Source organism: Paraburkholderia sp. GAS32 (assembly GCF_050434225.1).
Taxonomy (GTDB): Bacteria; Pseudomonadota; Gammaproteobacteria; order Burkholderiales; family Burkholderiaceae; genus Paraburkholderia; species Paraburkholderia madseniana.
Genome location: NZ_JBNPVS010000044.1, coordinates 1 through 56,856, shown reverse-complemented (window position 1 = coordinate 56,856; position 56,856 = coordinate 1). Strand labels below are relative to the sequence as shown.

Below are 56,856 nucleotides of genomic sequence, written 5' to 3'. Positions count from 1 at the left end.
GAGCTCCCATAGTCTCGTCGTGTCGTCGGCCTCGATACCGCTAGCGCTTTGCAGGGTCTGCAGATTCCGTTGGCTCAGATTGCTGCCGTGAATCTGCAATGCCGAGACATTAAACGTGCCACCCGGCAGTCCCACCGCTTTTTCCGTGTCGACGACGATACCGAACTGGGTCAGTCCATCGTAAGCGCCGCCTCGTTTGACGCCGCCCGACAGGTTGTTCAGATACTCGCTGGTTTCCTGCAGGTTGAAGGTCACGCCGTAGTTGCCGAGCCAGGGGCGCAGCCCGCCCATGTCGTCGAGCAGATTCGAACGTTCCCAGAGTCCGGTGGGCGCGGCAGGGGTCTGCTCAGCGGCAGACGTCTGCCCTGCGGCCGGAGACTGAACTGCGGCAGGCGCCTGATCCGAGGCGGGCACCGGATCCACTACCGGCGTCTGTGCCAGCACGGACGGCGCCACGCCGACCGACAACAGAAACGTCAGCCCGACGTGGCCGCCCGACATCCACCACCCCGCTCTTTCAGGGACTTTCTGCGTGAGACAAGTCTGAGCGCCGCGCGCGCGGCGCGCCAAAGAACGATACGACAACGATTTGACGAACATAAGCTCACTCCCATCGGGTCCGGCAAAACCGGGCGATGTACGAAGACGTGACCGGGTCTCGCAAACAATGCGATACCGATCAAACAGAGGGAGCGTGCGACTGGCAGACCGGCTGGAACCGGTCACTGAAGACGCGCGCTAACCCGAACGGAGCGAGTTAGCGGCGAAGGAGTAATCCTGCTGCTAACTCGCGGGTACTGCGCCGGCGTAGACCGGCATCGGACTTCCACTACTGGAGCATGTGTCCACGGGGGACTCCTTTTGCTGAGACGGGCGGATTGTATTCGGCACACTTATAAAATCGCAAGTAAAAATCACACAAAAGAGATCGCACTCCGAATTTGCTGGCGAGCCCGTCACCTGCCCCAGCCGTTGCCCTGCCGTTGCCCTATCCACCGCTGCATCCGCGCCCTTCATTCCCCTGTCCTTCCTGTCACTTCTGAAAGACTCAGCCTTGCCAGCAATAGCGAAGTGCGTTGCCGCACGCATAAAAAAAGAATATTTGCTTCGCTTAACGAAGCATGTTGACTTCTGCTTGCGGGAGTGCATAAAATTCGCCAGTCATCACAAACGGGGCCATTGCCTTGGACATCAGCAGTAGTCGATTTTCGAACAGTTTCACTGCCTGACCGGCCCGACGCCCGCGCTCTCTTTTCTCAGCCGCCGTCTCGCCAGCAGGCAGACGGTGCGCGCCGTAGTAACTCACCCCGTGCACCTTAACTAGCGCCATTCGGCCGCGCCGTGCTTACGCACGTCCCGCAACCATATGGCATCGCGTCGCGAGCATCCACTCGCGGCAGCGTTCGCTCACGCCGGTTCGATCCATTCGAATTCCGGTGCGGTCGAGCGCGTGGACGAGCACGTACTTAACGAACGCAGATTAGCAACGTCGATAAGCAACGCAGATAAACAAAACCGATAAGGAGCCGCCATGCCGGACAGTGACAGTTATCCCTTATGCCGCTCAATTGCCACGCAATTTTTCATTTGCCTGAGGAAAGCAAGTAGACGTTCGCCGCCGCGCGCGTAGTGCCGGCCGCGCTCCGTGTCTGTTGGCTTTCCGCAACCCGCGTCAAGCCATACGCACCGGAGAAATACCATGTACATCGCCGTCCTCGTACCGACCCTGCAGCAAGCGCATATTCACAGCGACGCTGCACTCGCGCTTCACAGCATCAAGCCGCACTGGCTCGCCGTGTCCTGGCAGCGCGTCAAAGCGCTCATCTCGAACCCGGCTTCGTAATTAGGCACTGTCAGCACCCGCACGCCTTCGCGATCCGCATGCGCCGCCGTCGCTCGACCCCATTCGACGACACTCGCGCTGCGGATCCCGAAGACGCGCCACTGCATACAAACCACATCTACTCAGGCGGCCAAAAATGTCCACTCCAATCAATGTCTCACCGCCACGCAGCGCCGTTCTCGACGAAGCCCATCTCGGCGACATCAAAGGCGCGCTCGGCACCATCGCGCACCACGATACCGCGCCTCGCAACAACTGGTGGGCCCGCATCCGAACGCTGCTTGCGATCCTTGGGCCCGGCCTCATCGTGATGGTCGGCGACAACGACGCCGGCGCCTTCGGCACCTACACGCAAGCGGGACAGAATTACGGCACCACCTTGCTGTGGACCATGCTGCTGCTAGTGCCCGTTCTCTTCGTCAATCAGGAAATGGTGCTGCGTCTCGGCGCCGTGACCGGCGTCGGCCATGCCCGGCTGATCTTCGAGCGCTTCGGCAAGTTCTGGGGGGCATTCAGCGTCGTCGACCTGTTCATCCTGAACGCGCTCACTATCGTGACCGAGTTCATCGGCATCACGTTCGTGCTGGATTTCTTCGGCATTTCGAAAGTGGCCGGGGTCTGCATCGCCGCCGCAGTGACAATGGCCGCAGTCAGTACGGGCAACTTCCGGCGCTTCGAGCGCTTTGCGGTCGCGCTCTGTCTGTTGAGCCTGTTGCTGGTGCCCGTACTGGTGTCGATTCATCCGCCGGTCGGCCAGATGGCGCACGACTTCCTGATTCCGAACTGGCCCGCCAATTCGAAACTGAGCGATGTGATGCTGCTCGTGATCGGCATTGTCGGCACCACTGTCGCGCCGTGGCAGTTGTTTTTCCAGCAGAGCTATATCGTGGATAAACGCATCACGCCGCGCTTCATGAAGTATGAGAAAGCCGACTTGTGGATCGGCATCGTATTCGTGATGATCGGCGCGGTGGCCATGATCTCGTTCTGCTCTGCACTGTTCGCAGGCAAACCCGAGTTCGGCAATTTCACGGATGCCGGCGGCGTGATCGCCAGCCTCGAAAAATATGCCGGCCGCACACCCGCGGTTCTCTTCGCGGTTGCTCTGCTCGACGCCTGCATCATTGGCGCGGCCGCCGTCTCGCTCTCCACCGCTTACGCAATCGGCGACGTGTTCAAGATTCGCCACTCGCTGCACCGCGGCGTGACGGACGCGAAGGGCTTTTACGTCGTCTACTTCGGCATCATCGCGGCCGCAGCGACGCTGGTCCTGATTCCCGGCAGCCCGCTCGGTCTTCTGACTGAAGCCGTGCAGACGCTCGCAGGCGTGCTGCTCCCGAGCGCGACCGTATTTCTGCTGCTGTTGTGCAACGACCGTGCGGTTCTTGGTCCGTGGGTGAACTCGAAGAAGCTCAACTTCTTTACAGGCGCAGTTGTCTGGGTGCTCGTCATGCTCTCAATCATCCTGACTGCATCGGTGATGTATCCGGACATTACCGGCGAAGCAATCATTGAAGTACTGGCCGGCGGCACGCTACTGGCCGTGGTCGGCTACGCTGCAACCGTGACGGTTCGCAGGCTGCGGCTCGCATCGACGGATACAGCGGCTTCCGCGGTCGCCCAGGCTTCCGCTGGCGAGCAGCAGTTTTCGAAAGAAGCACGCAATATGTGGCGCATGCCACCCCTGGAAGAACTGCCGGCACCGCAACTGACGCTATCCAAACGCATCTGGATGGGCGTGCTGCGCGGCTATCTGATCGTGGCGGTCGCACTCGTTGTCGTGAAGGTCGTGCAGATGACGTTGCTGCATTAAACCAATGCTGCCCGCCTGCTCACGGTTACTCCGGTGAGCGGCGGGCAAACGGCAGACCTTCGCATTACACGCCCCAGCGTAGTCCCGGCGTATGCACTGCGCTGTCCCAATGGCGCTTCATCTCATCGTCGAGCACGCACAGTGTGATCGATGCACCGGCCATCTCCAGCGAAGTCGTCAGCGCGCCTACCTGCACCCGGCCGATATTCAGCCCGCGCTGCTCGAGCCACGTACGCGTGGAATTGAAGAGCAGATACAGTTCTCCAAGCGGCGTACCACCGAGCCCATTGACGAGCACAAGTAATTCAGCATGTGCCGCCGGCTTCAGATCTTCAGCAATCGCCGTCAGCAACTCGCCCGCAATCGCGTCAGCGGGTGCGAACTTCGCGCGCCGACGCCCAGGCTCACCATGAATGCCGACACCCACTTCGATCTCGTCGTCGCCGATTTTGAACGTTAGCGTACCGGCCGCCGGCACCGTGCAACTGGTGAACGCCACACCCATCGACGCGGTGCGCTTGTTGATGCGGTCGCCAAAGGCCTTGCATTGCTCGAGATCCGCGCCGCTCTCCGCCATACTGCCAACCAGTTTCTCGACGATCACCGCGCCGGCCACGCCGCGCCGCCCTGTCGTGTAACTCGAATTCTCCACGGCCACGTCGTCGTTGATCAGCACCATTGCATTCGGCACCTCGGACATCTCCGACGCCATTTCAAAGTTCATCAGGTCACCGGAGTAGTTCTTCACGATGAAAAGCACGCCGGCACCGGTATCGACAGCCCTTGCTGCGGCCATCATCTGATCGGGTGTCGGCGACGTGAAAATCTGCCCCGGACAGGCCGCATCGAGCATCCCATAGCCGACGAAGCCTGAGTGCAGAGGCTCATGGCCAGAGCCGCCACCCGAAATCAGCGCAACCTTGCCGGGCTTCAACGCCTTGCGACGCACAAACACCGGCTCATTGTTCAGCACGACCAGGTCGCTGTGCGCAGCGGCGAACCCCGCCAGACTCTCGGCGAGAAAATCGTCCACATCATTGATGAATTTTTTCACGGTCTCTCGCTCCTTCACTCGTTATGAAGCGCCAGGCGCGCGCATACCGACGCAATCATGATCTGACTCGAACGCGCTCCCGGATCGATGTGTCCACGCGAACGTTCGCCGAGAAACGACGCCCGCCCTTTGGTCGCCAGCATATCGCGGGTAGCGAGCATGTTTTCCTCCGCGACCCGCGGCAACGCATCGCGCACCTCTTGTGATGTCGCGCCCTGTGCGGCCAGTTCGTCGAAGCGCTTCGCGACCGGGATCAGGACGTCCATCATCGTTTTGCTGCCGACGCCGGTCTTGCCGCGTTGACCGACCGCTTCGACCCCCGCGGCAAAAACGTGCGCAAAGCCCGCTGTATCCGGTGCATGCCGTTCGGAAGCTTTAGACATGCCGCTCAGCAGCGAATAGAACAATGGCCCCGACGATCCGCCCACCGTCGAAAGGACCTTGGATGCCGCGATTTCCAGCGCGGGGCCGAATGCTGCGGCTTCGATGTCCGACCTCACCGCGAGCAGGGCCTCCATGCCTCGCAGCAGATTGAAGATGTGATCGCCATCGCCGATCTGCTGGTCGAGCAAAGCGATCTCGTCGGTATGTTCCTTCAGCGACGCATATGCGGCGTCGATGCACGCCATGACCGTTTTGCCGTTCATGTCGCTATCCTCCTGCCGTCGGCTCGGAAATATAAAAGGCTGCGCGCCGGCAGCGAAACGCCGACCGATTGCCCGGGCGTGAAATTGCGCTCCGCCACTGTCGTTGCCACGACGGCGGTTCCCGCGCGATCGAGGATCAGCAGGTGCCGCAGCGGCGAATATTCGAGCACCTTCAGATTCAATGCGTCCTGTGCACCTGAAACATCGCGTTGATCCCGCGTGTCGCCGTCATGCAGCACCACGTCTTCGGGACGGATTGCCACTGTGGCCGTACCCGCCGGCATATGCGCCGAATCGAACAGCGCCGGCGGCAGCAGGTTGATCGGCGGAGAGCCCAGCCGCTGCGCTGCACTGAGCGAAACCGGATTGCCGTATACCTCGCGGGGCGTGCCGAGCTGTACCAGACGCCCATGTTCGAGAATGCCGATACGATCCGCGAGCGTCGTCGCTTCAACCTGATCGTGCGTAACGTAAACAATCGTTGCGCCGATCGTGCGATGCAGGCGTTTGAGTTCGATACGTAACTCTTCGCGCAGCTTTGCATCGAGCGACGACAGCGGTTCGTCCATCAAAAATGCCTTGGGTTGCCGCACGAGCGCACGCCCTATCGCCACGCGCTGCATTTCGCCGCCTGAGAGGTGTGTCGCCATATTGTCGAGCTTCGATTCCATATGCAGCATCTCGGCCACCGCGTGGACTCGCGCGCGCACCTCGGTCTCGCTGCTGCGCCTTCTTGGCGAGCGCAGCGGAAAAGCCAGATTGCCGAACACAGTCAGATGCGGATAGAGCGAGTATTGCTGGAAGATAAACGCGACGTCGCGATCCGATGGATGCACGCCCGTAGCAATGGCGCCATCGATCAGTACATCGCCGGTATCCGGTCGTTCCAGCCCGGCAATCAGACGCAGCGTAGTCGTCTTGCCTGCACCGCTCGGCCCAAGCAACACGATGAACTCGCCATCATCGACGTCGATCGAAAGATCGTCGACAGCGCGGATGTCGCCAAACCGTTTCGATACATTGCGCAACTGGATTTCAGCCATGAGCCTCTCCGTATGCGGGAATCGTTTGAGCGGCGCGTGGCAGCAGGCGGCCCGTTTGCGCGTCGTACAGCAGTGTGCGCTCCTTGCGAAACGACAAACCGACCGGCGATCCGGCAGGCAAACCGTCGTCCTTGCCCGCCCGCACGCGCACGACGCCCAACGCGGTCTCAATCACCAGCACCTGATGCGAGCCGAGATATTCATCGGCGATGACCTTGCCGCGCAGTGGGCCGCGCTCGTCGATCACCACATGCTCCGGGCGAATGCCAAGCAGAACACGCTCGGCCGCCGCCTCGCAACGTGGTACAGGCACTGCGGCGCCGTGAAGTTGTACCGCTTCGCTACCCGCATCGACACCGCGATCGACCGGCAGGAAGTTCATCGGCGGACTGCCGATAAAGTTGCCGACGAACACGGTGGCCGGAAAATGATAAATCTCATGTGGCGGCCCGGCTTGCAGCACTTCGCCCTTGTTCATCACGACAATGTCGTCGGCCATCGCCATTGCTTCGCTCTGGTCGTGCGTCACATAAACCGTCGTTGCCGCGAGCGCGTTATGCAGCTTGCGCAGTTCAAGACACATCAGCTCGCGGAAGTCCGCATCGAGCGTCCCAAGAGGCTCGTCCATCAGAAAAGCCTTCGGCTGCCGCACGATCGCGCGGCCGAGGGCGACGCGCTGCCGGTCACCGCCCGACAGGCCGCCTGTTTTGCGATCGAGAATGTCCTCGATGCGCAGCATGCGTGCGACCGCATCGACCCGCGTCGCGATTTCCTTGCGCGACACATGCTCGTTCTTCAGCGGAAACGCAATGTTGTTGCGCACCGTCATATGCGGATACAGCGCGAACATCTGAAACACGAACGCGATATCGCGCTGACGTGCACGCAGCGCTGTCACGTCTTCGCCGTCGATCAGAATCTGCCCTGAGGTCGGCAACTCGAGCCCGGCGATCATCCGCAGCGTGGTGGTCTTGCCGCAGCCCGACGGACCGAGCAGTACGACAAAGCGTCCCGCATCGATCGTCAGACTGGTGCCGCGCACCGCGACGAAATCGTCGAAACGTTTATGGAGGTTGGCAAGCACGATGGTCGACATGGCGCTATTCCGGGAAATGGCTCGTCACGAGGAACGCAAGTGCGCCCACCAGAATGACCGGAAACGACCACGTGAACAGCGCCAGCGAAAACGGCTGAACCAGCATCGCCATGCCGGCGCCGATCAGCACGGTGGAGGCCGTTTCGCTATAGCTGCGGCGCAGCCAGCGCCCCTGCGTGAGAACGAAATCACGTTTCATTTGCGCACCGCTCCAAATGTGATACCGCGCAATAGATGTTTGCGCAGCACGACAGTAAAGAAGAGAATCGGCAGTACGAATAGCGTGGTCGCCGCCGCAACAGCGGGCCAGTCCTGCCCGCCTTCGCCGATGATGAACGGAATGAACGGCGGCATGGTCTGCGCATCGCCGCTCGTCAGCAAAGACGCGAACGCATACTCGTTCCACGCGAAGATCAGACAGAAAATCGCGGTTGCCGCAATGCCGGTGATTGCCTGCGGCAGCACGACTTTGACGAAGGCCTGCAGACGTGTGTAGCCGTCTACCAGCGCCGCCTCTTCGTATTCGCGCGGAATCTCGTCCATGAAGCCCTTCAGCAGCCACACCGCCAACGAGACATTCACTGCCGTATAAAGCACGATCATGCCGACATAGCTGTCGCTCAGGCCCAACGCGCGATACATCAGGTAGATCGGAATCGCGACCGCTATCGGCGGCATCATACGAGTCGACAGAATAAAAAACAGCAGGTCGTCGGCGAGCGGTACTTTGAAACGCGAAAAGGCATACGCCGCGAGCGTGCCGAGAAACACCGCGAGGAAAGTCGAACCGAATCCGATCACGAGCGAATTGACGAAGCGCGGCAACACCTTCGACGGACCCGCGATCACCATGCTGCGCTTGCGCACGTCGCGCTCATACCAGGTTTGCGCAGGCGGCAGACTGGCGATGAATTCCGGCGTCTGCCGCGAACGGATCGTAAACAGGTTCACGTAGCCTTCCATGGACGGCTGGAACAGCACGACTGGCGGATAGGCGATCGCGTCTTCCTGGGTCTTGAAGCTCGTCAGGAAGATCCAGACCATCGGCAAGGTGGCGAGCAATGCATACGTGATGACGGCCGCGGCGGCGAAGCGCTTGGCGCGCGGCGACGACGCCACCACCGAGTATTGACTGGCAGTCGGTCTCATCGTTGTTTCACCCGGTTGAGTGCCTTCACATAGATGTTCGCCGCACCGAACACCGTCACGAAGAGAATGATGGCCAGCGCCGACGAATAGCCGGTCTGCCACTTCTCGAATGCGGCGCGCTTTAGCGTGATCGACACGGTTTCGGTTACCGAACCCGGTCCGCCGGAAGTCAGCAGGTTCACCATGTCGAACATCTTGAAGTTCTCGATGCCGCGAAACAGCACCGCCAGCATCAGGAACGGCAAGGTCATCGGCAGCGTGATCGACCAGAACTGCCGCCACGGCGTGGCGCGATCCACTTCCGCCGCTTCGTAGATGTAGTCGGGAATCGAACGCAGACCCGCGAGGCAGATGAGCATCACATAAGGTGTCCACATCCACGTATCGACCATCACGATGGTCCACGGTGCAAGCGAGACGTCGCCGATCATCTGGAACGACCCGGGAGCAATGCCCGTGAAGAAGCTGACGATATCGTTGAAAAGACCCGTTTGCGGTTGCAGCAGAAAGGTCCAGAAATTGCCCACGACGGCGGGCGAAAGCATCATTGGCAGCAGGATCAACGTGGTCCAGAAACTATGCCCGCGGAACTGCCGGTTGATCAGCAACGCGAGGCCGAAGCCGAGCAGCACCTCCAGTCCGACCGACCAGAACACGAAACGCGCCGTGACTTGCATGGCGTACCAGATGTCTTCGTCGGTGAGAATATCGACGTAGTTGTCGATGCCGACAAAGTGCGCCGGCACGCTCGGCATATTCGACTTGAAATTCGTGAACGAGAGACGCAATGCCCAGATCAACGGGAAGATGTTGATGGCGAGCAGCAGCAGGATCGTCGGAAGAATGAACAGCCACGCAATGGTTCGGTCCGATAGCCCGGCCAGGCGCGTGCTCACGCGCGCCCGTGCGCCTGACTCGAGCCCAGCCGACGGAAAAGGCTTGTTTGCCAACATGCCTGACTCCTTTAAGCGGACCGGCGGCAATCCGTGCAGGCGGCGCCGGTCCAGTCGGGAAACGCGCTAGTTCTTGCCTTCGGCCTTGAAGACCTTGTTCCAGTCTTTGACCAGGAGATCGAGCGCTTCCTTGGCCGTGCCCTTATCGGCCACCACGTAATCATGCACGCGCTTTTGCATGTCGAGCAGCAGTTCGGCGTAAGCGGGCTCCGCCCAGAAGTCCTTCACGATCGCCATCGACTTCAGGAAGGCCGGTGCAAACGGGGCGCTCTTTGGGAAGTCCGGGGCATCGACCACCGACTTCGCCGCCGAATAACCGCCCAATTGCCACCATTTCTTCTGGACATCCGGCTGCGCGAACCATTTGATGTACTCGAGCGCGTCGTCTTTATGATCCGAGTACGAAACGACCGAGATGCCCTGCCCGCCCAACTGTGTGAACTGCTTCAATTCACGCGGATTGACGAAGAACCCGATCTTGTCGCCGCCGACGTTCGGGTCTTTATAGAGTCCCGGGAAAAACGCAAACCAGTTCATCTGCATCGCCACCTGGCCTGACTTGAACGCGTCGAGTCCTTCCTGCATGTACGCGTTGGTCATTCCCGGTGCCGTGCAACACTTGTAGAGCGCCTTATAGAACTCCAACCCCTTGATCGCGCCCGGTGAATTGACGAAGCCGTCCAGGTGATAAGGCTTCTTCGGGTCTTCGTATTCGAAGCCGAAGTTATAGAGCGCGTTGGTCACGCCCATCGTGATGCCTTCGGAACCGCGCTCGGTGAAGATATACGCGCCGTACACGGTCTTGCCGTCGATCTTGCGGCCCTGGAAGAACTCGGCGGTTTGCTTGAGCTCATCCAGCGTGGTGGGCGGTTCGAGTTCGCGTTTATATTTTTGCTTGAACTCCGCGCGCAACTCCGGGCGCGCGAACCAGTCCTTGCGATATGTCCAGCCGACCGCGTCGGCCATTGCCGGCAATGCCCAGTAGTTCGGCGTATTCTTCGGCCACTCCGAGTAACCGACCACGGTCGCCGGCACGAAGTCGTCCATCGATATCTTGTTCTTCACGAAGAAATCGTTGAGCTTGACGTAGTGCCCATTAACCGCCGCGCCGCCAATCCACTGGCTATCGCCGATGATCAGATCGCATAGTTTGCCATGCGAATTAAGTTCATTGATGAAGCGGTCGGCGTAACTGGTCCACGGCACGAACTCGAACTTCATCTTGATGCCGGTCTTGCTCGTGAAATCTTTCGACAGTTCGACGAGTGCGTTGGCTGGATCCCATGCCGCCCAACATAATGTCAACTGCTTGCCCTGCGCCTGCGCGCCCGTCGCCATGCCGAATCCCAGCGATACGATGGCTGCCGCCACTACCCTTGCTGACGTAAGACGTAACATGTGTCTTCTCCTTGTCTTTCTCGGGTCTCCAACCTGATATGGAACAGCGCCCATGCGCCGGGCACCGCGTTTCGGCTCCAGCGGATTCAGACGGCAATCCGCGTGTCGCGAGCTTCAGGCATGCGCATTCTCACGAAGATAAATTCGGGTTTCCGGCGTTGGGATGGCGAGCGCGCCACGCACGTCGTTAAGAAAATTAATCGCGGCAAGGCCGGCCCAGTGCACGATGCCTCGCACGTCCTGATCGAGAATCACATCGATCGCGCGTTCGGTGAGCTGGCTGCGGGTCTCCGCGGTGCATTCATGGCCGATCACAATCAGACGGGCCTTGTCGCCGGATTCCTGCAATGCCGCGGCAATCCCGGAGATGCCGCCGCCCGTCGCATAGACGCCGACCAGATCCGGATGGCGTGCCAGCAAACCCTGAGCGGCGAGACCCGCACCGTCGTCGTCTTCGGCGAAATCGGGCTCGGCGATCCAGCGCAGATTGCGAAAGTCCTCTTCCAGAACCTGCGAAAAACCAGTGCGCCGCTCCAGTTGATCATGCAGGCGTGACGAGGCGGAAAGCACCGCCACCGTGCCAATGCGGGAGCCGAGAAATCTGCCCATCAACAAGCCGGCCGTGCGACCGGCAACCCGGTTATCGACGCCGACGTACGCGGCGCGGCGGCTCGACGGCAGATCGGAGAACACCGTGACGACAGGCACGTTCGCCGCGCTCATGTCTTCGATCAGACGTTCTACCCATGGATAGTCGAGCGGCACGAGCACGAGCGCGTCGTAGCTGGCCACCTGTTCGGCGAATGTGGCCGTGTCGCGCTGACTGGAAAAATCGCAGCGATAGAACGAAGGGATGATGCGGTGTTCGCGAAAGAAGCTGGCGGAGAGCGCGATACCGCGCTCGACATGATCGAGAAAGCGCGAGTTGATCTGGGGAAGCACAAAGGCGACGCGAAACGAACCGGCCTTCGCCGGGCGGCCGCGACTCGCGCGTTCGTCGCGCAGCGTGGCCAGCGCAAGGTGAACGCGCTCGGCAGTTTCCGGACGCACGGCCTGATCGTCGCGCAACACACGATCGACCGTGGCCACGCTAACGCCCGCACGACGCGCAATCATCATACGTGTAGCCGGCATGTGTCTCCTCCGGTGCCGAGCCAGAAGTCGTTTTGTTTTATGAAGGTAGCTTTTTCTGCGCGAAATGCAAGTTTTTTTACTTCGATAAATCCATCATTTTTGATGGCATGGTGCGGCGCACATGAAGGTGTGAAGCAATTGGCAATGCGATGCCGAACGCTCGCCATGCTGAATCACTTGCACCGCACAAGCGTCAGTTCCCATCCGTCTCGATAGCCGGTTCGCACAGAATCGGAAAGTTGACCGAGTTCGCGATATAGCACTTCTCATGGGCCGTATGATGCAAACGCCCAGCCAGCTCCAGGTCGCCGCCTGCCTGAATGACGACGTGCGGCCGCAGAACGATCTGTGAAAAGCGGCCCTGCTCCGGACTATCGAGCATCGTGCCTTCCGCGTTGTCGCGATAGCTCAAAACAACGATGCCCGCATCCGAACAAAGATGCAGATACCAGAGCTTGTGACAGGCGGACGCTGAGGCGACCAGCAGATCTTCCGGGTTCCACCGGTTCGCGTCGCCGAGAAATGCGGCGTCCGATGACCCGGGAATGTCAGGCTTGTTTCCCGCGGCGATGATGTGGTCTCGACCGTATTCACGGTATCCCGAGGTGCCGCTGCCGCGGTTGCCTGTCCATTGCACCGATACCGCGTATTTGTGCTCGCCGTACGCCATGCCAATCTCCTTCGCTGTTGACCCGGATTTGATTTCGCAACAGGCGCATTCTAAATGCGCGCACCCGTTTTGGTATACCATTATTCCAAACGACAGGAACTCGACGCACATGGACCACAAACTGGATTCGACGGCCGATGCCATCGCCGCCTCACTACGCGAACTGATCGCGACCGGCGAACTGGAGGATGGCGCACGGCTGGTCGAGCGCGAACTCGCCGATCGCTTCGGCGTGAGCCGGGTGCCGATGAGAGAGGCGATACAAAAGCTCGAGGGCGAAGGACTGGTTGAACTCATGCGCAATCGCGGGGCGGTCGTGCGCACCTTGACCGAGTCGGACCTGGACGAGATTTACGGCCTGCGCATCTTGCTCGAAGGCGACGCCATTTTCCACGCGGTCAAACGCATGGACAGTGAGACGTTATCCCGCGCCGAACTCGTTCATCGGCTTCTGGGAGATGCCGATACCGCGCAAAGACAGGGTGAACTGAATCGCGAATTTCATGAACTGCTATACCGGCCGTGTGCAAACAGCCGGCAATTGAAAGCGATCCGCGAGCTGCGCGCTCAGGTCGAGCGCTACGAGCGATTGCAAAGCACGCTGCTCGCCGATACACCGGCGTTCCAGGACGAGCATCTCAAGATTCTCGAAGCATGCGAGACCGGCAACGCACGCCTCGCGCGATCGATGACGGCGGAACATCTCAAGTCGGCGAAGCGCATCGTTCTGCAACTGGTTCGGGCTGAGTGACGACTACTGTCCGAACGCTTTTCCCGTCACGTTCGGTGCGCGAGGATCCGGGCTCATATTCAGGCTGGTGCCGTTCGCCCGCATGTTGTTGAGCGCCGGGCCGGATCCAGTGCCGCCGGCTCCTCCGATCGCTGGGGCGTGGCCCAGGGTGCCCAAGCCTGGCGTTGGGCTCAGCCCGGCCGCGCCCGCCCCCAAACCCGTTCCCTGCCCTGCACCATTCATCCCACCTGCCTGCAAACCGACCATACCATTGGCGTTAAGGTTTGCCGATTGAGCGCAAGCCGCGCCCGTCAGACCCATCATCAGCGCTGCGGCCAACAGGGTCTTTGTCACGATTTTCATAGCCCACTCCATCATGCCGTCGAATTGCCCGACCCATGCTCCCCGCACATCGTAGCGAGGTCGAGCCAACGACGCTCGCAAAGGAACCCGGTCAAACGGTAAGACCGCCCGCCAGCCACTTTTGTTCATCGCTGAAAGCATCCGGTTTCCAGACAGCAACCGGCGCGCGTCTGGCGAAGATTCGCCACAATCGTCTGCAGCGCTTCCTCGACGAATTTACCGACGAAATCTGACCGGCCCATCTTCGTCGGCAATTTGTACAAATGCTTACAAAGCAGCGTGCGTCTGGCGTCCACCGGCCGCGCTGCTGCCGCGTTATTGCAGGCATCTACCCGCGGAGCCCGCAATGAACACGAACCTCACCTCCAGTAATTCGCAGCGCAGCCGTATCCACCCCCTGGTCGCCGGCGCAGCAGTAGCCGTCATCCTCGCGAGCGCCACCGGCATCGCAGCGATGACTGGCCTTCTGCCTACCTCGCACGCCGTTACCGAGCCCGCGCAGCCGGCCACCACGGTCGCCGCGCAGGTTGCCAGCGCTCCGGTCGCCGCGCCCCAGGCGGCCCCGGTTCAGCAACCGGTTCAGCAACCGGTTCAGCAGACGGCCCAGCAAACGGTCCAGCAAGCCGCACCGGCACGGCCGCGCGTGCATCACACGCACAGCACGCCCGCCGCGGAGACACCGAGGTACGCAAACAATCAGGGCTACCAGGCACCCTATGAACCCGCGCCGGCAAGGCCGGTCGCCGACCCTTATGCGGGCGAAGTCGTCGCCATCAACACGGTGCAGGCGCCTGAGCCGACCACCGGGCTCGGCGCGCTGGGTGGCGCGGTCGCCGGCGGCCTCGTCGGCAATCAGATCGGCGGCGGACGGGGCAAGATTCTCACCACCATCGCAGGCGCTGTCGGCGGGGGTCTTGCCGGCAACGGGATCGAGCACGCCGTGCGCAAGCAGACCACCTATCAGGTCCAGGTGCGTATGCAGGACGGCAGCTACCGCAACTTCAGCTACCCGACGCAACCGGACGTTCAGATCGGCGAGCGGGTCCACGTATCCGGCGATTCGTTGACGGCTTCTTAACGGGCGAACGCGGGGCAAACGCGGGGCGAACGCATCTGGCGATGTGCTGACGGCTTCGTGAGATTGTGCGCCGGCATGTCGCCCGATGCCGGTTGGCAAAAATGTGGCGCAGCGCCGTGCGCGTTATGATCAACCGTTACGCCAGAACGGCTGATCGCGCACGATGGAGCACGCCTACATCCACCTTTTGCATCTGCTTGCCGGCCATCCGGCGTGGATGCTCACGGTCGTCTTTCTTGCGGCCTTCCTGGAGGCCGTCGCCGTCATCGGCACCTTCATCCCGGGCAGCACTGCGATGTTCCTCGCCGGCGCACTGGCCGGCACCGGCTCACTGAGCCTCGGCTGGGTGTTCCTGTGGGCGATCGCCGGCGCCATCGCCGGGGACGGCATGAGCTTCTGGATCGGTAGCCGCTACAAAGACAGGATCGTCCAGTTCTGGCCGTTTCGCACCCACCCGCAGATACTCGACGCCGGCCACCGTTTCTTTCAGAAACATGGTGCCAAAGGTGTCGTGTTCGCCCGCTTCGTCGGACCACTACGAGCGATCGTGCCGGTGGTGGCAGGCATGCTGGGCATGACGCCGCTGCGCTTCTACGGCATGAATGTACTGTCGGCGCTGCTGTGGGCTCCCGCGCATATCCTGCCGGGCGTGGTCTTCGGCGCCTCGGTGCTGCTGGCCGGCGCGGTGTCGTTCCGCCTCGTTGTCATCATCGCGTTGCTGGTGGGCATCGTCTGGCTGAGCTATCGCGCGATGGAGTTCCTGGTCTCGCATGCCGGTGCGTGGTCGAGCGCGGCGGGACGCTACCTGGGAAGCTGGGCGTGCCGCCACCCAGGCCCGTTCGGCCGATTCGCGCGGCGGCTGCTCGACCCCGAACAGCCGGATGCCAGCAGCATCGTGTTGACGTCGCTGGTCGTGCTCGCGGCGGGTGCGCTCTTCTTCGGCGTGCTCGATGACGTCGTCAGCGGTGATCCGCTGGTGAGCGTGGATCTGTCCGTCTATCACTTCCTGCAATCGGTGCGCACGCCATGGAGCGACACGGTCCTTGCAGGCGTGGCGACACTCGGCAGCGTCTTCACGCTGACGGCGGTGGTCGTGACCGTGGTGGTGTGGATGCTGCTCGAGCGGCGTTGGCGCGCCATCGGCTACTGGCTCGCCGCGGTCGTGTTTTCCCAATTGCTGATTTTCGCCCTGCAGTTCGCCATGCACCGCGCGCCGCCCAATGAACTCCTGTCCGACGCGTACGTGTTTCCGAGCAATCACGTCGCCGCGACGGTGATCGTCTACGGCTTCCTCGCGTTCCTGCTCGTGCGACGGGTCGGCATGCTGGAAGGTTTGCTCGTGGCGACCGCGAGTATGGTGGTCGTGATCATGGTCGCGCTCGCAGGACTTTACTTCGGCAGGTACTGGGTCTCCGACGCGATCGGCGGCGCCGCGCTCGCGTACATTTGGGTAGCCATCGTCTCGCTGACGGCGATATTACGGTATCCGGAAGTGCCGCCCTCACGCGGCTTCATGCCGGTCGTGGTTCTGGTGGTCATGCTCGCGAGCGTGGGCCTGCAACTGAGCGTCAATCCCCTGGCAGCGGCGCCGGACCACATGCCTCACCCGCAGCCCGTGCTGGTCACGCAAGCGCAGTGGACAGTGTCGCTGTGGAAAAGACTGCCATGCTATCGCTCGGACATGGGCGGCGACCACAAGGAACCGCTCACGCTGCAATGGGTGTCGAACCTCGATTCGATCAGGGGGCAACTGCGCGCCCAGGGATGGATCGAGGGCACGGACCTGTCGGCGCGCAGCCTGCTCTCGCTTGCCTCGCCGAACGTCGCGGCGACATCGCTGCCGGTATTGCCGAAGCTGAACAACGGCGTGCCTTCGTCGCTGGTCCTCATGCGCCCCGGCGACACGCGCGACGAACGCGACGTCCTGCGTTTCTGGCCGAGCGGCTATGCCGTGGAGAACGGCGCGTCCGCCACGCCGCTGTGGGTCGGGTCCTTTGCGCACGAACGGCTCGCCCGGGCATCGTGGCCGATTAACATTCTGCGAGTCGACAAGGAAGAGTCATCGCTCGATGCGCACACAAGAGCAAGCGCCGATCTCGGCGCGGCGCTCGTGGCCAGGGTGAGTTGTCAAGGCGTGCCAGTGTCGCTGCTGGCCTCGCCGGTGGAATGAGCGGCGCGTTGCCGATGGTCTGCCTGGGCCTGCCTGGGTCTGCCTGGATGTGCGGGTTCGCCGTACCGATCAGGAAATCGCTCTGCGCTCAATCACTTGGCGGCTTTGGCCAGGACTTGTCCACAAGGATATGAACATTTTCTGTGGATAACCTGCGCTATTCGACTCGCACATGCCGGTCGACGTCCATTCGGGAGGCAGCTCGCACGAGCGTCGTACAGCCTGCATCGCAGATGCCGTCCTACGCGCGACGTCATGCTCGAGCGCCCTTCAAGGCGACGCCGGGCGGATCGCGCTGGCAATATCGCGGCTCACCGTTCCGAGCGCCCTGCTGTATGCCGCGACCACGCCATCGAAGCCGGCGCCGGTGCAAGGCTCGTGGACCGTGCTTCGGCCGCTTAGCACCGGCTTTTTCCCCGGCGGCGCGACCGACCACAACACGTCAACCGTCACCGCGTCGCCAAGCGCCGCATCGAAGCGCTGGATGTCGAGTTGAACCCGGTAAGCCGACGCCGAATCGCCGCCGATCGCATAGGTGGAGACAAGCGGGCTGTTCAGCAACTGCCCGAGGTCGGCGCGTACCACGCGCGGGATCTGGCTTTTCAAAGGATCGGCCCAGCGGGCGAATTCGTCGATATCCACCTTGTTGTCACCGGAACGCACCACGATCTGCGGCCGGTCAACGAGATCGGGCACGGTCACCACCGTGATCAGGACAGCAATCGGCGCTGCAGGCGGCATGTCCGTCTGCGCGGCCGCCGGGCTCAACGTGTAGAAGTCCGACTTGGGCGACGAAGCGCAACCGTACAACGCGGCGAGCGCCAACGCCACTGCTACGATTAAGGATGGGCACATCATTTCTTGTCCTCCAGCTTGCCGCGGATCAGTGCCTCTGGATGGCGCTCGAGATAGTCCGCCAGCGTGCGAATTCGCGGTACGGGCCTATGCAATTGCTCGTCAGACAGGCGGTACACCGTCGAGCGCGGCGCGCACCGTCTTCACGAACAGTTCATCGTTGAAAGGCTTGCGCAGCCAGGCAACCGTACCGGCCGCGAGCGCATGCTCGCGTACGCTGATCTCGTCGTGTGCAGTAATGAAGATCACGGGCATGCCTTTGCCGGACAAGCGCCGCTGGACTTCGAGTCCATTGAGCCCGGGCATCTGCACGTCGAGAATGACGCAGTCGGGTCGATACGACGGCATCGAGGCGAGAACGTCGAGGAACGCGTCGCCGCTGGCGAACGTTTCGGCAGCGATCCCGATGGAGCGAAGCAAGCGCTTGATCGCCCGGCTCATCGATTCATCGTCATCGACGACGACAACGAATGGTTTGAGTTTTCCCATGGAGAGTAGTCCGGTGTCCGGGAATACGCGGGTCAGCGCACTCCCCCAGACGAAAGCCTACGAGGCGGGAAGGTTCGCGGATATTGGACCTTGGTCCCGTGTCGATCGAGTAGGGATCAGGTGCGGGCCGGGTGTGGACCGTGCGGACCTTTTGCGAACCGCACACGGATCGGCCGTGCGGCCCTTCGGCGACACGCGCACCTGAGCAGGCCCCGAACCGGGCCACACTACGGCTAACGGACTGCAATGACTTCAGCGCGAAACGTGGGTTTCGCCCGCACCGCCGAGACCGACTTTGTCCGCGACGCGCACGAGTTGGGCCAGCGAAGTGACTTCCATCTTCGCCATCACGCGCGCGCGATGAGCCTTGATGGTCTTTTCGACCGTGCCAAGCTCGCTTGCCACCTGCTTGTTCAGGCGGCCCGTGACCACGAGCGCCATGACTTCCTTTTCACGCGGCGTGAGCTTGTCCAACCGGCCACGGATCGCATCCAGCTCGCAACGCGCCGCGCGGGTCTCTGCAACGCGTTCGAAAGCGGCTTCGATTGCGCGGAGCAGATCGCAATCGTTCACAGGTTTTGCCAAAAAATCGGTGGCCCCTGCTTTCATCGCGCCCACTGTCATGGCGATATCGCCATGACCCGTGACGAAGATGATCGGTAGCATCGCTTTGAGTTCGCGCTGCAATGTCAGCCCGTCCAGGTCAGGCAATTGCACGTCAAGAATCAGGCAGGCCGGAGAATCGACCTCGCGCAACCGTTCGAGAAACGCGCGGGCATTGCCGTACGCTTCGACACGGTAACCAGCGGAGTGGATCAGACGCGCCAACGCACGGCGCACGGAATCGTCGTCGTCGACGACAAAGACAAGTGAATCGGATTCAGTCATGGCCTTTATCGCGACTTATCCTCCGGCGTGGCATCGCCAACCGGCAATGCCACGTAGAATGTCGCGCCTCGATCGTTGTTATTTTCGGCCCATAGTCGCCCGCGGTGCATGTCGATAATGGAACGGCTGATCGACAATCCCAAACCGAGCCCTTGGGGTTTTGATGTAAAAAACGGCTTAAATATCTTGTCCAGCTTATCGGCGGTCAGTCCATGGCCCCGATCGCGAACAGCGATCAACACCATGCCGTTGTCGGCCGGTTTGAGCGTGACGCACACCATACGGTCGACGGGTGGGACCTCATTCATCGCGTCGAACGCATTCAGCAACAAATTCAGCATGACCTGCTGCAATTGAACCCGATCGCCGCGCACTGGCGGCAATGTCGAGTCGATATCGAGCGTCACGCGCGTACCGCGCACGATCGCATCGCTATGCACCAGCGCCACCACATCGCGCATCACGCCGGCGAGGTCGAGAGGAATCACCTCGAGACCACCCTTCTTGACGACCGCGCGAATCCGCCGGATCACCTCGCTGGCCCGGTAATCGTCCTGGACAATATCGTTAAGAATATCGCGCAACTCGGCCAGATCGATCGGATCGGCCATCATGAAACGCTGCGCAGCCTGCACGTTGCTGAGTATCGCGGTAAGCGGCTGATTCAACTCATGTGCGAGCGAGGAAGCGAGTTGTCCCATCGTCGATACGCGTGTCAGATGCGCAAGATCCTCGCGCTGACGGCGTAACTCATACCGGTCCGTCTTGTCGATGATGAATGCGAGCGTGACGTTTTCACCTTCGAAACGAAATGCACACAGGTCGATGTCGGCACGAAACTCGGTGCCGTCCTTACGGCGCGCGCATAGATCGTCCAGCGGCAAGAACCTGCACAATTGCTGCGTGGCTGGGGGAGCATCCCAGCGTGACGCGTGGCTGTCGAAACGCAGCGCGTGAATCAGCATTTCCACCGGCTTGCCTGGCAGCTCGTTACAGTCATAACCGAAGAGCCGATCCGCTTTCGGATTGACCATTGCCATCACGCCGCGCCCGTCGAGCATCTGCGTCGCTAGCGGCAATAACGCCAGTACCTCACGAAAATAATGCTCGCCGCTTACCTGTTCGTCATTGTCATCGTCAGCGTGTGAATCGTGCACGAGCACCGCTCGCGCGACGTCATCATGAGTTCTCCTGCGCGCGGTTCTCGCGGAGGTCATCATGCGAAGCCGATCCGTAAAACGCCGTCTCGCGCGCGATGCCGGTAGACCGCTATCTGGCGCACCGAAAACCGCGGGAGGGGTGAGAAATTGTTCGGGACGCTGACGTTCCGATTGACGGGGTTGATTTAAGGAATCATGTAGAGCCGCTTTATCCGCCAGTTCGAGATGCGCTGAATGCGCCGCATGCTCACCGGGCATCCCGCGGTCGCGAGAATTCGCTCCGGCAATTGGCGGATTAACACTGCTGAACGCCGCAGATGCGCGATGCCGCAATCCGAGCACCAGCAACCCGAGAATGATCGCGGTTTGCAAAATGACGATAGCAGGCATGACGAAGCTCATGTCCGAACGGCCTCTCAAGATTCGGCACCGCGAGATTGGTTGCCAAAAGTCTTGCTGAACATCGGCGCGAGACTGCGCCTCTTGAACAGCAGGCTCATCGTCTCTTTAGACAGTTAACAAGTCGACGAAGATACACGCTGTCTGTGGACGCATGCGGAACGAGTGCACCGGTAGGAGTTACATCTGCGGAACGCTTTCAACCGGCAAAATTAATCCTAGTACGGACGGTTAAACATGTAAACGTGATTGAGGTATTTCTTTTGCACATATTTCGGTCCGCCGACGAATGTGATCAAATTCAACCTGTCCAAGTGCTTCATCGATTGGTAACACAGTTTCACATCCCATCAATTGCACCCGTGACCATTGGCCGTGCGATAGCAGGTCTGTCCGCTCGGACTCTTATATACGCCCTTACCGTTTTTGGTCTTGGCTTCCCCGCCTTTGCTCGTCGTTGTTGTCGTGACACCGTTCTGATTCTTTTGCGCCTTCCATGCGTTGCCGGTGTTCGGGTTATAGCCGCCGGCCGCCTGCCCGTTATTGCATTCGGTCATACCTCGCGCATTAGTGGTGCATTCCGCGAATACATTGGATGAAAGCGCAAAGGCTATCAACACGAACAACACTTTCATGGTCGTCTCCTGAGGCAGCAGGCACAAGCACATGCACGGCTACGCCTGCCACGACTTCCAGATTAGCCTCATCCGCTCGCATGCATATTGGACCTTAGTCCTATTGCAGGCAGCAGCATAAGTGGATTTGACCACTATGCCGCATGCAACGAACGATTCGAATCGCACAGTCCCGAAATCACGGCGCTTTCGGTTCGCGTGGCTCTGCTGTGCTCGATGTCCGCACTGTCGATTCACGCACAGGAGATGGAGCCGCGAGCCTATTCTGCTGTGCCGGTGGCTACCAATTTCGCGGTATTCGACTATGCACGTTCGAGCGGCGACGTATCGTTCGATCCATCGTTGCCAATCACCAATGTGCAGGCACATATCAACATCTTTTCGCTCGGCTATTCGCACAGTTTCGGGGTCGCGGGACGTACCGTGAGTACCGCGGTGTCGGTGCCCTATGCGAACGCGAATGCGAACGGCGACGTGAAGGGTGTTTTTCAGCAGCAATACCGCTCGGGTCTCGGCGACGTGCACTTCAAGATCGCGGCGAACCTGCTCGGCGACCCGGCGCTCTCTCCGGAAGAATTTGTGCGACGCGCACCCTGCACGATACGGTGTCACGCTGTCCGTGCCGCTGGCAGCGAAATGGTCCGCCAAACTCGCGTGGTCGCGTGGCCTGGTAACGCGTGTGGGCGGCAATTTCCAGACAATCTCGATCGCGCTTCAATACCACTGGTTCAATTGAGCCCTGTCTGGCAATGCAACTGTGTAGCGGATTCGCAAAAAACGCAGCGCCTGACTCCCACTACCTAATGCCTTTTACCTAGTGTTTTATGCCTAGTGTTTAATGCTTAATGCCCGAGAATATCGAGCGCCGCGCGCATCGGTGCGAAAGATATTTTTACTATTCCGCCGAGCGGCGTATTCATTTCCATGATCAGGAAGATTGCACCGGAAGTCGACAGTGCACACATCACGAGCGCCGTCATCGTCGTGCCGTTGCGAGGTGCAAACAGGCCAAACGTGCCAAAGAGGATCGCCAGCCACGACACCAGAACCACGAGCAACGGTATCGGAATCGAACCCGTTTGCTGAAGAAGCGCGAGCCATCGCGTAGCTAATACATCGTCGACGATTTGCAGCGCCCGCGCCTGCAATTGACGCTGCGTATCGGTGTGCGGCGAGAGTTCCTCCACTTGACGCTGAAATGCTTCTCCGCGGGCCACGGCTTCGGGGCTGCTCAATCTGGCCAGTTGAGCGGGATCGCCGGAAGACATCGCCGCAACCGAAGCCTCGGTTGTGCGTTTAAGCGCGCTGCGAATCTCCTGAGTCTCCGGACCATAGTGGGCCAGCACGCGATCAAGACGAACGATAGCGGCAGCGCTATGCAAAAGCTCCGTATTCATGGTGTCGAAAGAGCCTTTTGCCGACGAAATCAGCAGGCCCAGCACCAATGCGGCCATGGTTGCAACAAGACCGGTCGCCAGTTTGACCACACCGGTGGATTCATCGCTGAGGTGGTGCTGTGGCAGCACGCGGCGCAGATACGAACCAAGCAGCGCACTGCCGAAAACGCACGCGAATACGACTGCCGCATCGACGAGGTGGTTCACCCTGCGGTCCTCCGTCTCTGGTTGCGCACGTGGCGATTCGATATCTTGCGCTCCGCGCTGCAACGTGCAATTGGACCAAGGTCCAATTGTCTTTACGTGCGCGCAACACCACTATTTATTCCACTCGAAGCGTCCCGCAACCGGTATGGGCCGCACCATCACCGCCCTTCGAGGCCGCGAACAATCCGACGCGCCACGGACACAACAACTTCAGCAACAGGCCAAAGCGGTTCTGGTATTCCCCGATATTCTGAAGGTGGGGTTCATTGCCGGCGCGCAAGGCGGCAAGGGGGGTGATGTTCGCCCCCGACGGAACGGTAATGGGCTACTACACCGCGAGAGCAGTCTCCTGGGGATTGCAAGCTGGCGGACAAACCTTCTCTGAAGCCATGTTCCTGATGAGCGATTCAGCCATCAACTACCTCAACGCGAGCGACGGATGGTCGGTCGGCGTCGGCCCGAGCGTCGTGGTCGTGGACGCGGGAATGGGCAAATCGATGACCACCACGACCCTGAAATCCGACGTCTATGCGTTCATCTACGGTCAGCAATGATTGATGGCAGGTCTCGGCGTGCAAGGGCAAAAAATCACCAAATACACGCCGTGATCCGGCGCGCGGCTCCCCTCGCGCAAGCTGAACGTTGCGCGTGAGGAGCCTTGTCTGGTATCGCGGTCCGATGAAAATCGCCCCATATGACTGGGCGATGCCGCCTTATTGTTTGATACCTTCAGCCTGGATGTGCAGCACCGTTTGCATCCTGAAGCCGTAAGTCTTGCCCATGTCAACGCCAAAGTCCGACCGGTCGAAACTCGCGGTCGAATCTGTGCCGCACACTTCGCGCTTGAGCAGCGGGTTCTGGAAGCACTTGAACGACTCGATCTTCAGATTCAGCGGCTTCGTCACACCGTGCAGGGTCAACTCGCCGATCACTTCGACCGGCACATCGCCCTTGAACGTCATCGACTTGCCCTTATAGACAGCGGTCGGGAATTGAGTGGCATCGAAGAATTTCGGGCTCTTCAACGCCGTATCCAGCGTATCGTTGCCGATATCCACTGACGTCATGTCAATAGTCGCTTCCAGCGTGCCGGTCCTGGCTTCGCGATCGATCTTCACTGTGCCGCTGCTCTTGTTGAACTTGCCGCGCCAGATCGAGACGCCACCGAAGTGATCGGCTTCAAAGCTGGGGTACGTGTGCGTGGGATCCAGTTGATACGTGGTCTCCGCTGCCTTTGCGCCGAACGATGTGCCTGCTGCCAGAGCGGCGATCGCTACGGCCAAAAGTTGCTTCTTCATTGTGATCCTCCTGGGGAGTCTGAGCGGCTTTGCTGCTTACTTTTTGGCTTCAACAATGTGAAACCTGATCGACACTTCGTCGGCGACGACCGACGTGTCTTTCCATTCGCCTGAGCCGATGTCGAACTGGCTACGCTTGATCGGCAAAGTGCCGTCGAAGGTTTGCGTCGCACCCTGCTGCGTGACGGTGACCGGCACCGTCACGTTTTCAGACTTGCCCTTGATGGTCAGCTTGCCACTGACCTTGAACTGGTTGCCGCCAGCCGGTGCAATGGTGCTCGAGACGAATGTGGCGTTGGGAAACTGCGCCGTGTCGAACCAGTCTTTGCCACGCACCTGCTGGTTGTAGCTTTGGTCGCCGAGATCATAGCTGGCGGTGTCGATGGTCAGTTGCGCGCTGCCCGCCGTCGGCTTGGCCGGATCGAAGACGAGCTGCGCAGTGAACTTTCTGAACGTCCCGTCGACAGGTACGTTCATCTGCTTCGAGGTGGCGGTCACCATGCTTTTCGATGTATCGACCTGCGCATGTGCAACACCCAGAAAGGGCGACATGGCAACCGTAGCGGCCAATATCAGTTGACGGAATCGGGGTTTCATATCTGTCTTGAGCCTCTTGCTACTTTGGAAAATGGATCATGCGGGCGAGCAAGCCGTCACGATCAACTGTGTGGATAAACGATGGCGAATAGCGTATTCAAAGAGAACATATTGTTATCCTCACGATGCAATCGAGCGGCCGCAGGACATTTAGAACAGGTGTCGAATACCCACCATCGCACCGGTTTGACTCACGCCTGGCAATGGCGTCGAAGCGGGCGGCACCACGCCACCGTCAATCGAGAACGCTGCGTTACGCTGGTTAAACACATGCCCTGCCGTGACGTACACCGCAGTGCCCTTGGACAGGAAGTACATCGCGCGCGCTGCGATCACGGAGCCTCCCAAGTCGTGGCCGCTCACGGTGATATGACCGAACTGTGCGTCAAGCGCAATATATGGAACGGGCAAATAGGATCCACCGACCCACCAATAGTTGCTGGTCGCGTCGAAGACTTTCGGCGTCTGTGCTCCGTGATTGATCCGGTGTTGGAATCCCGCTCCAAAAGTCGAATTGCCAAACTTCACGTAGCCGTCGATGACGGCGCGTGTATCGTTTTGCGAGCTAAGTGGCAAGGGCGAGCCAGTGCCGCCCCCACCGTAGTTGCGATCGATGGCCGCTGCCGCACCCCATTTCCCGGCGTCATATTTCACCATCGCGGACATTGATTTGCAGGCCCGCCAGTCAGTCGGCGATTGGCCGGCGCACCCTCCGGCCGGCACACTATCGGCCACGTCACGTCCCAGTGAATACATCGCGCTCACAGTCAGTCCCGACGACGTGAAGGTATAGGCGATCGAATTGTCAACGCGCGGCTGGGTCAAGTAGGGGTCAAGATCGGCGGCGGCAAAGATATTCGGCGCCAGCGTGTCGCCCGTTAATACCGCCCAGAAGATTTGCGAATATTGCCGCCCGAGGGTCAAGGTCCCCCACCGCCCCGCAAGCCCGACATAGGCCTGCCTGCCAAACAGACGTCCCCCTTGATTCAGCGTGCCCTGTCCGGGAGCAAACCCCGACTCCAATACAAAAACCGCACTCAGACCACCACCCAGATCCTCTTTGCCACGAAGGCCCCACAGCGATGGTAGCGAGGCTGTGAGAGACGGCATGTGCACTGAGCTGGATTTTTGAGCGCCGACGTTCGTCACATATTCAACGCCGGTATCGATGATCCCATATAGGGTGACCGAGCTCTGCGCATGCGATACGCCCGACGCACATGCCGCAAGCGACGGGAGCGTCCACCAAAGCAGCCGGTGCCATGAATGCCCACCTCTGGCCCGATTCAACCGTGCGCTCATTTTCTCGTCTCCAATGTTGTTGAAATCTCAAGACGACGGCACCCCTGCGCCGTCGCGCGTCGAGCCTGCAGCGTGGGGCTGACCGAATATTGATTTGATTCGATTCAGCCGGCTCGGTCAGCGGCTGCTGATCGAACCCATTGCGCGGTTTATGTCGCTATGTCCTGTCACTTTCGCGGCGAGATCATCGACGGCCTGCGGGAGCCGGTCGCCGCGCCACGCGACATGCATGTCGGGCCGGACAAGGACGAGGTCGCGCTCATAGACGGTGCGAAGCGCCGAATCCGCGAGCACGAGCACGTCGAGCGGCGCGCCGAGCGCTTCGAACGCGGCGAGAAGCGGGCCCGCATCATGCCCACCCGTGACGTCGATCAACGTGTAGCGCTCCGGCCGTAATCGGTCCTGGATGGCGCTTCCGTCGGTGAGCCACATATGGGGAAGCCGCGCGCCCGGCCACGTCGTGGGAAGATAGGCACGCAGATCGTGCTGCGGCCCTCCCGGTACATTGTCGATAATGGGCGAGTCCACATAGCGATAGCCCAGTTCCGCTCCGATCATCTCGTTCGACTTGCGCTGCTCCACGTTCGCCACAACGGCCAGGTGAGCACGAGCAGTCGACCCTGCGGGCGTATCGTCCCCGATCTCCGGGCGCACCTCGGCCAACCATGCGCGATATCCAAGCGACGCGTAGCGCGATGCGCCGACGACCCGCTCGCCAATCTGGCGCCGTTCAGCTTCATAGGAGGCCAGCAACCCCGGGCCGCCCCACCCTTGCAGCGTAGCGGCCAACTTCCAGGCAAGATCGGTAGCGTCGCCAACGCCGGTGTTCATGCCAAGACCGCCAGTAGGAATCACGAGGTGCACCGCATCGCCTGCGAGAAACACCCGTCCCTTTCCATAGCGTTCGGCCAGCAGCAGATTCTGCCGCCATTCCGCGCAATACAGCATCTCGTAGGGCAACGCATCGCCGATGATCCGCTCGAACATCCGCCGCATCTCGTCATCGCTCTCGACGGCGGAATGGACCGTCCAATGTCGTGTGGAATCCTGCATGATCATGAAAGTGGGAGGCCCGCCCGCCACCAGATAGTGCCGCCCCCGGCTCGGCCCGTTGCCCATCGGAAGCCGCTCGTAGAGTTGCTCGCAGTAGAACAGGCCCTGCCTCAATCGCGCAATGTCGCCCTCGCCCTCCAGACGGATGCCCAGTTGCTTGCGTACATGGCTCGCGCCACCGTCGCAGCCCATGAGGTAGGCGGCCTTCAAGGTTCTTCTCACACCGTCGGCGGCATTGACCGCGACCAGAACACCATCGTCCTGCTCGGTGAATTCCAGAAACGTCGTACTCCGCATCACCGTGACCGCCGGCAATTGCTCGGCCACCTCAAGAAGAAGCGGCTCCAGTGTGTACTGCGAGATGAGCTGATAGGGCTCGAGCGGAAGGCTGCCGTCGTGGCTCTCGTGCGTGAGCGCGCGAGCCTCCGCCACCGACGGATAGGGCAAGCGCAGAATCGGAGGCTCGGTCATGGAGCGGATGATCTGGATGTCCATGGGGACGTCTTCGGGCATGCCGGCAGCCCGGATGCAGTCCGCGAGATCAAGCCGCCGGAAGATCTCCATGGTGCGCGCGTTGCAACGCTCCATTTTCGGCAGAAACTGAGGCTCTGCCTTTTGCTCGACAAGCACACACGCTATGCCGCGCTTGCCAAGGTCGATCGCAAGTGTCAGTCCTACCGGGCCAGCGCCGACAATGATGACTTGAGTGTCCAAATCCGATCTCCGTTCGCGTAAATCGTCGCTACAATTGTTATTTTTATTAGTAATGCCAATGAAGTTATTGAAGGACGAACTCTGAACCTTTCATATCCAACCAGGCTCGATTGATCCGACTCCTCCCTCACGTCTGCCCTGGTTCAGCGTATGACGCGTTGCTCACTCAGAAAGGAAGCTGACTATCCGAATTCGCCCGGGTAACATTTATTTGATTTTTCAACTACATTTGAAGTGGAGTATAGTTGATTTTTCAAATATACGTACCCATGTAAACCCGCAACCCACCGATGACCATGAAGACACCCAAGCGACCACAAGAACTCGAGCAGGCGATTCCGTTCCTGTTGACACGTGCCGGAGGCCGGATGGGCAACGCATTCGCGAAGGCACTGAAACCGTTCGGCCTGAACCTCAGCGAGTGGCGGGTCTGTGCCTCGCTGCTGTACGTTCCGCACCAGACCTTGTCTGAATTGTCGGTGCACGCGACATCGGATATTTCCGCGCTGTCGAGGATCATTGACCGTCTTGAGAGCCAGGAGCTGGTCAAGCGCGAGAAGAGCACGACGGATGGACGATCAATCAGGATTGCCCTGACAAGCAAGGGAGACGAACTGGCGCTGCGCATCGTCCCGGTCGCGAAGCAACATGAGTCGGTGATACTGAGCGGTTTCACGGCAAACGACGTCCAGGTTCTTCGCACCATGCTGCTCAAGGTGTACGAAAACGCTGGCGCACTTGATGACCTTGTTTGACTTGACTCGACTCGTTCGCGGCTGGAGTGTCATTCTTCGTCCCGTCTTCTTGTCGGCACTCATCCCAAAAAGTAGTTATAATTGAGCGCGTAATCACTCTATATTTATGCAGGCATACGATGGCACGCCCTTTGAGTCCGGAAAAACGCGGCGCCCTGCTGCTGTCCGCAACGCAGACCGTTGCTGAACAGGGCGTGCTGGCCACCACGGCGGGCATCGCCCGGCGCGCCGGTGTGGCCGAAGGCACCTTGTTCACCTACTTCGAGAGCAAGGACGCCTTGTTCCAGGAACTGTACCTGCACCTGAAGCAGGATCTGGCGCGATCCGTGATGCCGGACTATCCGCACGAGGCGGGCTATCGCCAGCGCATGCAGCACGTCTTCGAGCGCTATGTGAATTGGGGGCTGGCCAATGCGGCTGGGCGGTTCGCCCTCTCGCGGCTTTCGGCTTCCGGCCACATACTCGACGACACACGAGCACAGGGAATGGGGCCGTTTCTGGCGGTGTCCCAGATGATGGAAGACGCCGTGCGCGATGGCGTACTGGTGGACGCCTCGATCGCATTTCTTTCGTCCATAATTGAGCACATCGCCGACACGACGATCGAGTACGTCGACAAGCACCCCGAGAGCGCCGAACGTCACCTGCAACTCGGCTTCCATGTCGCCTGGCGGGCAATCACGGTTTAAAAATTTTCGATCATTATTGAGCGCGTACGCGCTCATTATTTGTAAGGAGAACGGTATCATGGCAAATCAGAAGTGGTTCATTACCGGCGCGTCCGGCGGTCTCGGGCTCGCCCTCACGGAAAAAGTACTGGCCCAGGGGCATCCTGTGGTTGCAGCCGTGCGCCGTGTCGAAGCGATGCAGGCGTTGAAGCAGGCCTATCCGGATCTGCTCCAGGTGGAGTCGGTCGACCTCGCCGATCACGAACAGGTTCGGGCCGCCGCAGCGCGCCATTCCGATGTCGACGTGGTCGTCAACAACGCGGGCGGCGCCGTGATCGGCGCGATGGAGGAAATGAGCGAGGCCGATATCGAGCAGCAGATTGCGCTGAATCTGCTGGCACCTATCCACGTCACGCGCGCCTTCCTCGGCGCGTTGCGCGCCAGGAAACGCGGCACGTTCATCCATGTCACCAGCGTCGGCGGACGTGCGGCCTTCCCGGGAGGCGCGCTGTACCACGCCGCGAAGTTCGGTCTGGAAGGTTTTGCCGAAGCGGTGAGCCAGGAAATCGCCGAGTTCGGTATCAAGACCATCATCATCGAACCGGGCTCCATCAAGACCGGCTTCGTGGCCAATATCCGCTGGACCACAGAACTCGATGAATACAAGGACAGCGCGGTTGGGAAGCTGCGCCGCTGGATCGCGGAGAACGGCGACGCATACGCTTCGGGCGACCCCGTGAAAATGGCCGACGCCATCTATACGGTCAGCCAGATGCCGGAGCCGCCGCTGCGCACCGTCCTCGGCGGAGATGCCTATTCGGTGCTGGAAGCCGGCTACACCAGGAGTCTGGCCGCGCTGCAGGCGCAAAAGGACGTTGCAGAGTCCGTGATGTTCGAGGGCAAGACCGGCTTCGTGCCCGAGTGAGCGGTGCCGCTACCCCTCTGACGAGGGGTGCGGCGTCTCGTCGAAGCTATGGCATTGCTGCCGTCTTTCATCAATGGATAGGCGTCAGCAGTGCGTAACTTGCGTCAAGCGCGGCGGTAGAGCTGCGACCTGGACCCCAGCCGAGTGCTTCGCGATAGCTGCCGAGGTGTACACCGTGCGGAAGACGTGCTTCGTCCACCTCGACGGCGGCATCGGCCTGCGGCGCGACGAACAGGGCATCCGCCGGACAGTACAGCTCGCACATGAAGCAGGTCTGACAGTCGTTCTGCCTCGCGATCCGCGGAATGCCGCCTTCCACCGCCTCGAACACGTTGGTGGGACATGCGCGCACGCAGATATTGCATCCCGTGCAGCGCGATTCGCTCAAAATTTCGATCATGCATGGGCTCCTTGATGTTCAGCCGGCACCAACCCCGTGTCCACCTCCTTGCTGCGGACCCATACGTCGTCGAGACCTCCGCTGATCAACCTGTGGCGCTGCCCGGCATCGATCGACTTATATTCCACGCGTCGATGCATGCCGCGCGTCTCGGTACGTACCTGCGCGCTGCGATACATCCAGCGCGCGGTCGCCACCATCGCCGCCGCCTCTCGCGCACGCACGACCTCGTGCGCATCGCGTGCCGGCGAGCTTGCGCGCAAGCTCGCCCACAGTGCATCGAGGCGGCTGAGCGAATCATCCAGCAGGTCGCCGCTGCGCGTCCAGTTACGCTCATAGGGGAACACCTCGTCTTGCACGGCCTTCACGACACTCGCGCTGTCAAAGGACGTGTTGTGCGACGTGTCGCGCAAGCCGACATCGCCCGCGCAATAGAGTCTGCCGATGCCGATGCCGATGCCGGCCCCGGCGCGACGCTTCGCGAGCGCGTGGTCGGCAGCACCGGCACCCGCCCAGAAACCCGACGACATCGCCCATGCTGCGTTGTGGCTACCGCCTCCGGTGAACCCGCCGCAAATCATCTCGCGTGTCGCGGCGTCGCCTGAAGCATAGAGACCCTCCACCGACGTCGAACAATCGCGGCCCGTGACATGCAGGCCACCGGTTCCGCGAACCGTCCCTTCCAACCTGAGCGTTACCGGGAAGTGCTGGGTGAAGGGATCGATTCCCAGCCGGTCGAAAGGCACGAAGAAGTTCGGTTGCGCCGTGCGCATCCACACGCGAACCTGTTCGTCGGCTCGATCGAGACAGGCGAAAACACGGCGCGTCTGCAGCTCGCGCGCGATGACGCTGCGCCCGAATGCCGAGCCCGCTCCCTCGAGCTTCACGCCCTGCTCGTCGTAGAACGTCGCCCACTTATAGAAGAGAGATTTGGTGACCGAAGCGAATGCCGGACCAAGACCATAGGCATTCGAGAACTCCATGCCGGACATCTCCGCGCCCACCTCGGCGGCCATCAAGTGGCCGTCGCCAGTCAGCACGTTGCAGCCGAGCGCGCGGCTCTGAAACGCGCAGCCGCCCGTTGCAATCACCACGGCCTTCGCGCGCACGACCCACGTTCCCCCGCTCTGGCGCTGCACGCCGCGCGCGCCGGCAACCGCGCCGCCCCCATCCACGAGTAGTTCGAGGGCCGGGCTGTGATCGAGGATGCATGCACCGCTCTCCTTCACGCGCTTGCGCATCAGCCGCATATAATCCGGCCCCTGCAGCGATGTGCGCTGCGCCTCGCCGTTTTCGTCGACGGGAAACGGATAGCCCCATTCCGCAAGTTGGTGGACGTTCACCCAGGTTTGCTCAAGGACGCGATCCATCCAGTCGTGTTCCGCAAGCTGGCCTCCCAGATCAAAACGGCTCTGTTTCGCCCGCTCGCGCGTATCGCTCAGCGGCGAGACATACCAGATCGCGGTGCCTGACGGCGCCGTCGCGCCCGACGTCCCGCAGAAGCCCTTGTCCGCGAGCACGACCGTCGCCCCTCTCGCTGCAGCGCTAATCGCGGCCCAGGTGCCGGCCGGACCGCCACCGATGACGAGCACATCGACATCATGACGCGTGGCTGCGGTTGCATCGTCCAGCGCGCCGCCGCTCACAATCGGTTGACTCATGTAAATCTTCTCCCATTAGGGCGAGATCCAAACGGCTCGCGTTCCAACGTCCCGCCGGCTGACGTCCGGCGGCTCACAAGAAAAAACGTCCTTAAAGCGGCCCTTCATCCATGCCGCGAAACGCGTTTATCGTTTATCGTTTATCGCCCGAGACATTTCATTCGCACAGCTCGCGTTTATCGATACTCGCCTCAAACACTCCGAACCGGACTGCCGCATGCAAGCTTCACCCCGAAACCTTTCCCCGGTCGACCGCGCTGAAGACATCTCCGCCAAAGCAGCGGCAAATCTGCCATTGCAGTCGAGCGGCCGCGACCTGTCACACAGGCAGCGGGAGATCATATGGACTGCGTTCCGTAACCATGAAGCCCTGCGCGCGTGGCCGGAAGCCGTCCTCGACGCCCTCGTCGAAGCTGGCTATCTGCGCACGTATGCAGATGGCGAGCTGATTTATCTCGCCAACGATCCCTGCACGGATGTCCACATCATTCTTTCCGGCATGCTCGAATGGGGATGGCCAAGCGCTCAGGGCATTCGAGCCGTCGAGACGTTCATCCCGCCGGGCGAGCTGGCCAATCTCACCGCCGTGATGACCGATCAGCGCTCCATTCATAACCAGCGGGCGCGCGGACTCACCCGGCTTTTTCACATTCCCGCAGATGCGTTGAACGCCGCACTCGAACGCGATCCAACGCTCAACGCAAGCCTGCTCCGGCTACTTGCCACGCGTGCACGCCACCTTCACGACTGCCTCGGCAATCTTGGTTTGATGTCGTTTCGCGCGCGCCTCGCCGGCCATTTACTCGCACTCGGCAAACGCTACGGCCACACTGATAACGATGGCGTGACGCTCGGCATCCGTCTGTCGCAGGAAGATCTGGCTGCGCTGCTCATGGCCTCACGCCAGCACGTCAACAAGGAGCTGCGCTGGTTCATAGACCGGCAACTCGTGCGCGTCCGGTACGGCCGAATCACCTTGGTAGATACCGCCGAACTCGAGTCCATTGTCAGGCAACCACCTGCCCATTCGATTGAACCGTTCGAGCCGCACCGCCCCGCTTGAGCAGCCGTACCAGATCGCTAACGGTACGACCTTTCGCGGTCGTATTCGAACGACGACGGGGTCATTATCCAGGTTGGCTGATTGGGCAATCTGTCGTTGACACGACAGTGCTTTGCTGTTTTTCTTTTATCTAAATCTGTCGCAACCCACTAACACTCAACGCAATCGATCCGATTTCTCGTCGAAGCGCGGCTAAGGAAAACAAGCATCAGACACGATGCCAATGCGGGCACCGCAGCCGCGACAAACAACGCGGTATTCGACCATTGCAGCCTGATCAGTTGTCCGGCCACGACAGGACCGATAATTGAGCCTGCCCGGCCGATTCCCAGACTCCAGCCGACCCCGGTGGCCCGCAGCGAGGTTGGATAGAGCGTCGCGGTCAACGCGTTGACCGCCGGCTGCCCACCGACGATGCAGATTCCGCTTATCAGCACGACGGCATAGCGCAACCCCGTTGATAGATCGGGAAGACCAACCGATGCCACCGAAAATGTCGCCACCAGAAAACTGAGCGCCAGGACACGATAGAAGCCGAAACGGTCCATCAACGGGCCCAGCAGCAGCGCACCCGCAGTACCGCCGATCTGCAACGAGGTGCCGATGAGTACAGCCGTCGACACCCCGTGGCCAACTCGCAAGGAAAGCATCGGAAGCCAGTTCGACAGGAAAAAGAGATCAAGCAGGTTCGCGAAGTTGATCCCCCATAGCAACAGCGTAGTCGTGCCGCGACCGTGGCGAAAGAGCTCGCCAACGGAGGCCTTCGCTTGCGGCTGCCCGCGAACGGCAAAGCGGGTCCCCGGTGCAAGCTGGACGTTCGGCGCGATTCGCCCAAGCCACTGAGCCACCCTTTCCAGGCTGCGCTGTTTGACCACCAGCAGTTGGAGCGATTCCGGCAGATACCTGGCCATCGGGACGGCAATGAGCAGCGGCAATACGCCCCCAACGAAGAACACCGATCTCCAGCCCATCGACGGCAGCAAGGCTGCGCAGAGAAGTCCTCCAGCAATTGCCCCACCCGTGAAGCCACACGAGACCCATGTCATCAGCGACGCCCGATATTTCTGCGGACTGTATTCGCTGACCAACGCGATAGCGTTACCCATCACGCCGCCGATACCGAAACCGGTCAGGAAACGAAGGACAAGAAATTCCGGCACACTCTGAACCAGGGTGGTACCGAGCATGCATAGCCCATAGAAAACAGTCGCGCCGATGAGCACCGGCCGACGCCCCGCGCGATCGGCCATGGCGCCGAGAACGATGGAGCCCGCGAGCATCCCCAGCAAACCGGCACCGAAGATGGGGCCGAGTTCGGCCGGGCTGATGCCCCACGCACGGACAATCGCAGGCGCGACAAAACCCATGGTCTGCACGTCGAACCCATCCATCACCACCGAGCAACCGATCATCACCATGATCCATTTCTGGAAGGTGCTCAGTGGCTGGCTATCGATCAACGCGCCAATGTCGACGATCGAAGCAGGCGCCTGTTCGACTCGCTGCGCAGTATCGGGGGTCACTATTCACCTCACTCCGTTTGCGCATCAAATCGTGCGCCAATGGGTCATTTCTGTCTTCTCGACGTTGCCGGGCGACGCGGATCCGTGCCCGTATGCGGCGAGCCCGGCACAACAGCTTTCTAGAACGGATAAGCCGGAAGTTCGTCGCGGCTCGTCACCCACTGCCATTCCGTGAACTGGTCGATGTTGGTCAGGGTGCTGTAGTTGTGCCCGTTGCCGGACAAACCCAGACCGCCCATCGGACCAAACACCTCGTGCATGACCGTCTGATCATTGATGTGGACGATGCCGGCGTGCAGTCGGTCCGCAATCCGCTGGGCGCGACGCAAATCCGAAGAAGCCACTGCCGCCACCAGGCCATACCGGTTCTGATTGGCGAGCATTACCGCTTCGTCATCGTTCTTGAACACGGTCACCGCGGCGACGGGACCAAAAATCTCTTCCTCGAACGCAGGCATCCCCGGCGCGACGTCCACCAAGACGGTCGGGTTAAAAAACAGCCCGGCGCGAGTCCCACCGGCGAGAAGCTTCGCGCCCTTGCTGACAGACTCCGCGACGATGCGATCGACGTTCGCGGCCTGCCGTTCATTGATGATGGGGCCGAGATGGACATTGCCCTTGAAAGGGTCGCCAACCGATAGAGCCTTAGTTCGCCTGACGAGGCTTTCAATGTAGGCGTCAGCAATGCGTTCATGAACGAGATGCCGGCCCGCGGACATGCAGACTTGCCCCTGATGCAAAAACGATCCCCACGCTCCTGCGCTCGCCGCAGCTTCGACATCGACGTCGTCAAGCACGATGTAGGGATTCTTGCCGCCGAGTTCGAGGCTCGCTCGCTTGAGCAAACCGCCTGCTACGGCGCCGATCGCCTGCCCAACCCGCGTGGATCCCGTGAAGCTGATCATGTTGACAAGCGGATCCCGGACCAGCGCGTCACCGGTTTCCGCCGCACCGGGGAGGACATGGAACAGCCCCTCGGGCAGCCCCGCCGCCTCGAAGAGCCGCGCATACAGGACACCGCCGCTGACCGGCGATTGCGGGTCGGGCTTGAGCAGCACTGCATTGCCGGTGGCCAACGCAGGAGCGATGGCGCGCGCCGCCAGAATGAACGGGGAATTCCATGGAGTAATGACGCCGACCACGCCCATTGGAATTCTGCGCGCTACGCTACGCCGCTCCTTCACGTCGCTTGTCGTGATCATCCCGGTTGGCTGGCTGCCCAATGCTGCAGCCTCGAGAATCTCGCGTATCGCCAACTTCACCTCCAGTTGCCCCTTGGGCCGTATCGACCCGGTCTCGCGGACAATCTGAACGGCGATCTCCTCTTTGTGCACCTCCAGCAAACGGGCGACCTCGCGCAACACATCCCCTCGCTGAGGCCCCGGCGTCGCGGCCCAGGCGCGTTGCGCATCGGTCGCGATCGCGGCGGCCGCGGACACATCGGCAGCCGATGCGCAGCCAATCGATCCCATTTCCGCGCCGGTCGCCTTCTCGGTCACCGGGATTGTCCCCGCGCCTCCGGTCTTCCATCCGCCGCTATAGATTTTGTTACGCCACACATCTGCTGGTGCCAATTCAGTCACGGACATTCGATTTCTCCTGTTCCTTGCATCATTCAAGACCGAACAAACGCAGTGCGTTTTCCCGTCCAATCTTCACGCGATCGGTTTCGCTGATCGAGCATGTGTCGAACCACTGGGACGCCTCGTCATGCGTTTCGAACGGATAGTCGACCGAATACATGATCCGGTCGCTGCCCATTTCCAGCATCGTGGACAGCAGCGTCTGGGTTCTGAAATTTCCGCTCGTCGTGACGTAGACGTTCTCCCTGAGGTATTCGCCCACGCTGCGCTTGCAGGGCAATCCTCGCGGCGCCTTTTGAAGAATGTGGTCGACACGCCAGACGTTGAACGGAATCCCTTCGCCGAGATGGCCAAGAATCATCTGCAACCCAGGATTGCGGTCGAAGAGACCGGACGTCATCAGCCTCAGTGCGTGAATGCTCGTTTCAACCGCGAACGCCCAGGTCGCCGCGGTCAGCCACGGAAAACCATCGTAGATCGGTTCGCGGGAAGGCAACGGATCGCGAGGATGCATATAGAAAGGCTTGCCGAGCGCCGCCGCACTCGCCCAGAAATCGGCGTACTGCGGGGCGTCGTAGTACACGACATTTTCCGCATCGCCCACCTGGGAAAAGCCGTTCACCATGAAGCCGTGGAATCCGAGATCCTTCACGCTCCGCTCGAGTTCACGTGCCGCCGCTTCGGGGTCCTGCATAGGCAACGCGGCAAATCCACCCAAACGGGATGGATGGCGGCCAACATGTTCTGCGAGGACATCATTGGCCCGTCGCGCAACATCGATCGCCTGCTTGATGTCCGGGATACCCTGGATGCCGGGCGAGTTGAGCGACAAGATTGAATACTCAGTTCCGCCCTGCTCCATCCGCTCGAGTCTCTGCTGCTCGATGTCCATCAGATTGGACTTCAGCATTTCCCAAACGGCGGCAGGCGCATAAATTTTCGACTGCTCGATAGTGAGGTCTATCGCAAAGTGTTCTTCAAGTGCAATCTTGTTTCTCATTGATCGGCTCCAATTCAAGGCATCGCAACCTCATCTGCAAAGGGAAGATGAGGCGCATCACACGGGTTTGTCCCAGAAGCTAATTTATTTGATTTTTCAAATATGTTGAGACCGAGTGTACTTGATTTTTCAAGTATGTGTGCACCGCGTAAACCCTGAATCGACTGACTGGCACCCGCACGCAACCCAACGGTCGAGCCGCTGACCAAAGTGGGCCGCTACGAAGCCTAAGGAAGGGGGAGGACGATCATGCAGGCTGATGTAATGACGCGAATGTTCGAGTCACTCAGGCTGCACGGTATGGCACGAGCGCCGAAAAAAAAGCGGTGCGACTCCGATATAACCGGAGTCGCACCGCGACATGCAGAGTTACCTTCGCAAGGTGGAGCAAAGTCCCGTCAGGGTTGCAACCCTGACGGCCCCCCACACCCGTTCAGGCGAGATCGAAGCGGTCGAGGTTCATCACCTTGACCCACGCCGCGACAAAGTCGCGAACGAATTTCGCCTGCCCGTCCTCGCTTGCATAGACTTCGGACAGCGCCCGCAACTGGGCGTGTGAACCGAACACCAGATCGACGCGGCTACCGGTCCACTTCAACTCGCCGGTTTTGCGGTCGCGCCCTTCAAACACGTCCCGGGAGACCGGTTTCCATTCCGTACCCATGTCGAGCAGGTTGACGAAAAAGTCGTTGGTCAGCGTTTCCGGCCGCTTGGTGAAGACACCATGCGAATCCTGCCCGCTCTGGACCTTCAGGGCGCGCAAGCCGCCGATGAGCGCCGTCATCTCGGGTGCGGTCAGGGTCAGCAATTGCGCCTTGTCGATCAGCAACGCCTCAGCCGGGACACTGTACTTGCCCTTCAGAAAGTTGCGGAAACCATCGGCGACGGGTTCAAGCGCTCCGACGGATTCCACGTCGGTCTGATCCTGCGAAGCGTCCGCGCGTCCCGGCGCAAACGGCACGGTCACCGGATGGCCTGCGCTTTTTGCGGCCTGCTCGATGCCGGCGCTACCGGCCAGCACGATCAGGTCGGCCAGCGATACCTTCTTGCCGCCGGACGGTGCGCCGTTGAACTCGCTCTGGATCCCTTCGAGGACCTTCAGTACCTTCGCCAGTTGCTCGGGCTGGTTGACCGCCCAGTCTTTCTGCGGAGCGAGGCGAATGCGTGCACCGTTGGCGCCGCCGCGCTTGTCCGAGCCGCGGAACGTAGATGCCGACGCCCATGCCGTCGACACGAGCTGCGAAACGGACAGCCCTGACGCCAGAATCTTCTGCTTGAGCGAGGCGACGTCCTGATCGTTGACCAGTGCGTGGTCGACCGCCGGGATGGGGTCCTGCCAGATCAGTTCTTCAGCGGGCACTTCCGGTCCAAGATAGCGCACGCGCGGTCCCATGTCGCGGTGAGTGAGCTTGAACCATGCACGGGCGAAGGCATCGGCGAGCTGGTCGGGATTGGCCAGGAAGCGCCGCGAAATCTTCTCGTAGACGGGGTCGAAGCGCAGCGAGAGGTCGGTGGTGAGCATCGTCGGCCGCTGCTTCTTCGAGGCATCGTAAGCGTGCGGAATCGTTTCGCCGGCATCCTTGGCGACCCACTGGTTGGCGCCGGCGGGGCTCTTGGTCAGTTCCCATTCGTACTTGAACAGGTTCTCGAAGAAGCCGTTGCCCCACTTCGTCGGTGTGGTGGTCCAGGTGACTTCCAGTCCGCTGGAGATCGCGTCGGCGCCCTTGCCGGTGCCGAAGCTGCTCTTCCAGCCCAGCCCCTGGTTCTCGAGGCCGGCGGCCTCGGGCACCGGACCCACATTGTCGGCAGGACCGGCGCCGTGCGTCTTGCCAAAGCTGTGGCCACCGGCGATCAGCGCGACCGTTTCCTCGTCGTTCATGGCCATGCGCGCGAAGGTTTCACGAATGTCATGTGCCGCGGCGAGCGGGTCAGGATTGCCGTCGGGACCTTCCGGGTTGACATAGATGAGGCCCATCTGCACGGCGCCCAGCGGGTTTTCCAGGTTGCGTCCGTTGTCGTCGCGGCTGACTTCGCTGCCGTGCAGTGCTGGATCGGCCACGACTACGCCTTCGTCGTCACTGCCGGCAGCACCCTTGCCGTAACGGACATCGCCGCCCAGCCAGGTCTTTTCGTTGCCCCAGTAGACGTCCAGGTCCGGCTCCCAGGTGTCGGCGCGACCGCCACCGAAGCCGAAGGTCTTGAAGCCCATGGTCTCGAGCGCGACGTTGCCGGTAAGAATCAGCAGATCGGCCCAGGAAATTTTCTGGCCGTACTTCTGCTTGATCGGCCACAGCAGGCGGCGAGCCTTATCGAGGCTGACGTTGTCCGGCCAACTGTTGAGCGGCGCGAACCGCTGCTGGCCACGCCCGGCGCCACCGCGGCCGTCGCCGATGCGGTACGTGCCGGCACTGTGCCAGGCCATGCGGATGAAGAACGCACCATAGTGGCCGAAGTCTGCCGGCCACCAATCCTGCGAGTCGGTCATCAGTGCCGCAAGATCCTTCTTCACCGCAGCCAGATCGAGGCTCCGGAACGCCTCGGCGTAGTTGAAGCCGTTGTCCAGCGGGTCCGACTTGCTGGAGTGTTGGCTAAGCAGATCCAGCCGTAGCTGCTTTGGCCACCAGTCACGGTTGGTCGTGCCACCTCCGGCGGCATGATTGAACGGGCACTTTGCATCGTTTGACATGCACTATCTCCTTGGGGAATGTACCCACTACCAGTTCTTCCACGGCGCCTGGCTTCTACGGTGCATCGCCGAACCAGCGCCGGCGGGCGGTCGGGAAATCACATGATGGGCTCTTTTTGATGTATTGGCACTTTCACCCGGCACGCATAGCCTTCGTCCGATGAGGACGTCGTTGCGTGTATTGGACCGGGATGGCCCGCGTCGGCAGGCCTACTGCACATAAAAATATATGTGAGGGAGGCCATTAACAGAATGCGATTTTTGCAATGCTATTGATAGAACATAACTATAACGTGACAGATGCCTTTCATATTTACAGTGACGTGCGCCTTCCCGCGCCGTGGAAAGTGCGGACCTTTTTGTATGTCGATAACTATTGTGGGCACACAAATAAGCATGAACTTCAATTTCTTATCGGAAGGCGCTTCTAGGCCGTTGGCACCAGAGCCAAAAGGACGGAAAGTCTGCACTTTTGGCCGCATTGCAACGAGGAGCCACCAACCGGCGCACGAAACGCTGCACTTTCTTTACGGTGCGGGCGTTTTCGCGTTGCCGTTTATTGGGGCGCCAACAAAGGGGCGTTTCTTTGCCGAGAGTAACGTTGCATAACGGCGCCGGGGTTCGATTTCGAATGCAAAGTGTTTGTGACCAAGACAAGGACATGCATGCGTCGCGCAGGCCAGACAGTGCAGCAATTGGTGCACTGCGACCACTAATGTCAAGAAGATCGAGGATTCCGGCAGTTTTTCACTTGAGATCCCCGGCGGGCGAGCAATCGCGTCCGAATCGCCCTCCTTTCCTTGCGTGCCAGGCATCCGTCGCATGCGCGGTTTTCCTAGTAGGCCTCTGCGTCAGCGTGAGTCCAGCGATAGCAGAACATCTCGGCGTATTCTCCGAGACGATCAGTCGTTTCGAACGAGGCGCGAACTGGCCTACCATTCCACGGCTGCTCGAGCTTGCGGAGCTTTACAACGTACCGGTCGCAAAGCTGCTGGGACGAGGCTCAAACAGGGCCACTGATATCGGTTGCACGATCGCTGACCAGCTTGAGCGGTTGAGTGCTGAAGATCGAACCTGGGTCGGAAATCTCCTTAAGGATCTGTGCGACCGCCTGCCCCAGGCACCCGCTCGCAAATCAACTACACGTGCCAGGGACCGTCGTTAGGCGATCTCCGTCTCGCTGCCTGGACGGCATTGTCGAAAACTCGCAAAGGCGGTACGCATCGGGGACGCAGGCACATGGGTCGACGCGGCTCCGAGCCCAACCTGACGAGGTCCAGACGAGGCATTGCGCTATTGCCCATCACGAAGTTCGGGACCCGCGCTTGATCCGAAACGGCAGGCCAGACGGGCGCCGTCCTCCCGCCATCTGCTCCTGCGCACAACCCCTCCCTTTCAGGATTTGGTAAATTCCTCCCGTTTTTTGCTCCGACATCACCTGACGAATCCGCAATGATCCTTTCCCGGCAACTCCTTGACCTGTCCCAGAACCACCCCGTATCCAGCGATAACGTGCATTACATCCGGATTGACGAGATTCCTGAACCCACCCGTACAGAGTTTCGCGCCTGGCTCCGGCTGGCGCAGTGTCCTGTGATCAGCGGCGAAGGTCCGTGCGCGTACGCGCACGATTTTGAGCATTTTCGGCAGCGGCGTGAAAAACTACAGGGTCGGTGATCGTCGGAGCCTGGTCGAGCGCCGGCTCGCTACACCGGCTTCATTCGACGCGTCCGGGTCGAACGCTGACGCACACGATCGGCGCGGAAATCGGCGGCGTGGATCTGTCCACCGAACTCTCGGATCAACAGTTCGACGAGATCCGTCATGCGTGGCTGGAGAATCTGGTCGTCATCTTCCGCGACCAGCAAATGACGTCCGAGCAGCACAAGCGCCTCGGCCGGCGCTTCGGCGCGTTGCACGTGCATCCGCTCAACGCCGTAAAGCCCGGCAAAGACCCGGAGATCTTCGAGGTCAAGGCTGGCAAGCATTCCAGGAGTGTGGCTGGCGAGGGCTGGCACACGGATGTGTCGTGCGACGCCGAACCGCCGATGGGCTCAATGCTCTACGTCACGCAGATGCCAGAGGGAGGCATCGGCGGCGACACCATGTTCGCCAACATGTACCTCGCCTACGACATGCTGTCGGATCGACTCAAGAGTTTGCTCGAGGGCATGACCGCTATTCACGACGGCGCGATTCCGTACGTCGGCAACTACAAGCACAAGGCACCGGAAGGCGGGTTTCCGACCGCGGAGCATCCGATCGTGGTGCGCCATCCTGAGACGGGCCGCAAACTGCTGTTTGTCAATCGGGGCTTCACGTCCCGCATCGTCCAGCTCACCAGCTACGAAAGCAGGTGCGTGCTCGAGATGCTCTATCGAATGATTGAACTGACGCCACCGCTCGTCTGCCAGGATTCCCTGGACACTGAACTCAATGGTGTTCTGGGACAACCGATGCACACAACACCATGCGGTCTGGGACTACTACCCGCTCAACCGCTACGGGCAGCGCGTCACCATCGCCGGTCAGGCGCCGAGCGCCTGAGAAAGCTATGTAGAACGGAACAATCATGAAACCCATTGCCATCGTTCCTCTTGCCTCGCTGCGCGCCGAGGCCGCAGCAGCAACCGCCGCCACTGCCGCCGCGCAAGCACGCGAGTCAGGTACCGCTGCGCGGTGGAGCGTGGAGGCCATCCTGGCGCTCTACGGCCTGCCCTTCCTGGACCTGATTTTTCGTGCCCAGGAGGTGCATCGGCAGCATTTCGACTCCAATGAGGTGCAGCTTTCGACGCTACTTTCGATCAAGACGGGGGGTGTGCGGACGACTGCGGCTATTGCCCGAGATGGGAGAGCGCGATCTGCGCCGGCGCGCGCGAGATCTGCATCAGCCCTTCGAGCGGGTGGGCGATGTCCTCGATCAGGAAAATAGCGCCGGACACCGATAGCGCACAGACGAAAAGCGTCGCAATAGCAGTTCGGATGTTGGCGCTGACCAGTCCGAAACCGGCGAAGAGGATACCAAGCCAGAGTACCAGCACCGCCATGAATGGCGCTGGAATCGCGCCCTGCCCCGGCTGGATCAGCATCCAGTGCGTTTTCGCCAGGTCGTGACTGCGGGCGAGAGCCTCCGATTGAAGCATGCGCTGCATGTCGTTTCGTGGTGCCAGTTCCCGAAGCTTTTGCTGAAATTGCACTACGTGCGCCAAGCTCTCCGGCGCGTCCACGTTGGCCTTCCCGGTACCTCTCCCGGAATAAAACAGATCCACTGCTGAGGCGTAGGTGCGGTGCAGGGCCTCGCGGGCGTCTTTCGCCTCCGGGCCATAATCGGCCAGCGTGCCATCGAGCATGATGACCGTAGCGGCCGTCTCCGTGAACTCGTCGTTGAGCCGGTCGAAAGAAACCTTTGCCGAGGCGATGAGAAGACCAAGGACGAGAGCGGCGAGCGTCGCCATCAGCCCGGCTCCCAGCTTCACGATGGCAGTCGAATCCTCGCTCAGGTGATGGTCGGGAAGGAACGAACGAAGCGACAAGCCGAGCACCCCGCTGCCGAAGACGCACACAAACACGATCGAGGCGACTACCAATGAACTCACGATTGACCCCGCTGGACGTTCCTCAAGGTGCAGGCACCACGCGGTAGTAAACACCGTTCGCGCCGTAGGCGGGCTGGAACCACGTATTACCGCATAGGTAGTATGTGCCGCCCTGAACCGCGGGCCTTATGCAGCCTGCCGGTAGCGCCGCGTAGATCGCACCCATGGCGAACGTCGTACTGACGGGTGCGGGTGCAGGCGGGGCTGTCGTTGCCCCAGCGACGTAGCCTGCGTTGTAAGCATTCGACGCAGCGGCGTTCGTGTTGGCCGAAGCTATGGCCGCGCCCGCCGCCACACCGACTGCTACGCCCGCTGCGGCTGCGCCGGCGGTAGACCAGCCGCCGCAGTTGTAGCAGCTAGATCCATAATTGTTCACTGTGACCGGAGGATGGTAGGCGGGGTACCTGGCGCCGTAATAAGCGCTATGGTAGGCGGTCGCACCCGAGGCGCTCGTGTAGCTCGTATAACCCGAGCCTGCGGCATGGTAAGCCGAACCGCCATACGCGTTGGTGGCGCTGGTGCCCTGGCCATAGGTGTGGGTCGCGCTCCCGCCATATCGGTTGGTGAAGCTCGTCTGTCCAGATCCTTGTGCGTGCGTTGCGGTGTCGCCGTAGCGGCCGGTCGCGGTCGTGCCCTGGCCGTATGTGTGCGTTTCGCTGCCGCCCCACGCGTTGCTGCGGGTTGTCGACCCCGAACCGGGCGCATGCGACGTGCTGCCTCCGTAATAGTTGGCATGCGACCATGCACCGGCTGCACCCGCTGTGAGCGCCGGGACGAGAAGACCCACCAGACGGATGACGGCTTTCTTCACGATGCGTCTCCTTATTGAGTCCCGGCGTGCTTGCTTCTCGGCGGCGGCTTCATTCCTGGCGCATCGCTCGCGTCCGGACGCGCGAACGCAATGCGGGCCGCGCCAGCTGCTTTGGCGGCATTAAAGGTATCCGCCGGAATGGCGGGATCCAGTTGCCAGTCGGAGAGTTCTAGTACATGGCGCAACTGGGCACGATCATTGAGGTAAATGGCGTAAATACGGCGCGGAAGCTTGTCCTGCGCTCCGATCCAGACCTGTATGAACACATCCCCAGTGACATACGCCACCATGTCCGTTGTCGTGCCGCCGACCACGTTCGATTGACCGATGTAGAAAGCGATCTTCAGTCCGTCGGCGATGTCCTTGTAGGGATCCGCGACGATCACATCGGTAAACGGGAAATAGATTGCCCCGGAATCGAAGGCCACCTGTAACGCGGCGTCGATTGTCGGGGGCGCGTCGGCGATCGCGACCAGGTTCTCCAACGGCGCGAATGCCGTCATGGTTTTGCCGTCGTAATAGAACTCTGACGGTGGCCCGTCGCCGGATGTGATGACCCTAAGCTTGTCCGGCCGCCGGACTGTTACCTCCGACCTGGTGGAATAGACGAGCGGCGGACCGAGGCGGCTCGGACTCTCATAGGAGACGACCGAAGTGAACGACATCGACCTGGCGGCGGCAAGGCGGGCGCTCGCCGCCTTGAGGATGTCGATCGCGCGTGGCTCGAGTCCGGGCTGGAACGCTGGCGCGGCAGGCTTCGCCGCCGGCCTGGCGGCTGCTTTCTGCGTGTGCTGTGTTTGCTGGGCGTTGCCGCTTGCAGCGAGGAAAACGCTCAGCATAACGATGGTTACGCCCCACTTCAATTTCTCGCAGGTCATCGCGGCCTCGGTAAGTAACCCGGTTTCACGGCGTGCCCGACGACATCATGGAATCATGCCGCATTCAAACATCTTGTTGGCAATCGGTGCTGCCACCCTATTGATGAAAGCGGCGCGCATCTGCGGATCGTCGCGCAGCATCTGCATGGCCTCCTGCTCTCTCTCGGGCTTGGGTCGCCCCTGTTTCTGGGCTTTCTCCTGCCACAGTTGCTCGCAGGACGATTGCTGGTACTTTTGAACGAGCTTGTCGGCGACCATGTCCATCATCGGGTATTGAGCGGTGGCGGCGTTCGCGAACAGCAACGCAGGTACCATCGCAAACCACAGGAGACGCTTGATCATGAGCTTGTCCTCATTTCGTCAAAAAATGCGGCACTCGGGAAAGGGCCTGGGATCATCGCTTCCAAAGGGATGGCCTGGTTCTTGATTTTTTCGGGCGCCTCGTCCGCGAACGCGCGGTCAACCGTTTTCGCCTCTAAGATAGACTATGACACCAGCGTGGATGCGCATATTGGACCATGGTCCAATATGCGCTCAATGAAACCGGTCGCTTGTCGTCTATGCGCGATTGATTCCTCCCGGATCCGAGGAGGGGTATTGGGTCGCTAGACCCAACGTGGACGAACGGCGTCGCCAGTTCAGCCTCCGCTTTCAAGCCGTATCCGGTGGACGCTGGCGAAGCCAACCACATCGGGAGAGGAACATGAGCAAGCTGGCCGCCAGGATCAAGCATGAGTTCATGGAGATCCTACCGCCGACGATCTTCTTCTTCGTCATCCTCCACATCGTCGCGATCATTCGCGCGCTGACGACCTGGGGCACCGGGATCTCACTGCCGACATCGGCCTCCGTGACCATTACCGCCCTGATTCTCGGCAAATCGGTACTGATCGCCAACATGCTGCCTTTCATCAACCGCTTTCCCGAGAAGCCGCTGATATGGAATGCCAGCTGGAAGACGGCGATTTACACCCTCGTAGCGTTGTTCGTGCACTACCTGGAGCACCTGTATGACTACTGGAAGGAGGCCCCCGGCCTGGTTGCCGCCAATCATAAATTGCTGGCCGAGTTCAACTGGCCGCATTTCTGGGCGATCCAGATCCTGCTGGTGACGCTGATCGCCAACTACTGCGTGCTCGCTGAACTGGCTCGCGTGATCGGCCGCGACAAGCTCAAGGCGATGTTCTTCGGTCCCATGCCCACGAAACCGACCGGGCAGGCTGTTGGCTAGGTCAGCTTCAGGCAGGACGCGATAGTTTCCTGCAGGCAGGCGATCAAGGGCGTCTCTCGCGCCCCGAGAGGCGCTGCGCACCAGAAGGATTACTTCACGAATGACGCCCGCGAGGTGAAGTGGCGCGACCATCATCGAACTGAACTACGTCGGTGTGCAGGCCGCGAAGAGCACGAACACGTCTTCGTGGTTGACGAGCGTTGTGGACATCGCGCCAGTCTGTGTATCAAGCGCGACACTCCAGGCATAGCCCAGTTCCGTCCCTTGGAGAAGCAATTGTCCATTGCTCGGTTCCATGAACCGGATCTCGGTGCTGCGGTTCGGCCCGACTATGGTTTTCTTCGCAAAGTTGATACGCATGAACTGCGGCGCGCCGAGAATCGCCGGTAGCGTCCGATAGCAGACTTCCCCTACGTCGCAGAAGTGCGCGTCGATCGTCGCACACAGCAGCGGCTTGCTGCCGTCGAAGTCTGCACTGAGCACCCATGAAGGCGTGGCGCAAACAAGGACCGCCACGGCTGTTACCCGCAAACTCTTCAGCATGATTGCTTCTCCTGCCTGTCGTGAATCAGTGAGCGACCAGCGGACCAGGGATCGGGTGGGTGAGGTACGGCGCCTACTCGACGGTGTAGCCGCGACCGGTCATGCATGCTCCCACTGCGCGGTTGTATGTCGAAAGCTGACTCGACGCCTGCTGCTGCATGCCTTGCTGCTGCATGGCCATTTGCTGCTGCTCGCGCCGCATTCGCATGCCGCTGCCCATCGCGCCGACGAGCGCACCGATTCCTGCTCCCTCGCCCCAATGGCCGCCGGCCGCTCCGGTGACCGGGATCGTCCTGGTGACGGAGATGACGGGAAGCTTCACTCTGCTCTTCCCGATGCTCACAGCCTGCTTCACCGCGATGATCGTCCCCATTCTGTTGCGCTGTGAGCCCGTCTACGATTCGCTCGGCGAACGCGCAGCCCATGAACGACAAATCGCCGAGAAGTTCACCGAATAAAAAGGCTAGATTCCACCCACCTGCTCCCTTACGACCCTGGCCATCACGCGCCAGCGGTCGGTTTCCAGCACGGCATTCGCGTCGACGCGCGCGAACAGGTCCAGCAGAGGGGCGACGAGACCCGTCCAGCCCGTCTGATGACTCGCCCCAAGGCCCGCGCCATTGTCACCATGGAAGTACTCGTAGAACAGGATCAGGTCGCGCCAGTGCGGGTCGTCCTGGAATCTGGCCGTCCCGCCGTAGACAGGCCGCCGCCCTTTCGCATCGCGCAGAAACGTACCGGTCAGCCGGCGGACGATTTCCTGCGCCACCTCGAACAGCGTCATGTGCGGCCCCGAACCGGTTGGACATTGAACCTTGAACTCATCGCCGAAAAAACTGTAGAGATTCACCAGTGCCCGGACGATCAGCAAATTGACAGGCATCCACACCGGACCGCGCCAGTTGGAGTTGCCGCCGAACATGCCGGTATTCGATTCTGCCGGCAGGTACTGCACCTTGTACTCCTGACCACCGACATTAAGCACGAATGGATGGTCGAGGTGATAGCGAGAGAGGGAACGAATGCCGTGCGGCCCCAGGAACTCGTTCTCGTCGAGCAGGTAGCCGAGCACGCGCTCGAGTTTGCGCTTGTTGAGGATCGACAGAAGCCTTCGTTCCCTATGGCCGATGTAACCCGCATCGGTCGGGGCCACATGGGCAACCAGCTCGGGGTAGCGTTGTCGAAACTGAATGATCAGCTCCATCAGCTTCGGATAGCGAGTGACAGATTCCGCCTCGAATACAGTCGATGCGCACAGCGGCAACAGCCCCACCATCGACCTTACCTTCAGACGCATCGTCTGGCCGTCGGGGAGCCGCAACAGATCATAGAAAAAGCCGTCCTGCTCGTCCCACATCTCGTCCTGATGTTCGCCGCGACGGTCCATCGCATAGGCAATCCACATGAAATGCTGGACGAACTTGAAGGCGGCCTCCTCGTAGATCGGGTCGTACTCGGTCAGGATGATGGCGATCTCCAGCATGCTCTGGCAATAGAATGCCATCCACGCCGTCCCATCCGCCTGCTCTAGCGATCCGCCGGTCGGAAGCTGCGCGCTGCGGTCGAATACGCCGATGTTGTCCAGACCCAGGAATCCGCCGGCGAAGACGTTGTGCCCCGCTGGGTCCTTGCGGTTGATCCACCAGTTGAAATTGAGCATCAACCCCTGAAACGAGCGCTCAAGGAATCGCAGGTCGGCCCGTCCCAGCTCTTTCTCGTACTTGTACAGCCAGAGCGTGGCCGCGGCATGCACCGGCGGATTCACGTCGCTGAAGTTCCACTCGTAGGCCGGAATCTGCCCGCTTGGATGGAAATACAGGCTGCGCAACATCAATAGCAGCTGCTCCTTCGCGAAATCGAAATCAACCAGCGCGAGAGAGATCGTGTGGAAGGCCAGGTCCCAGGCCGCGTACCACGGATACTCCCACTTGTCCGGCATGGAGATCACGTCGGCGTTCAACATGTGAAACCACTCCGTATTGCGCACGTCGCGACGGGCGGCCTCGATCAATGGATGACTCCGATGCTCGCGCAGCCAGAGCTCGAGATCGAAGTAGTAATACTGCTTGCCCCACAGCATTCCCGCCAACGCCTGGCGGTGTACCCGGCGCTGATCTTCGGTCAGCGATTTGGGCGCGATCCGCTGGTAGAACTCGTCAGCGTCGGCGATGCGGGTATCGATCATGTTCCCGAAGTCGCCGAAGGCATTGTCCATTCTGGTTGCCGTCAGGCGCAGCTGGATGGTGTCGCTGCCGCCGCCGGATACGTCACAAACGTAATGGGCCGCGGCCTTGGTTCCCGTCCTGGCGGGATTCACTGCGTCGCCTTGCCCCGAGATGACGTACGCGTGGAACGCATCCTTGACATAGGGAGATGCGTTGGGTTGGTTCCACAGAAGCCTCGCATTGCTCTCGTTTTCGGTGAAGAGCGTCTCCGGGGCGCCATCGCAATGGAGCCAGTATTCGCCTAGCTCATGGTGAGTGGCACAAATGGCGCCGGGACCCGCCTCGCGCAGCGAGGGCTTGCGATTGTCCTCGCCCCACGACCAGGTGTTGCGGAACCATAGTGTCGGCAAGACCCGAAGCCGGGCCGAGTCCGGGCCGCGATTGTGAACGGAAATGCGAATGAGGATATCTTCCGGACCCGCCTTGGCGTATTCCACGAACACGTCGAAATAACGGTCGTCGTCAAAGACGCCCGTGTCGAGCAGTTCGTACTCGAACTCCTCACGTGATCGTCTTCGGTTGATCTCGACCAGATCCCGGTACGGATACTCCCGTTGCGGGTACTTGTAGAGGTACTTCATGTAGGAGTGGGTGGGCGTGCTGTCGAGGTAAAAGTAGTATTCCTTGACATCCTCACCATGGTTGCCCTCCCTGTTGGTGAGGCCGAAGAGGCGCTCCTTCAGAATCGGGTCACGCTCATTCCACAATGCCAGCGCAAAGCACAGCCGTTGCTTGTCGTCGCACAATCCGCCGAGTCCATCCTCGCCCCACTTGTAGGCGCGTGAGCGCGCCTGGTCATGGGTGAAGTAGTTCCAGGCATCGCCGTTTTCGCTGTAGTCCTCCCGGACCGTCCCCCACTGTCGCTCACTGAGATAGGGTCCCCATTTCTTCCATGGGACTTGAGCCTCACGCGCGGCGTTCAAGCGCGCCTGTTCCGCTACGTCCACGAATACGGGACCCATGCTTTTCCTCCGTGCGGATGGGCTACGGGCGGATCGAAGCGGAGATGTCGCGGCTGACCGTGACGAGGGCCCGGCTATAGGCAGCCACCAACGCATCGTAACCGGCGCCTGCACAGTGCTCTTGCACAGTGCTGCGTCCGCTGCGCGGCGAACCTTTCCCGGGCGGCGACACCGACCACAACACGTCGACCGTGGCCGCATCGCCGAGCGTGCCGTCAAAGCGCTGGACATCGAGCTGCACCCGGTAGGCCGAGGCCGGATCGCCGGCCATCGGGCGGGTGGACACGAATGCGCTGCCAAGCAGACGCGCGAGATCGGCGCGGACCACGTTCGGTATCTGGGTTTTCAAGGGATCCGCCCAGCGGGCGAATTCGTCGATCTCGACCTTGTTGTCACCGGAGCGAACCACGATCTGCGGCCGGTCGACGAGGTCAGGCACCGTCACCACCCCGATCAGCACCGTGACCGGAGTGGCGGCGGGGGCGCTCGCCTGCGGCGCCTGGGGACTCAATGTATAGAACTCCGACATCGGCGACGACGCACAACCGCACAACGCGGCGAGCGCCACCGCCATGGAAATGGGTAAGGATCGGCGCATCATTTCTTATCCTCCAGCTTGCCGCGGATCAGCGCCTCTGGATGGCGTTCGAGATAGTCCGCGAGGGTACGGAAGGCCGCCGCAGTGCGCGCGAGTTCACGCATTGCATCGGTGGTGCCCTGCTGCAACTGCGAGTTCGGCTGCAACGCACCGTTCGCCGAGTCCAGCGCCGTCTGCGCGGCGGCGAGCGTGTCCCGAGCCTGCGGCATCACCTCGGTGCGCAGCTGTTTGAGAAGTGAATCCGCATCCGCCAGCGTCTTTTGCGCGTCCTTGCCGATCCCTTCGAACGGGATCTTGTTCAGCTTGGCCACCAGACTGGTGACCGAATCCTGCAGTGACTGCAGTCCGCCAGGCACGGTCGGCAGTTCCGGCGGGTTCGCGCTCCAGTTCACCTCGGCTTTGGGCGCAGCGGGGAAGAAATCGAGCGCAACATACAACTGTCCGGTCAACAGGTTGCCGGTTCGCAACTGCGCTCGCAGGCCCTGCGAGACCAGCCATTCCGCCATCCGGTGGGGATCCGATGAGAGCCGGCCTCCGGACCCGCCAGACTGGTAACGCGATGTGAACCGCTCCGGATAAAGGCGCACCTCGACCGGAATGCTGAACTGCTTCTTGGCTTGATCGAAACGCGTATAGATCGCGGCCACCTCGCCCACCACGATGCCGCGGAAATCGACCGGCGCACCGACCGTCAACCCGCGCACCGAGTCGTTGAAATTGAAGACATAGCTCTCGATGATGCGGTCATGGCGCTTCATCGCCTCCGCGCGATCGTGGAACAGCATAAATTCGGTACGAACGGCAGCCTCGGACTGACCGGTCGTCTCATCCGGCGTCTGGAACGCAAGGCCGCCGATCAGGATCGCGACCACAGATTGCGTGTTGACCTTGACGCCATCGGTACCCAGGGACACGTCGACGCCGCTTGCGTGCCAGAACCGCGTATCGTTCTTCACGTACTTGTCATAGGGCGCGTTGACGAAGACCCGCAGCGTGACACCCTTGCCGTCCGCGTCGAGTGAATACGAGGTGATCTGTCCCACCTGCAGGCGTCTGAAGAAGACCGGGGAGCCGATATCGAGCGAGCCCATATCCTCGCTCTTCAGCACGAACTCCCGCCCGGGCACGCCGCTGGCGAAAACCGGCGGCGTCTCGAGACCGACATAGTCGCGCCGCGACTTCGTTGAGGCACCCAGATCCATGCCAATAAAGGAACCGGACAGCAGCGTACCGATGCCTGACACGGTGCCCCCGGAAATCCGCGGGCGCACGACCCAGAAACGCGTATCGTCGACCAGCATGCTTGACGCGTCCTTGACCACCTCGGCGGTCGCGACAACGCTGCGGTGGTCTCTCGACAAGGTCACGCTCTTGACCACACCGACATCCACGTTCTTGAACTTGATTTTGGTCTTGCCCGCTTCGAGACCTTCGCCGGTCGTGAAGCTGATGGTGACCGTCGGCCCCTGTTCGAGGACCGCCTTGACCGCGAGCCAGCCGCCGATCAGCACCGCAATGATCGGCACCAGCCAGACGATCTGCATGCGCCAGCGCGAGCGAGGCGTGGCCACCGCTTCAGGAAGCTCTGGTGGCACGGGAGGTCTAGACATGATGATCCTCCATCGCGTCCCAGATCAGGCGCGGGTCGAACGACATGGCCGCGAACATTGTCAGCACGACTACCGAACCGAACGCGACCGCGGCCGGCCCGGCCTGAATCGTGGCCAGCGCGTTGAACTGCACGAGCGCGACCAGAATGGTGATGACGTAGATATCGAGCATCGACCAGCGGCCCACCAGCTCCACCAGCCGATAGATGCGGGTTCGTTGCTGCAGGAGCATGACCGAGCGTCGCTGCGTGGAGATTACGAGGTACATCAGCGCCAGTATCTTCAGCATCGGCACCGCGATGCTGGCGATGAAAACCACCGCGGCGAGCGGCCATGAACCCGAGGTCCAGAGATAGACCACGCCGCTCAGGATGGTGTCCTTCTCCGAGCCGAACAGCGAACTGGTGTTCATCACGGGCAGCGCATTCGCCGGGATATACAGCACGATGGCGGCAATCAGGAAGGCCCAGGTGCGCGCGATACTGTCGGGTTTGCGCGCATGCAGATGGGCGCCGCAGCGCGGACACGCGGCGCCGTGCACATGAGCCGTCGACTTCACCAGCAGGCCACAGCTATGGCAGCTCAGCAGGCCGCAACGCAGGGCGGTATGGGCTGACGCGGCAGCGTCCGCCTCTGTCTTCGAGGCCGCATCGTCGAAGCTGCCCATGCGCCGCCAGAGTGCATGTGGATCGAAGGCGGAGCCGGCCGCCGCCAGCAGCAGCATGAGCGCGCCGAACGACCAGAGCGCGACACCAGGCACGACGCTCGCAATGTGCGCGAGTTTCACGAGAGCCACCAGCATGCCGAGGATCAGCACCTCGGTCATGCCCCACGGCTGCGCGAGATGCATCAGGCGAAACACAAAGTCGGCGTGATACGGGCGGCGGTTCAGTTGCAACGGCACCAGCAGATACGCCATCGCAGTCATCTGCATCAACGGCATCAGGAAAGTGGTCGCTAGCACGAGACCCGCGATCGGCCACATGCCGTCTTTGTAGAGCACGCGAACCGCACCGAGCAACGTCGTCTCGACGAGATCGCCGTTCACCGCGAGTCCGACAATCGGATAGAGATTGCTGATGAAGAACAGCACGACGCAGGTCAGCGTGAAGGCCAGTGCCCGGTCGGTGCTGTCGGGATGCGCGCGATAGAGCTCCGCGTGGCAGCGGCAGCAGCGCAGTGTGCCGTCGGGCGGCACCGCGGATTCGCGCTGCAGCAGATCGCATTCGTGGCAGGCGACGAGAGGGATCGGACCGGCCTCGTTTGCCTCGTTTGTCGTTGCGGTGGTCATTTAGGCTGCTCCGCGCCGGGCGCCGTGGTTGTCGGAGTCGTCGACGGATTCGTTGATTGAGTCCCCGACTGATCGCCAGCCTGACTGGCCACCTGTGCCACCGCCTTCTGCCCCATCACTCGCCCCGTCATCGCCTCGGCCTGCACAACCCAGCCGCCGCCCATCGCCTTGTAGAGACCGATCAGCGAGTTGAACATCAGGCCATTGGTCTGCGTGTAGCCAAGCTGCGCGTTGAACAAACTGCGCTCGGCATCCAGCACCTCGATATAGCTCGTATAGCCGCCTTCGAAACGCAGCCTCGCGAGCCGCGCATACGTACGCAACGCCTCCACCTGGCGCGCCTGCACGACCAGTTGCTCGCGCGACTTCTGCAGCGCGATGAGCGCATCGTCGACTTCCTGGAACGCGGTCTGGATAGCCTGCTGATACTGGACCAGCGCCTGTTGCTGTTGCGCCTCTGCCTGGCTGACCTGCCCGCTGATGCTGCCCGCCGTAAAGATCGGCACCGTCAGCGAGCCGGCGTACGACCAGACGCGCGCGGGTCCGGTGAACAGTTTCGAGAACTCGATACTCGTGGAGCCGAACAGGCCCGTCAGCGAAATCTGCGGAAAATACAGCGCACGTGCGGCACCGATCAGGGCATTGGCGGCGACCAGGTTCTGCTCGGCCTGCAGCAGATCGGGACGGCGCTCGATCAGATCGGACGGCAGACCTGCCGGTACGGCGGGCAGCACCAGTTCGGTCAGTTCGCGTCCGCGCAGGATCGGGCCAGGGTTGCGACCGAGCAGGACCGATAAGGCGTCCTCCTGCTGCGCGATCTGCGTCTCGAGCTGCGGAATCGTGGCGAGCGATGCTTCATATTCGGACTGACTCTGCGCGAGCTCCATCTGCGAGACATCACCGCCGGAAAAACGCGCCTGGAATACTTTCACCGATCCGGCGCGGCTGTCCGTGGTCGCTCTCGCGATCGCCAGTTGCTGGTCAAGGTCGCGCAGATTGATGTAAGCGGTGGCCACCGAGGCGACCAGCGAAAGGATCGTTGCGCGGCGGCCCTCCTCGCTCGCCAGCAGGCTCGCGCGAGCCGATTCGGTCTCCCGCCGCACCCGCCCGAAGAAGTCGAGCTCCCAGCCCACCGTCAGCGGCGCCTGGAACTCGTTGAAGACGGGACTCACGCCCGCCGGCAGCGGCGTCGGTCCGCGCTGCGAGGCACGCTGACGGGAGGCGTCGAAACCGGCGTTGACCTGCGGAAACAGCGCCGAGCGCGTCGTCACGAACTGGCCGAGAAACTGGTCGACGCGAGCGGCGGCGATCTTGACGTCCTTATTGTCAGCGAGCGCGGCCAGAATCAGATCGTTCAGAACCGGGTCCTGAAACTGCTCCCACCACCGCGTATTGGCCGCATCGACGGCTTCACTCGCTTCGAACCGGAAGTTCGCGGGCGTCGGCACGTTCGGGCGGACGTAGTCCGGGCCGAGCAGGCAACCGCCCAGCCCGATTGCCAGCAGCAAGGCGGGGAGCAAACGCAGCGGGAACGCAAAGCCTCGCATGTCAGTCGCCCTCACGTTGCGCGGAAGGCGTGACCGCAGGGCCGCCGGAGCCCGCAGGCTTTACCGGAAGGGGATCGGGACCGGAACCGCCATCACCCGCCTGCCCGCCGCTCGCACCCGGCGTCTTCTTGCCGCCGCTCTTTTCCGACATGGTTTCGAGCACGTAGAAGAACATCGGAATGAAGAACACCGCGATCACCGTTGCGCCCAGCATGCCGCCGATTACGCCCGTGCCGATCGAATGCCGGCTGTTGGCCGACGCACCGAGCGCGATGGCCAGCGGCACGCAACCGAGAATGAACGCGAGCGAGGTCATCACGATCGGCCGCAGCCGCTCGGTTGCCGCCGTCACTGCGGCGTCGTACACCGACTCGCCTGCTTCGCGATTGAGTACCGCGAACTCGAAGATCAGAATCGCGTTCTTGGCGGCGAGCGCGACCAGCATGGTCAGGCCGATCTGGAAATACACGTCGTTTTCGAGGCCACGCAACAGAATCGCGAGCAGCGCCCCGAACAAGGCAAACGGCACCGCCAGCAGCACGCCGAACGGCAGGCTCCACTTCTCGTATTGCGCGGCGAGAATCAGGAACACCATCACGAGACCGAACACGAACACGAGTCCCGAGGTGCCGCCCGATTGCCGCGCTTCGTACGCCTCACCGCTCCAGCCCACGCCATAGCCTGCGGGCATCACCTGGTCAGCCACTTCCTCGAGCGCATTGATGACTTGCCCGGAGCTGTAGCCTGGTGCGCCATTCGCCGTAATCTTGACCGCCGGAAAATTGTTGAAACGCGTGATCAGATCGGGGCCGGTGACGTACTTCGAGTTCACCACCGCCTTCAGCGGCACCATGTTGTTGGTTTTGCTCCGTACGTAAAGCTGGTTCAGATCCTGCGGCGTGAGACGGTACTGCGGTTCGGCCTGCAGGATGACCTGCCACAACCGGCTCGAACGGTTGAACTGCGAGACGTAGAGGGAGCCGAACATCGTCTGCATCGCGCTATACACTTCTTCGATCGGCACGCCGAGCGTTTCCGACTTGTCGCGATCCACGTCCACCAGCAACTGTTGCGACGACGCATTGAACGTGGACGTGACACGCGCCAGTTCCGGCCGGCTTTTCGCCTTCGCAACGAAGTCGTCCACCACGCCGGCCAACTGCGA

General features: G+C 61.0%; 56 protein-coding genes and 1 pseudogene (1 of these 57 only partly in view). 16 read left to right on the top strand and 41 right to left on the bottom strand.

The genetic code is table 11. The features are described from left to right. Together P3T25_RS37325 and P3T25_RS37320 are read right to left on the bottom strand one after the other, a co-directional pair. Positions 1-501 carry the start of a carbohydrate porin gene (locus P3T25_RS37325; RefSeq protein WP_429362056.1) on the bottom strand. Its footprint begins 972 nt before the window's first position, so only the first 501 of its 1,473 coding nucleotides appear in the window; its start codon is at positions 499-501; its stop codon lies off the left edge, out of view. Between the two features lie 610 nt (positions 502-1,111). Beyond that, complete coding sequence (locus tag P3T25_RS37320; protein WP_429362037.1) at positions 1,112-1,306, bottom strand: hypothetical protein; 195 nt, start codon at positions 1,304-1,306, stop codon at positions 1,112-1,114. A 393-nt stretch (positions 1,307-1,699) separates the two neighbouring features. On the opposite strand from P3T25_RS37320, the gene P3T25_RS37315 reads away from it, so the two are divergent. Beyond that, positions 1,700-1,843, top strand: coding sequence for a hypothetical protein (locus tag P3T25_RS37315; protein WP_154564325.1), 144 nt, complete (start codon positions 1,700-1,702; stop codon positions 1,841-1,843). 136 nt (positions 1,844-1,979) lie between these two features. After that, complete coding sequence (locus tag P3T25_RS37310) at positions 1,980-3,656, top strand: NRAMP family divalent metal transporter (protein WP_154564327.1); 1,677 nt, start codon at positions 1,980-1,982, stop codon at positions 3,654-3,656. A 64-nt stretch (positions 3,657-3,720) separates the two neighbouring features. Here P3T25_RS37310 and dhaK read toward each other — a convergent pair whose 3' ends face one another. The 10 genes from dhaK to P3T25_RS37260 form a co-directional block, all read right to left on the bottom strand. After that, a complete protein-coding gene (gene dhaK / locus P3T25_RS37305; protein WP_168435865.1) occupies positions 3,721-4,710 on the bottom strand; it encodes a dihydroxyacetone kinase subunit DhaK in 990 nt (329 codons plus the stop codon). 14 nt (positions 4,711-4,724) lie between these two features. After that, on the bottom strand, positions 4,725-5,357 hold the full coding sequence (dhaL, locus tag P3T25_RS37300) for a dihydroxyacetone kinase subunit DhaL (RefSeq protein ID WP_154564329.1): 633 nt from the start codon (positions 5,355-5,357) through the stop codon (positions 4,725-4,727). Next, positions 5,354-6,400, bottom strand: a complete 1,047-nt coding sequence (locus P3T25_RS37295; protein WP_266240268.1) for an ABC transporter ATP-binding protein — start codon at positions 6,398-6,400, stop codon at positions 5,354-5,356. Before P3T25_RS37295 ends, dhaL begins: the two co-directional genes overlap by 4 nt. Continuing rightward, positions 6,393-7,496 carry an ABC transporter ATP-binding protein gene (locus P3T25_RS37290; RefSeq protein ID WP_266240267.1) on the bottom strand — a complete coding sequence of 368 codons (1,104 nt, stop codon included), beginning with the start codon at positions 7,494-7,496 and terminating at the stop codon, positions 6,393-6,395. Before P3T25_RS37290 ends, P3T25_RS37295 begins: the two co-directional genes overlap by 8 nt. A gap of 4 nt (positions 7,497-7,500) precedes the next feature. Next, positions 7,501-7,695, bottom strand: a complete 195-nt coding sequence (locus P3T25_RS37285; RefSeq protein WP_266240266.1) for a hypothetical protein — start codon at positions 7,693-7,695, stop codon at positions 7,501-7,503. Next, positions 7,692-8,645, bottom strand: coding sequence for a carbohydrate ABC transporter permease (locus tag P3T25_RS37280; protein WP_266240265.1), 954 nt, complete (start codon positions 8,643-8,645; stop codon positions 7,692-7,694). Before P3T25_RS37280 ends, P3T25_RS37285 begins: the two co-directional genes overlap by 4 nt. Continuing rightward, the gene (locus P3T25_RS37275) at positions 8,642-9,598 is read right to left on the bottom strand and encodes a carbohydrate ABC transporter permease (RefSeq protein WP_154564339.1); all 957 of its coding nucleotides are present in this window, start codon (positions 9,596-9,598) and stop codon (positions 8,642-8,644) included. Before P3T25_RS37275 ends, P3T25_RS37280 begins: the two co-directional genes overlap by 4 nt. 66 nt (positions 9,599-9,664) lie before the next feature. Beyond that, positions 9,665-10,996, bottom strand: coding sequence for an ABC transporter substrate-binding protein (locus tag P3T25_RS37270; RefSeq protein ID WP_154564341.1), 1,332 nt, complete (start codon positions 10,994-10,996; stop codon positions 9,665-9,667). Positions 10,997-11,110: 114 nt separating this feature from the next. After that, positions 11,111-12,130 carry a LacI family DNA-binding transcriptional regulator gene (locus tag P3T25_RS37265; protein ID WP_171928806.1) on the bottom strand — a complete coding sequence of 340 codons (1,020 nt, stop codon included), beginning with the start codon at positions 12,128-12,130 and terminating at the stop codon, positions 11,111-11,113. Between the two features lie 193 nt (positions 12,131-12,323). Further along, positions 12,324-12,800: an OsmC family protein gene (locus tag P3T25_RS37260; protein WP_154564343.1), complete on the bottom strand. Its 477-nt coding sequence runs from the start codon at positions 12,798-12,800 to the stop codon at positions 12,324-12,326. 109 nt (positions 12,801-12,909) lie between these two features. On the opposite strand from P3T25_RS37260, the gene P3T25_RS37255 reads away from it, so the two are divergent. Beyond that, positions 12,910-13,551 carry a GntR family transcriptional regulator gene (locus P3T25_RS37255; RefSeq protein ID WP_266240263.1) on the top strand — a complete coding sequence of 214 codons (642 nt, stop codon included), beginning with the start codon at positions 12,910-12,912 and terminating at the stop codon, positions 13,549-13,551. Between the two features lie 3 nt (positions 13,552-13,554). Here P3T25_RS37255 and P3T25_RS37250 read toward each other — a convergent pair whose 3' ends face one another. Then, entirely contained in the window at positions 13,555-13,893 is a 339-nt protein-coding gene (locus P3T25_RS37250) for a hypothetical protein (RefSeq protein ID WP_154564347.1), read from the bottom strand. A gap of 346 nt (positions 13,894-14,239) precedes the next feature. Here P3T25_RS37250 and P3T25_RS37245 point away from each other — a divergent pair, with 346 nt between their 5' ends. Further along, positions 14,240-14,971 carry a glycine zipper 2TM domain-containing protein gene (locus P3T25_RS37245; RefSeq protein ID WP_429362029.1) on the top strand — a complete coding sequence of 244 codons (732 nt, stop codon included), beginning with the start codon at positions 14,240-14,242 and terminating at the stop codon, positions 14,969-14,971. 163 nt (positions 14,972-15,134) lie between these two features. Further along, on the top strand, positions 15,135-17,141 hold the full coding sequence (locus tag P3T25_RS37240; RefSeq protein ID WP_266240261.1) for a bifunctional DedA family/phosphatase PAP2 family protein: 2,007 nt from the start codon (positions 15,135-15,137) through the stop codon (positions 17,139-17,141). A 270-nt stretch (positions 17,142-17,411) separates the two neighbouring features. Here the strand turns inward: P3T25_RS37240 and P3T25_RS37235 are convergent, their stop codons facing one another. The 5 genes from P3T25_RS37235 to P3T25_RS37215 form a co-directional block, all read right to left on the bottom strand. Then, positions 17,412-17,999: a PqiC family protein gene (locus P3T25_RS37235; RefSeq protein WP_429362027.1), complete on the bottom strand. Its 588-nt coding sequence runs from the start codon at positions 17,997-17,999 to the stop codon at positions 17,412-17,414. 99 nt (positions 18,000-18,098) lie between these two features. Then, positions 18,099-18,485: a response regulator transcription factor gene (locus tag P3T25_RS37230; RefSeq protein WP_429362025.1), complete on the bottom strand. Its 387-nt coding sequence runs from the start codon at positions 18,483-18,485 to the stop codon at positions 18,099-18,101. A gap of 252 nt (positions 18,486-18,737) precedes the next feature. Further along, the gene (locus tag P3T25_RS37225) at positions 18,738-19,373 is read right to left on the bottom strand and encodes a response regulator transcription factor (protein ID WP_154564357.1); all 636 of its coding nucleotides are present in this window, start codon (positions 19,371-19,373) and stop codon (positions 18,738-18,740) included. A 5-nt stretch (positions 19,374-19,378) separates the two neighbouring features. Next, positions 19,379-20,593 (bottom strand): PAS domain-containing sensor histidine kinase, encoded by a 1,215-nt coding sequence (locus tag P3T25_RS37220; RefSeq protein WP_429362022.1) that lies wholly within the window; start codon positions 20,591-20,593, stop codon positions 19,379-19,381. A gap of 689 nt (positions 20,594-21,282) precedes the next feature. Beyond that, on the bottom strand, positions 21,283-21,567 hold the full coding sequence (locus tag P3T25_RS37215) for a hypothetical protein (RefSeq protein ID WP_054039195.1): 285 nt from the start codon (positions 21,565-21,567) through the stop codon (positions 21,283-21,285). Positions 21,568-21,783: 216 nt separating this feature from the next. Here P3T25_RS37215 and P3T25_RS37210 point away from each other — a divergent pair, with 216 nt between their 5' ends. Then, a complete protein-coding gene (locus P3T25_RS37210) occupies positions 21,784-22,371 on the top strand; it encodes a hypothetical protein (protein ID WP_429362020.1) in 588 nt (195 codons plus the stop codon). Between the two features lie 38 nt (positions 22,372-22,409). Here the strand turns inward: P3T25_RS37210 and P3T25_RS37205 are convergent, their stop codons facing one another. Beyond that, complete coding sequence (locus tag P3T25_RS37205) at positions 22,410-23,171, bottom strand: hypothetical protein (protein WP_266240256.1); 762 nt, start codon at positions 23,169-23,171, stop codon at positions 22,410-22,412. A gap of 320 nt (positions 23,172-23,491) precedes the next feature. On the opposite strand from P3T25_RS37205, the gene P3T25_RS37200 reads away from it, so the two are divergent. Continuing rightward, positions 23,492-23,725 carry a hypothetical protein gene (locus tag P3T25_RS37200; RefSeq protein WP_266240255.1) on the top strand — a complete coding sequence of 78 codons (234 nt, stop codon included), beginning with the start codon at positions 23,492-23,494 and terminating at the stop codon, positions 23,723-23,725. 159 nt (positions 23,726-23,884) lie between these two features. Here P3T25_RS37200 and P3T25_RS37195 read toward each other — a convergent pair whose 3' ends face one another. From P3T25_RS37195 to P3T25_RS37180, 4 genes are all read right to left on the bottom strand, one after another. Beyond that, the gene (locus P3T25_RS37195) at positions 23,885-24,469 is read right to left on the bottom strand and encodes a YceI family protein (RefSeq protein ID WP_429362018.1); all 585 of its coding nucleotides are present in this window, start codon (positions 24,467-24,469) and stop codon (positions 23,885-23,887) included. Positions 24,470-24,505: 36 nt separating this feature from the next. After that, entirely contained in the window at positions 24,506-25,066 is a 561-nt protein-coding gene (locus tag P3T25_RS37190; RefSeq protein WP_154564367.1) for a YceI family protein, read from the bottom strand. A gap of 150 nt (positions 25,067-25,216) precedes the next feature. Continuing rightward, complete coding sequence (locus P3T25_RS37185) at positions 25,217-26,368, bottom strand: porin (RefSeq protein WP_429362016.1); 1,152 nt, start codon at positions 26,366-26,368, stop codon at positions 25,217-25,219. 117 nt (positions 26,369-26,485) lie between these two features. Next, positions 26,486-28,135: an FAD-dependent monooxygenase gene (locus P3T25_RS37180; protein ID WP_429362014.1), complete on the bottom strand. Its 1,650-nt coding sequence runs from the start codon at positions 28,133-28,135 to the stop codon at positions 26,486-26,488. Positions 28,136-28,425: 290 nt separating this feature from the next. Between P3T25_RS37180 and P3T25_RS37175 the strand changes: the two genes are divergently transcribed. The 3 genes from P3T25_RS37175 (at position 28,426) to P3T25_RS37165 (ending at position 30,483) form a co-directional block, all read left to right on the top strand. Beyond that, a complete protein-coding gene (locus tag P3T25_RS37175; protein ID WP_054039186.1) occupies positions 28,426-28,890 on the top strand; it encodes a MarR family winged helix-turn-helix transcriptional regulator in 465 nt (154 codons plus the stop codon). A 119-nt stretch (positions 28,891-29,009) separates the two neighbouring features. After that, a complete protein-coding gene (locus P3T25_RS37170) occupies positions 29,010-29,579 on the top strand; it encodes a TetR/AcrR family transcriptional regulator (RefSeq protein ID WP_266240250.1) in 570 nt (189 codons plus the stop codon). Positions 29,580-29,637: 58 nt separating this feature from the next. Next, entirely contained in the window at positions 29,638-30,483 is an 846-nt protein-coding gene (locus P3T25_RS37165; RefSeq protein WP_429362011.1) for an SDR family NAD(P)-dependent oxidoreductase, read from the top strand. 70 nt (positions 30,484-30,553) lie between these two features. On the opposite strand, the gene P3T25_RS37160 is transcribed toward P3T25_RS37165, so the two are convergent. Further along, a complete protein-coding gene (locus P3T25_RS37160) occupies positions 30,554-30,883 on the bottom strand; it encodes a 4Fe-4S dicluster domain-containing protein (protein WP_154564380.1) in 330 nt (109 codons plus the stop codon). After that, the gene (locus P3T25_RS37155; protein WP_429362009.1) at positions 30,880-32,544 is read right to left on the bottom strand and encodes an FAD-dependent oxidoreductase; all 1,665 of its coding nucleotides are present in this window, start codon (positions 32,542-32,544) and stop codon (positions 30,880-30,882) included. Before P3T25_RS37155 ends, P3T25_RS37160 begins: the two co-directional genes overlap by 4 nt. Positions 32,545-32,761: 217 nt before the next feature. Between P3T25_RS37155 and P3T25_RS37150 the strand changes: the two genes are divergently transcribed. Continuing rightward, positions 32,762-33,607: a Crp/Fnr family transcriptional regulator gene (locus P3T25_RS37150; protein WP_154564384.1), complete on the top strand. Its 846-nt coding sequence runs from the start codon at positions 32,762-32,764 to the stop codon at positions 33,605-33,607. Between the two features lie 149 nt (positions 33,608-33,756). Here P3T25_RS37150 and P3T25_RS37145 read toward each other — a convergent pair whose 3' ends face one another. From P3T25_RS37145 to katG, 4 genes are all read right to left on the bottom strand, one after another. Next, on the bottom strand, positions 33,757-35,130 hold the full coding sequence (locus tag P3T25_RS37145) for an MFS transporter (RefSeq protein ID WP_266240248.1): 1,374 nt from the start codon (positions 35,128-35,130) through the stop codon (positions 33,757-33,759). A 119-nt stretch (positions 35,131-35,249) separates the two neighbouring features. After that, entirely contained in the window at positions 35,250-36,719 is a 1,470-nt protein-coding gene (locus P3T25_RS37140; protein ID WP_429362006.1) for an aldehyde dehydrogenase family protein, read from the bottom strand. Between the two features lie 22 nt (positions 36,720-36,741). Next, positions 36,742-37,713 (bottom strand): amidohydrolase family protein, encoded by a 972-nt coding sequence (locus tag P3T25_RS37135; RefSeq protein WP_266240247.1) that lies wholly within the window; start codon positions 37,711-37,713, stop codon positions 36,742-36,744. 433 nt (positions 37,714-38,146) lie between these two features. After that, entirely contained in the window at positions 38,147-40,399 is a 2,253-nt protein-coding gene (gene katG / locus P3T25_RS37130; protein WP_154564390.1) for a catalase/peroxidase HPI, read from the bottom strand. Positions 40,400-41,030: 631 nt separating this feature from the next. Here katG and P3T25_RS37125 point away from each other — a divergent pair. The 3 genes and pseudogenes from P3T25_RS37125 to P3T25_RS37115 all read left to right on the top strand — a co-directional run. Further along, positions 41,031-41,564, top strand: coding sequence for a helix-turn-helix domain-containing protein (locus P3T25_RS37125; RefSeq protein ID WP_367892355.1), 534 nt, complete (start codon positions 41,031-41,033; stop codon positions 41,562-41,564). Positions 41,565-42,072: 508 nt separating this feature from the next. Then, positions 42,073-42,975: a TauD/TfdA dioxygenase family protein gene (locus P3T25_RS37120; RefSeq protein ID WP_429362003.1), complete on the top strand. Its 903-nt coding sequence runs from the start codon at positions 42,073-42,075 to the stop codon at positions 42,973-42,975. Then, positions 42,972-43,246, top strand: a pseudogene (locus P3T25_RS37115) (biotin synthase BioB); the annotation flags it as partial. The gene P3T25_RS37120 and the pseudogene P3T25_RS37115, both read left to right, overlap by 4 nt. On the opposite strand, the gene P3T25_RS37110 reads toward P3T25_RS37115, so the two are convergent. The 4 genes from P3T25_RS37110 to P3T25_RS37095 are packed head-to-tail and all read right to left on the bottom strand — an operon-like array spanning position 43,234 to position 46,026. Beyond that, the gene (locus P3T25_RS37110; protein ID WP_154567629.1) at positions 43,234-43,995 is read right to left on the bottom strand and encodes a DUF4239 domain-containing protein; all 762 of its coding nucleotides are present in this window, start codon (positions 43,993-43,995) and stop codon (positions 43,234-43,236) included. The pseudogene P3T25_RS37115 and the gene P3T25_RS37110 overlap by 13 nt on opposite strands. 22 nt (positions 43,996-44,017) lie before the next feature. Further along, positions 44,018-44,806: a hypothetical protein gene (locus P3T25_RS37105; protein WP_168436028.1), complete on the bottom strand. Its 789-nt coding sequence runs from the start codon at positions 44,804-44,806 to the stop codon at positions 44,018-44,020. A gap of 11 nt (positions 44,807-44,817) precedes the next feature. Continuing rightward, positions 44,818-45,684 carry a DUF2092 domain-containing protein gene (locus tag P3T25_RS37100; protein WP_266240245.1) on the bottom strand — a complete coding sequence of 289 codons (867 nt, stop codon included), beginning with the start codon at positions 45,682-45,684 and terminating at the stop codon, positions 44,818-44,820. A gap of 45 nt (positions 45,685-45,729) precedes the next feature. After that, complete coding sequence (locus tag P3T25_RS37095) at positions 45,730-46,026, bottom strand: hypothetical protein (protein WP_154567627.1); 297 nt, start codon at positions 46,024-46,026, stop codon at positions 45,730-45,732. Positions 46,027-46,387: 361 nt separating this feature from the next. On the opposite strand from P3T25_RS37095, the gene P3T25_RS37090 reads away from it, so the two are divergent. Continuing rightward, the gene (locus P3T25_RS37090; protein ID WP_154567626.1) at positions 46,388-46,915 is read left to right on the top strand and encodes a hypothetical protein; all 528 of its coding nucleotides are present in this window, start codon (positions 46,388-46,390) and stop codon (positions 46,913-46,915) included. 144 nt (positions 46,916-47,059) lie between these two features. On the opposite strand, the gene P3T25_RS37085 is transcribed toward P3T25_RS37090, so the two are convergent. Together P3T25_RS37085 and P3T25_RS37080 are read right to left on the bottom strand one after the other, a co-directional pair. After that, complete coding sequence (locus P3T25_RS37085) at positions 47,060-47,458, bottom strand: hypothetical protein (protein WP_154567625.1); 399 nt, start codon at positions 47,456-47,458, stop codon at positions 47,060-47,062. A 73-nt stretch (positions 47,459-47,531) separates the two neighbouring features. Beyond that, complete coding sequence (locus P3T25_RS37080; RefSeq protein ID WP_233465437.1) at positions 47,532-47,780, bottom strand: hypothetical protein; 249 nt, start codon at positions 47,778-47,780, stop codon at positions 47,532-47,534. Here P3T25_RS37080 and P3T25_RS37075 point away from each other — a divergent pair. Beyond that, positions 47,764-47,916 (top strand): hypothetical protein, encoded by a 153-nt coding sequence (locus tag P3T25_RS37075; RefSeq protein ID WP_429361999.1) that lies wholly within the window; start codon positions 47,764-47,766, stop codon positions 47,914-47,916. The genes P3T25_RS37080 and P3T25_RS37075 overlap by 17 nt on opposite strands. 5 nt (positions 47,917-47,921) lie before the next feature. Here the strand turns inward: P3T25_RS37075 and P3T25_RS37070 are convergent, their stop codons facing one another. The 6 genes from P3T25_RS37070 to P3T25_RS37045 form a co-directional block, all read right to left on the bottom strand. Beyond that, positions 47,922-50,645 carry an MGH1-like glycoside hydrolase domain-containing protein gene (locus tag P3T25_RS37070; RefSeq protein WP_429361997.1) on the bottom strand — a complete coding sequence of 908 codons (2,724 nt, stop codon included), beginning with the start codon at positions 50,643-50,645 and terminating at the stop codon, positions 47,922-47,924. 22 nt (positions 50,646-50,667) lie between these two features. After that, positions 50,668-51,246, bottom strand: a complete 579-nt coding sequence (locus P3T25_RS37065; RefSeq protein WP_266240242.1) for a PqiC family protein — start codon at positions 51,244-51,246, stop codon at positions 50,668-50,670. After that, positions 51,243-52,853 carry an intermembrane transport protein PqiB gene (locus P3T25_RS37060; protein ID WP_266240241.1) on the bottom strand — a complete coding sequence of 537 codons (1,611 nt, stop codon included), beginning with the start codon at positions 52,851-52,853 and terminating at the stop codon, positions 51,243-51,245. The genes P3T25_RS37065 and P3T25_RS37060 overlap by 4 nt, the downstream gene beginning before the upstream one ends. Next, positions 52,846-54,144, bottom strand: a complete 1,299-nt coding sequence (locus tag P3T25_RS37055) for a paraquat-inducible protein A (protein ID WP_154566528.1) — start codon at positions 54,142-54,144, stop codon at positions 52,846-52,848. Before P3T25_RS37055 ends, P3T25_RS37060 begins: the two co-directional genes overlap by 8 nt. After that, positions 54,141-55,691: an efflux transporter outer membrane subunit gene (locus P3T25_RS37050; RefSeq protein WP_171926677.1), complete on the bottom strand. Its 1,551-nt coding sequence runs from the start codon at positions 55,689-55,691 to the stop codon at positions 54,141-54,143. Before P3T25_RS37050 ends, P3T25_RS37055 begins: the two co-directional genes overlap by 4 nt. A gap of 1 nt (position 55,692) precedes the next feature. Continuing rightward, on the bottom strand, positions 55,693-56,856 hold a 1,164-nt coding region (locus P3T25_RS37045), incomplete at its 5' end, for an efflux RND transporter permease subunit (RefSeq protein WP_429361994.1).

Bases quoted from the DNA above. Each gene is read 5' to 3' on its own strand.
- P3T25_RS37315 (WP_154564325.1), top strand. From the start codon at position 1,700: ATGTACATCGCCGTCCTCGTACCGACCCTGCAGCAAGCGCATATTCAC.
- P3T25_RS37310 (WP_154564327.1), top strand. From the start codon at position 1,980: ATGTCCACTCCAATCAATGTCTCACCGCCACGCAGCGCCGTTCTCGAC.
- dhaL (WP_154564329.1), bottom strand. From the start codon at position 5,357: ATGAACGGCAAAACGGTCATGGCGTGCATCGACGCCGCATATGCGTCG.
- P3T25_RS37295 (WP_266240268.1), bottom strand. From the start codon at position 6,400: ATGGCTGAAATCCAGTTGCGCAATGTATCGAAACGGTTTGGCGACATC.
- P3T25_RS37290 (WP_266240267.1), bottom strand. From the start codon at position 7,496: ATGTCGACCATCGTGCTTGCCAACCTCCATAAACGTTTCGACGATTTC.
- P3T25_RS37285 (WP_266240266.1), bottom strand. From the start codon at position 7,695: ATGAAACGTGATTTCGTTCTCACGCAGGGGCGCTGGCTGCGCCGCAGC.
- P3T25_RS37280 (WP_266240265.1), bottom strand. From the start codon at position 8,645: ATGAGACCGACTGCCAGTCAATACTCGGTGGTGGCGTCGTCGCCGCGC.
- P3T25_RS37275 (WP_154564339.1), bottom strand. From the start codon at position 9,598: ATGTTGGCAAACAAGCCTTTTCCGTCGGCTGGGCTCGAGTCAGGCGCA.
- P3T25_RS37270 (WP_154564341.1), bottom strand. From the start codon at position 10,996: ATGTTACGTCTTACGTCAGCAAGGGTAGTGGCGGCAGCCATCGTATCG.
- P3T25_RS37265 (WP_171928806.1), bottom strand. From the start codon at position 12,130: ATGCCGGCTACACGTATGATGATTGCGCGTCGTGCGGGCGTTAGCGTG.
- P3T25_RS37260 (WP_154564343.1), bottom strand. From the start codon at position 12,800: ATGGCGTACGGCGAGCACAAATACGCGGTATCGGTGCAATGGACAGGC.
- P3T25_RS37255 (WP_266240263.1), top strand. From the start codon at position 12,910: ATGGACCACAAACTGGATTCGACGGCCGATGCCATCGCCGCCTCACTA.
- P3T25_RS37250 (WP_154564347.1), bottom strand. From the start codon at position 13,893: ATGAAAATCGTGACAAAGACCCTGTTGGCCGCAGCGCTGATGATGGGT.
- P3T25_RS37245 (WP_429362029.1), top strand. From the start codon at position 14,240: ATGAACACGAACCTCACCTCCAGTAATTCGCAGCGCAGCCGTATCCAC.
- P3T25_RS37240 (WP_266240261.1), top strand. From the start codon at position 15,135: ATGGAGCACGCCTACATCCACCTTTTGCATCTGCTTGCCGGCCATCCG.
- P3T25_RS37235 (WP_429362027.1), bottom strand. From the start codon at position 17,999: ATGATGTGCCCATCCTTAATCGTAGCAGTGGCGTTGGCGCTCGCCGCG.
- P3T25_RS37230 (WP_429362025.1), bottom strand. From the start codon at position 18,485: ATGGGAAAACTCAAACCATTCGTTGTCGTCGTCGATGACGATGAATCG.
- P3T25_RS37225 (WP_154564357.1), bottom strand. From the start codon at position 19,373: ATGACTGAATCCGATTCACTTGTCTTTGTCGTCGACGACGACGATTCC.
- P3T25_RS37220 (WP_429362022.1), bottom strand. From the start codon at position 20,593: ATGATGACCTCCGCGAGAACCGCGCGCAGGAGAACTCATGATGACGTC.
- P3T25_RS37215 (WP_054039195.1), bottom strand. From the start codon at position 21,567: ATGAAAGTGTTGTTCGTGTTGATAGCCTTTGCGCTTTCATCCAATGTA.
- P3T25_RS37210 (WP_429362020.1), top strand. From the start codon at position 21,784: ATGTCCGCACTGTCGATTCACGCACAGGAGATGGAGCCGCGAGCCTAT.
- P3T25_RS37200 (WP_266240255.1), top strand. From the start codon at position 23,492: ATGGGCTACTACACCGCGAGAGCAGTCTCCTGGGGATTGCAAGCTGGC.
- P3T25_RS37195 (WP_429362018.1), bottom strand. From the start codon at position 24,469: ATGAAGAAGCAACTTTTGGCCGTAGCGATCGCCGCTCTGGCAGCAGGC.
- P3T25_RS37190 (WP_154564367.1), bottom strand. From the start codon at position 25,066: ATGAAACCCCGATTCCGTCAACTGATATTGGCCGCTACGGTTGCCATG.
- P3T25_RS37185 (WP_429362016.1), bottom strand. From the start codon at position 26,368: ATGAGCGCACGGTTGAATCGGGCCAGAGGTGGGCATTCATGGCACCGG.
- P3T25_RS37175 (WP_054039186.1), top strand. From the start codon at position 28,426: ATGACCATGAAGACACCCAAGCGACCACAAGAACTCGAGCAGGCGATT.
- P3T25_RS37170 (WP_266240250.1), top strand. From the start codon at position 29,010: ATGGCACGCCCTTTGAGTCCGGAAAAACGCGGCGCCCTGCTGCTGTCC.
- P3T25_RS37165 (WP_429362011.1), top strand. From the start codon at position 29,638: ATGGCAAATCAGAAGTGGTTCATTACCGGCGCGTCCGGCGGTCTCGGG.
- P3T25_RS37160 (WP_154564380.1), bottom strand. From the start codon at position 30,883: ATGATCGAAATTTTGAGCGAATCGCGCTGCACGGGATGCAATATCTGC.
- P3T25_RS37155 (WP_429362009.1), bottom strand. From the start codon at position 32,544: ATGAGTCAACCGATTGTGAGCGGCGGCGCGCTGGACGATGCAACCGCA.
- P3T25_RS37150 (WP_154564384.1), top strand. From the start codon at position 32,762: ATGCAAGCTTCACCCCGAAACCTTTCCCCGGTCGACCGCGCTGAAGAC.
- P3T25_RS37140 (WP_429362006.1), bottom strand. From the start codon at position 36,719: ATGTCCGTGACTGAATTGGCACCAGCAGATGTGTGGCGTAACAAAATC.
- P3T25_RS37135 (WP_266240247.1), bottom strand. From the start codon at position 37,713: ATGAGAAACAAGATTGCACTTGAAGAACACTTTGCGATAGACCTCACT.
- katG (WP_154564390.1), bottom strand. From the start codon at position 40,399: ATGTCAAACGATGCAAAGTGCCCGTTCAATCATGCCGCCGGAGGTGGC.
- P3T25_RS37125 (WP_367892355.1), top strand. From the start codon at position 41,031: ATGCAAAGTGTTTGTGACCAAGACAAGGACATGCATGCGTCGCGCAGG.
- P3T25_RS37100 (WP_266240245.1), bottom strand. From the start codon at position 45,684: ATGACCTGCGAGAAATTGAAGTGGGGCGTAACCATCGTTATGCTGAGC.
- P3T25_RS37095 (WP_154567627.1), bottom strand. From the start codon at position 46,026: ATGATCAAGCGTCTCCTGTGGTTTGCGATGGTACCTGCGTTGCTGTTC.
- P3T25_RS37090 (WP_154567626.1), top strand. From the start codon at position 46,388: ATGAGCAAGCTGGCCGCCAGGATCAAGCATGAGTTCATGGAGATCCTA.
- P3T25_RS37085 (WP_154567625.1), bottom strand. From the start codon at position 47,458: ATGCTGAAGAGTTTGCGGGTAACAGCCGTGGCGGTCCTTGTTTGCGCC.
- P3T25_RS37075 (WP_429361999.1), top strand. From the start codon at position 47,764: ATGACGGGAAGCTTCACTCTGCTCTTCCCGATGCTCACAGCCTGCTTC.
- P3T25_RS37070 (WP_429361997.1), bottom strand. From the start codon at position 50,645: ATGGGTCCCGTATTCGTGGACGTAGCGGAACAGGCGCGCTTGAACGCC.
- P3T25_RS37065 (WP_266240242.1), bottom strand. From the start codon at position 51,246: ATGATGCGCCGATCCTTACCCATTTCCATGGCGGTGGCGCTCGCCGCG.
- P3T25_RS37060 (WP_266240241.1), bottom strand. From the start codon at position 52,853: ATGTCTAGACCTCCCGTGCCACCAGAGCTTCCTGAAGCGGTGGCCACG.
- P3T25_RS37055 (WP_154566528.1), bottom strand. From the start codon at position 54,144: ATGACCACCGCAACGACAAACGAGGCAAACGAGGCCGGTCCGATCCCT.
- P3T25_RS37050 (WP_171926677.1), bottom strand. From the start codon at position 55,691: ATGCGAGGCTTTGCGTTCCCGCTGCGTTTGCTCCCCGCCTTGCTGCTG.